The sequence below is a fragment of the Halolamina salina genome (assembly GCF_054653455.1).
Window position 1 is genome coordinate 970,780 of sequence record NZ_BAAIGE010000002.1, and the last position, 54,002, is coordinate 1,024,781.

The 54,002-nt window shown below is 69.4% G+C and carries 58 protein-coding genes (2 of these 58 only partly in view); 33 read left to right on the plus strand and 25 right to left on the minus strand.

What is annotated here, in order from left to right:
• The 3 genes in view from nosD to ACYQZ5_RS05600 are tightly spaced (each overlapping or abutting the next) and all read left to right on the plus strand, a layout consistent with a single transcriptional unit that may run on beyond the window.
• Window positions 1–376: the final stretch of a nitrous oxide reductase family maturation protein NosD gene (nosD, locus tag ACYQZ5_RS05590; RefSeq protein ID WP_459845438.1), read on the plus strand. 1,007 nt of this gene lie to the left of the window's left edge; the window shows 376 of its 1,383 coding nt (coding positions 1,008–1,383); the start codon falls outside the window, past its left edge; the stop codon is at window positions 374–376.
• On the plus strand, window positions 354–1,115 hold the full coding sequence (locus ACYQZ5_RS05595) for an ABC transporter ATP-binding protein (protein WP_459845441.1): 762 nt from the start codon (window positions 354–356) through the stop codon (window positions 1,113–1,115). Before nosD ends, ACYQZ5_RS05595 begins: the two co-directional genes overlap by 23 nt.
• Entirely contained in the window at window positions 1,112–1,984 is an 873-nt protein-coding gene (locus ACYQZ5_RS05600; protein WP_459845443.1) for an ABC transporter permease, read from the plus strand. Before ACYQZ5_RS05595 ends, ACYQZ5_RS05600 begins: the two co-directional genes overlap by 4 nt.
• Window positions 1,985–2,045: 61 nt before the next feature.
• Here the strand turns inward: ACYQZ5_RS05600 and ACYQZ5_RS05605 are convergent, their stop codons facing one another.
• From ACYQZ5_RS05605 to ACYQZ5_RS05615, 3 genes are all read right to left on the minus strand, one after another.
• Window positions 2,046–2,828: a hypothetical protein gene (locus ACYQZ5_RS05605; protein WP_379731257.1), complete on the minus strand. Its 783-nt coding sequence runs from the start codon at window positions 2,826–2,828 to the stop codon at window positions 2,046–2,048.
• A 104-nt stretch (window positions 2,829–2,932) separates the two neighbouring features.
• Window positions 2,933–3,784 carry an SDR family oxidoreductase gene (locus tag ACYQZ5_RS05610; protein WP_379731256.1) on the minus strand — a complete coding sequence of 284 codons (852 nt, stop codon included), beginning with the start codon at window positions 3,782–3,784 and terminating at the stop codon, window positions 2,933–2,935.
• A 176-nt stretch (window positions 3,785–3,960) separates the two neighbouring features.
• A complete protein-coding gene (locus tag ACYQZ5_RS05615; RefSeq protein ID WP_379731255.1) occupies window positions 3,961–4,704 on the minus strand; it encodes an Lrp/AsnC family transcriptional regulator in 744 nt (247 codons plus the stop codon).
• Between the two features lie 256 nt (window positions 4,705–4,960).
• On the opposite strand from ACYQZ5_RS05615, the gene ACYQZ5_RS05620 reads away from it, so the two are divergent.
• From ACYQZ5_RS05620 to ACYQZ5_RS05635, 4 genes are all read left to right on the plus strand, one after another.
• Window positions 4,961–5,311: a hypothetical protein gene (locus ACYQZ5_RS05620; RefSeq protein WP_379731254.1), complete on the plus strand. Its 351-nt coding sequence runs from the start codon at window positions 4,961–4,963 to the stop codon at window positions 5,309–5,311.
• Window positions 5,312–5,431: 120 nt separating this feature from the next.
• On the plus strand, window positions 5,432–6,118 hold the full coding sequence (locus tag ACYQZ5_RS05625; protein WP_379731253.1) for a potassium channel family protein: 687 nt from the start codon (window positions 5,432–5,434) through the stop codon (window positions 6,116–6,118).
• 24 nt (window positions 6,119–6,142) lie between these two features.
• Window positions 6,143–6,502 (plus strand): hypothetical protein, encoded by a 360-nt coding sequence (locus ACYQZ5_RS05630; protein WP_379731252.1) that lies wholly within the window; start codon window positions 6,143–6,145, stop codon window positions 6,500–6,502.
• Window positions 6,499–8,049: a TrkH family potassium uptake protein gene (locus tag ACYQZ5_RS05635; protein WP_379731251.1), complete on the plus strand. Its 1,551-nt coding sequence runs from the start codon at window positions 6,499–6,501 to the stop codon at window positions 8,047–8,049. The genes ACYQZ5_RS05630 and ACYQZ5_RS05635 overlap by 4 nt, the downstream gene beginning before the upstream one ends.
• Window positions 8,050–8,185: 136 nt before the next feature.
• Here ACYQZ5_RS05635 and ACYQZ5_RS05640 read toward each other — a convergent pair whose 3' ends face one another.
• Complete coding sequence (locus tag ACYQZ5_RS05640; protein ID WP_379731250.1) at window positions 8,186–8,452, minus strand: DUF7521 family protein; 267 nt, start codon at window positions 8,450–8,452, stop codon at window positions 8,186–8,188.
• Window positions 8,449–8,823, minus strand: a complete 375-nt coding sequence (locus ACYQZ5_RS05645) for a helix-turn-helix domain-containing protein (protein ID WP_379731249.1) — start codon at window positions 8,821–8,823, stop codon at window positions 8,449–8,451. Before ACYQZ5_RS05645 ends, ACYQZ5_RS05640 begins: the two co-directional genes overlap by 4 nt.
• A gap of 329 nt (window positions 8,824–9,152) precedes the next feature.
• Between ACYQZ5_RS05645 and ACYQZ5_RS05650 the strand changes: the two genes are divergently transcribed.
• From ACYQZ5_RS05650 to ACYQZ5_RS05660, 3 genes are read left to right on the plus strand one after another with little or no spacing between them, the layout of a single operon-like run.
• A complete protein-coding gene (locus tag ACYQZ5_RS05650; protein ID WP_379731248.1) occupies window positions 9,153–9,386 on the plus strand; it encodes a DUF2249 domain-containing protein in 234 nt (77 codons plus the stop codon).
• Window positions 9,387–9,443: 57 nt separating this feature from the next.
• Window positions 9,444–10,799 (plus strand): hypothetical protein, encoded by a 1,356-nt coding sequence (locus ACYQZ5_RS05655; protein ID WP_379818191.1) that lies wholly within the window; start codon window positions 9,444–9,446, stop codon window positions 10,797–10,799.
• A 60-nt stretch (window positions 10,800–10,859) separates the two neighbouring features.
• Entirely contained in the window at window positions 10,860–11,168 is a 309-nt protein-coding gene (locus ACYQZ5_RS05660; RefSeq protein ID WP_379732425.1) for a cupin domain-containing protein, read from the plus strand.
• A gap of 45 nt (window positions 11,169–11,213) precedes the next feature.
• Here the strand turns inward: ACYQZ5_RS05660 and ACYQZ5_RS05665 are convergent, their stop codons facing one another.
• Window positions 11,214–11,762 carry a DUF7998 family protein gene (locus tag ACYQZ5_RS05665; protein ID WP_379732424.1) on the minus strand — a complete coding sequence of 183 codons (549 nt, stop codon included), beginning with the start codon at window positions 11,760–11,762 and terminating at the stop codon, window positions 11,214–11,216.
• A gap of 121 nt (window positions 11,763–11,883) precedes the next feature.
• On the opposite strand from ACYQZ5_RS05665, the gene ACYQZ5_RS05670 reads away from it, so the two are divergent.
• Together ACYQZ5_RS05670 and ACYQZ5_RS05675 are read left to right on the plus strand one after the other, a co-directional pair.
• A complete protein-coding gene (locus ACYQZ5_RS05670) occupies window positions 11,884–13,323 on the plus strand; it encodes an LVIVD repeat-containing protein (RefSeq protein ID WP_459845449.1) in 1,440 nt (479 codons plus the stop codon).
• A 191-nt stretch (window positions 13,324–13,514) separates the two neighbouring features.
• On the plus strand, window positions 13,515–13,760 hold the full coding sequence (locus ACYQZ5_RS05675) for a MarR family transcriptional regulator (protein WP_379733200.1): 246 nt from the start codon (window positions 13,515–13,517) through the stop codon (window positions 13,758–13,760).
• Between the two features lie 567 nt (window positions 13,761–14,327).
• On the opposite strand, the gene ACYQZ5_RS05680 is transcribed toward ACYQZ5_RS05675, so the two are convergent.
• Together ACYQZ5_RS05680 and ACYQZ5_RS05685 are read right to left on the minus strand one after the other, a co-directional pair.
• Window positions 14,328–15,842 (minus strand): MATE family efflux transporter, encoded by a 1,515-nt coding sequence (locus ACYQZ5_RS05680; protein WP_379731900.1) that lies wholly within the window; start codon window positions 15,840–15,842, stop codon window positions 14,328–14,330.
• Window positions 15,839–16,435, minus strand: coding sequence for a TetR/AcrR family transcriptional regulator (locus ACYQZ5_RS05685; RefSeq protein WP_379731901.1), 597 nt, complete (start codon window positions 16,433–16,435; stop codon window positions 15,839–15,841). The genes ACYQZ5_RS05680 and ACYQZ5_RS05685 overlap by 4 nt, the downstream gene beginning before the upstream one ends.
• Before the next feature lie 278 nt (window positions 16,436–16,713).
• Here ACYQZ5_RS05685 and arcD point away from each other — a divergent pair, with 278 nt between their 5' ends.
• On the plus strand, window positions 16,714–18,186 hold the full coding sequence (gene arcD, locus ACYQZ5_RS05690) for an arginine/ornithine antiporter ArcD (RefSeq protein WP_379731902.1): 1,473 nt from the start codon (window positions 16,714–16,716) through the stop codon (window positions 18,184–18,186).
• 178 nt (window positions 18,187–18,364) lie between these two features.
• Here the strand turns inward: arcD and ACYQZ5_RS05695 are convergent, their stop codons facing one another.
• Window positions 18,365–19,426, minus strand: a complete 1,062-nt coding sequence (locus tag ACYQZ5_RS05695) for a mandelate racemase/muconate lactonizing enzyme family protein (RefSeq protein WP_459845454.1) — start codon at window positions 19,424–19,426, stop codon at window positions 18,365–18,367.
• Window positions 19,423–20,358: a 1,4-dihydroxy-2-naphthoate polyprenyltransferase gene (locus ACYQZ5_RS05700; RefSeq protein WP_379731557.1), complete on the minus strand. Its 936-nt coding sequence runs from the start codon at window positions 20,356–20,358 to the stop codon at window positions 19,423–19,425. Before ACYQZ5_RS05700 ends, ACYQZ5_RS05695 begins: the two co-directional genes overlap by 4 nt.
• An 85-nt stretch (window positions 20,359–20,443) precedes the next feature.
• Between ACYQZ5_RS05700 and ACYQZ5_RS05705 the strand changes: the two genes are divergently transcribed.
• Genes ACYQZ5_RS05705 through ACYQZ5_RS05725 form a run of 5 tightly spaced genes read left to right on the plus strand, consistent with a single transcriptional unit; the run spans window position 20,444 to window position 23,572 of the window.
• Window positions 20,444–20,776: a hypothetical protein gene (locus tag ACYQZ5_RS05705; RefSeq protein WP_379731556.1), complete on the plus strand. Its 333-nt coding sequence runs from the start codon at window positions 20,444–20,446 to the stop codon at window positions 20,774–20,776.
• A gap of 52 nt (window positions 20,777–20,828) precedes the next feature.
• A complete protein-coding gene (locus tag ACYQZ5_RS05710) occupies window positions 20,829–21,071 on the plus strand; it encodes a hypothetical protein (protein WP_379731555.1) in 243 nt (80 codons plus the stop codon).
• A gap of 3 nt (window positions 21,072–21,074) precedes the next feature.
• The gene (locus tag ACYQZ5_RS05715; protein WP_379731554.1) at window positions 21,075–21,761 is read left to right on the plus strand and encodes a potassium channel family protein; all 687 of its coding nucleotides are present in this window, start codon (window positions 21,075–21,077) and stop codon (window positions 21,759–21,761) included.
• Window positions 21,762–21,821: 60 nt separating this feature from the next.
• Entirely contained in the window at window positions 21,822–23,372 is a 1,551-nt protein-coding gene (locus ACYQZ5_RS05720) for a TrkH family potassium uptake protein (RefSeq protein WP_379731553.1), read from the plus strand.
• Window positions 23,369–23,572, plus strand: coding sequence for a hypothetical protein (locus ACYQZ5_RS05725; RefSeq protein ID WP_379731552.1), 204 nt, complete (start codon window positions 23,369–23,371; stop codon window positions 23,570–23,572). Before ACYQZ5_RS05720 ends, ACYQZ5_RS05725 begins: the two co-directional genes overlap by 4 nt.
• A 35-nt stretch (window positions 23,573–23,607) precedes the next feature.
• Here ACYQZ5_RS05725 and ACYQZ5_RS05730 read toward each other — a convergent pair whose 3' ends face one another.
• Both ACYQZ5_RS05730 and menD read right to left on the minus strand, forming a co-directional pair.
• Window positions 23,608–24,525, minus strand: coding sequence for a 1,4-dihydroxy-2-naphthoyl-CoA synthase (locus tag ACYQZ5_RS05730; RefSeq protein ID WP_379731551.1), 918 nt, complete (start codon window positions 24,523–24,525; stop codon window positions 23,608–23,610).
• Window positions 24,526–24,584: 59 nt separating this feature from the next.
• Window positions 24,585–26,390, minus strand: a complete 1,806-nt coding sequence (menD, locus tag ACYQZ5_RS05735; RefSeq protein WP_459845458.1) for a 2-succinyl-5-enolpyruvyl-6-hydroxy-3-cyclohexene-1-carboxylic-acid synthase — start codon at window positions 26,388–26,390, stop codon at window positions 24,585–24,587.
• A gap of 172 nt (window positions 26,391–26,562) precedes the next feature.
• On the opposite strand from menD, the gene ACYQZ5_RS05740 reads away from it, so the two are divergent.
• The 3 genes from ACYQZ5_RS05740 to surE all read left to right on the plus strand — a co-directional run bounded on the left by ACYQZ5_RS05740 (window position 26,563) and on the right by surE (window position 29,354).
• The gene (locus ACYQZ5_RS05740) at window positions 26,563–27,756 is read left to right on the plus strand and encodes an NAD(P)/FAD-dependent oxidoreductase (RefSeq protein ID WP_379730589.1); all 1,194 of its coding nucleotides are present in this window, start codon (window positions 26,563–26,565) and stop codon (window positions 27,754–27,756) included.
• A 569-nt stretch (window positions 27,757–28,325) separates the two neighbouring features.
• Window positions 28,326–28,451, plus strand: coding sequence for a hypothetical protein (locus ACYQZ5_RS05745; protein ID WP_379730588.1), 126 nt, complete (start codon window positions 28,326–28,328; stop codon window positions 28,449–28,451).
• A 66-nt stretch (window positions 28,452–28,517) separates the two neighbouring features.
• The gene (surE, locus tag ACYQZ5_RS05750; protein WP_379730586.1) at window positions 28,518–29,354 is read left to right on the plus strand and encodes a 5'/3'-nucleotidase SurE; all 837 of its coding nucleotides are present in this window, start codon (window positions 28,518–28,520) and stop codon (window positions 29,352–29,354) included.
• Window positions 29,355–29,465: 111 nt separating this feature from the next.
• On the opposite strand, the gene ACYQZ5_RS05755 is transcribed toward surE, so the two are convergent.
• Window positions 29,466–30,332 carry a phosphatase PAP2 family protein gene (locus tag ACYQZ5_RS05755; protein ID WP_459845462.1) on the minus strand — a complete coding sequence of 289 codons (867 nt, stop codon included), beginning with the start codon at window positions 30,330–30,332 and terminating at the stop codon, window positions 29,466–29,468.
• Complete coding sequence (locus ACYQZ5_RS05760) at window positions 30,329–32,095, minus strand: ABC transporter substrate-binding protein (protein WP_459845464.1); 1,767 nt, start codon at window positions 32,093–32,095, stop codon at window positions 30,329–30,331. Before ACYQZ5_RS05760 ends, ACYQZ5_RS05755 begins: the two co-directional genes overlap by 4 nt.
• Before the next feature lie 118 nt (window positions 32,096–32,213).
• Here ACYQZ5_RS05760 and ACYQZ5_RS05765 point away from each other — a divergent pair, with 118 nt between their 5' ends.
• Genes ACYQZ5_RS05765 through ACYQZ5_RS05775 form a run of 3 tightly spaced genes read left to right on the plus strand, consistent with a single transcriptional unit; the run spans window position 32,214 to window position 37,385 of the window.
• Window positions 32,214–33,602, plus strand: coding sequence for an arylsulfotransferase family protein (locus tag ACYQZ5_RS05765; protein ID WP_379732614.1), 1,389 nt, complete (start codon window positions 32,214–32,216; stop codon window positions 33,600–33,602).
• Window positions 33,599–35,140 (plus strand): glycosyltransferase family 39 protein, encoded by a 1,542-nt coding sequence (locus tag ACYQZ5_RS05770; protein WP_459845466.1) that lies wholly within the window; start codon window positions 33,599–33,601, stop codon window positions 35,138–35,140. The genes ACYQZ5_RS05765 and ACYQZ5_RS05770 overlap by 4 nt, the downstream gene beginning before the upstream one ends.
• Window positions 35,141–35,186: 46 nt before the next feature.
• A complete protein-coding gene (locus ACYQZ5_RS05775; protein ID WP_459845468.1) occupies window positions 35,187–37,385 on the plus strand; it encodes a thioredoxin domain-containing protein in 2,199 nt (732 codons plus the stop codon).
• 337 nt (window positions 37,386–37,722) lie between these two features.
• Here ACYQZ5_RS05775 and ACYQZ5_RS05780 read toward each other — a convergent pair whose 3' ends face one another.
• The 4 genes from ACYQZ5_RS05780 to ACYQZ5_RS05795 form a co-directional block, all read right to left on the minus strand.
• Window positions 37,723–37,857, minus strand: a complete 135-nt coding sequence (locus ACYQZ5_RS05780) for a hypothetical protein (RefSeq protein ID WP_379731866.1) — start codon at window positions 37,855–37,857, stop codon at window positions 37,723–37,725.
• Between the two features lie 195 nt (window positions 37,858–38,052).
• The gene (locus tag ACYQZ5_RS05785) at window positions 38,053–38,556 is read right to left on the minus strand and encodes a universal stress protein (RefSeq protein WP_379731868.1); all 504 of its coding nucleotides are present in this window, start codon (window positions 38,554–38,556) and stop codon (window positions 38,053–38,055) included.
• A gap of 251 nt (window positions 38,557–38,807) precedes the next feature.
• A complete protein-coding gene (locus tag ACYQZ5_RS05790) occupies window positions 38,808–39,203 on the minus strand; it encodes a thioredoxin family protein (RefSeq protein ID WP_379731869.1) in 396 nt (131 codons plus the stop codon).
• A 68-nt stretch (window positions 39,204–39,271) separates the two neighbouring features.
• The gene (locus tag ACYQZ5_RS05795; RefSeq protein WP_379731871.1) at window positions 39,272–39,835 is read right to left on the minus strand and encodes a DUF7978 family protein; all 564 of its coding nucleotides are present in this window, start codon (window positions 39,833–39,835) and stop codon (window positions 39,272–39,274) included.
• Window positions 39,836–39,937: 102 nt separating this feature from the next.
• Here ACYQZ5_RS05795 and ACYQZ5_RS05800 point away from each other — a divergent pair, with 102 nt between their 5' ends.
• Window positions 39,938–40,879: a PLP-dependent cysteine synthase family protein gene (locus ACYQZ5_RS05800; RefSeq protein WP_379731872.1), complete on the plus strand. Its 942-nt coding sequence runs from the start codon at window positions 39,938–39,940 to the stop codon at window positions 40,877–40,879.
• Here ACYQZ5_RS05800 and ACYQZ5_RS05805 read toward each other — a convergent pair.
• Window positions 40,876–41,322: a DUF5804 family protein gene (locus tag ACYQZ5_RS05805; protein WP_379731873.1), complete on the minus strand. Its 447-nt coding sequence runs from the start codon at window positions 41,320–41,322 to the stop codon at window positions 40,876–40,878. The genes ACYQZ5_RS05800 and ACYQZ5_RS05805 overlap by 4 nt on opposite strands.
• Window positions 41,323–41,373: 51 nt before the next feature.
• Window positions 41,374–42,558 carry a tRNA sulfurtransferase gene (locus tag ACYQZ5_RS05810; protein ID WP_459845471.1) on the minus strand — a complete coding sequence of 395 codons (1,185 nt, stop codon included), beginning with the start codon at window positions 42,556–42,558 and terminating at the stop codon, window positions 41,374–41,376.
• An 87-nt stretch (window positions 42,559–42,645) separates the two neighbouring features.
• On the opposite strand from ACYQZ5_RS05810, the gene ACYQZ5_RS05815 reads away from it, so the two are divergent.
• A complete protein-coding gene (locus ACYQZ5_RS05815) occupies window positions 42,646–42,804 on the plus strand; it encodes a hypothetical protein (protein ID WP_379732694.1) in 159 nt (52 codons plus the stop codon).
• 10 nt (window positions 42,805–42,814) lie between these two features.
• On the opposite strand, the gene ACYQZ5_RS05820 is transcribed toward ACYQZ5_RS05815, so the two are convergent.
• From ACYQZ5_RS05820 to cyaB, 4 genes are all read right to left on the minus strand, one after another.
• Window positions 42,815–43,876 (minus strand): CNNM domain-containing protein, encoded by a 1,062-nt coding sequence (locus ACYQZ5_RS05820; protein WP_379732693.1) that lies wholly within the window; start codon window positions 43,874–43,876, stop codon window positions 42,815–42,817.
• Between the two features lie 48 nt (window positions 43,877–43,924).
• Window positions 43,925–44,395, minus strand: a complete 471-nt coding sequence (locus ACYQZ5_RS05825) for a phosphatase (protein WP_379817976.1) — start codon at window positions 44,393–44,395, stop codon at window positions 43,925–43,927.
• A 28-nt stretch (window positions 44,396–44,423) separates the two neighbouring features.
• The gene (locus ACYQZ5_RS05830; RefSeq protein ID WP_379732102.1) at window positions 44,424–45,638 is read right to left on the minus strand and encodes a methionine adenosyltransferase; all 1,215 of its coding nucleotides are present in this window, start codon (window positions 45,636–45,638) and stop codon (window positions 44,424–44,426) included.
• Between the two features lie 65 nt (window positions 45,639–45,703).
• Window positions 45,704–46,252 (minus strand): class IV adenylate cyclase, encoded by a 549-nt coding sequence (gene cyaB / locus ACYQZ5_RS05835; RefSeq protein ID WP_379732103.1) that lies wholly within the window; start codon window positions 46,250–46,252, stop codon window positions 45,704–45,706.
• Between the two features lie 133 nt (window positions 46,253–46,385).
• Between cyaB and ACYQZ5_RS05840 the strand changes: the two genes are divergently transcribed.
• The 7 genes from ACYQZ5_RS05840 (at window position 46,386) to ACYQZ5_RS05870 (ending at window position 53,477) form a co-directional block, all read left to right on the plus strand.
• The gene (locus ACYQZ5_RS05840; RefSeq protein ID WP_379732104.1) at window positions 46,386–47,327 is read left to right on the plus strand and encodes an FKBP-type peptidyl-prolyl cis-trans isomerase; all 942 of its coding nucleotides are present in this window, start codon (window positions 46,386–46,388) and stop codon (window positions 47,325–47,327) included.
• Between the two features lie 281 nt (window positions 47,328–47,608).
• The gene (gene hflX / locus ACYQZ5_RS05845) at window positions 47,609–48,949 is read left to right on the plus strand and encodes a GTPase HflX (RefSeq protein WP_459845475.1); all 1,341 of its coding nucleotides are present in this window, start codon (window positions 47,609–47,611) and stop codon (window positions 48,947–48,949) included.
• Between the two features lie 119 nt (window positions 48,950–49,068).
• The gene (locus ACYQZ5_RS05850; RefSeq protein ID WP_459845477.1) at window positions 49,069–49,803 is read left to right on the plus strand and encodes a hypothetical protein; all 735 of its coding nucleotides are present in this window, start codon (window positions 49,069–49,071) and stop codon (window positions 49,801–49,803) included.
• Window positions 49,804–50,407: 604 nt separating this feature from the next.
• Window positions 50,408–51,496, plus strand: coding sequence for a histidinol-phosphate transaminase (gene hisC, locus ACYQZ5_RS05855; RefSeq protein ID WP_379732592.1), 1,089 nt, complete (start codon window positions 50,408–50,410; stop codon window positions 51,494–51,496).
• Complete coding sequence (locus tag ACYQZ5_RS05860) at window positions 51,493–52,029, plus strand: adenylate kinase family protein (protein ID WP_379732591.1); 537 nt, start codon at window positions 51,493–51,495, stop codon at window positions 52,027–52,029. Before hisC ends, ACYQZ5_RS05860 begins: the two co-directional genes overlap by 4 nt.
• Window positions 52,026–52,643 (plus strand): CDP-alcohol phosphatidyltransferase family protein, encoded by a 618-nt coding sequence (locus tag ACYQZ5_RS05865; protein WP_379817978.1) that lies wholly within the window; start codon window positions 52,026–52,028, stop codon window positions 52,641–52,643. Before ACYQZ5_RS05860 ends, ACYQZ5_RS05865 begins: the two co-directional genes overlap by 4 nt.
• Window positions 52,644–52,706: 63 nt before the next feature.
• The gene (locus tag ACYQZ5_RS05870; RefSeq protein ID WP_379730772.1) at window positions 52,707–53,477 is read left to right on the plus strand and encodes a class I SAM-dependent methyltransferase; all 771 of its coding nucleotides are present in this window, start codon (window positions 52,707–52,709) and stop codon (window positions 53,475–53,477) included.
• Here ACYQZ5_RS05870 and ACYQZ5_RS05875 read toward each other — a convergent pair whose 3' ends face one another.
• Window positions 53,478–54,002: the 3' portion of a nucleoside phosphorylase gene (locus tag ACYQZ5_RS05875; RefSeq protein ID WP_379730773.1), read on the minus strand. Its footprint extends 285 nt past the window's final position; the window shows 525 of its 810 coding nt (coding positions 286–810); the start codon falls outside the window, past its right edge; its stop codon occupies window positions 53,478–53,480.

The following is a 54,002-nucleotide window of genomic DNA, read 5'->3' on the forward strand; positions in this document are numbered from 1 at the left end:
GACCGCCGGCACCAGCGGCGAGCGCGTCGTCGGCAACAGCTTCGTCGGCAACCGCCGACACGTTCAAGCGGTCACGAGCGACACGCACGTCTGGAACGGCTCCGAGCGCGGCAACTACTGGAGCGACGCCGGCGCCGCGGATCTCGACGACGACGGCGTGAGCGAACTCCGCTACCGCCCCGCCGGACTCGTCGAGAAGCTGGTCCGGGAGAACCCTGCCGCCGCGGTGTTCACCAACAGCCCGGCGTTCGAGGCGATCCGCCGGGCCGAGCGCACGCTCCCGATCGTCGACGCGCCGGGCGTCGTCGACTACCACCCGCTCGAACGCTCGCCACACGACTGGAGGGATCACTATGCACGCGATAGAGACGACTGATCTGAGGAAACGCTACGGCGACGTGGTCGCGCTCGACGGCGTGAGCCTGTCGATCGAGGCGGGCACGACGTTCGGCCTGCTGGGCACTAACGGTGCCGGCAAGTCGACGCTGTTCAAGCTGCTGGTCGGCCACCTCACCCCCGACTCGGGGACGGTCAGCGTCGGCGGGGAGGACGTGACCGACGCCGGCCACCGGCTCCGCGAGGTGGTGGGGTACGTCCCCGAGCACGCGGGGTTCCCGGACGCGCTCACGGGCCGGGAGGTGCTCGGCTACCACGCCCGCCTCCGCGGCGTGCCCGCGGCCGAACGCGCCGATCGGGTCGCCGCCGCGCTCGGCACCGTCGGCCTCGACGACGCCGCGGACCGCCGGGTCGGCGGCTACTCCAACGGGATGAACCGCCGGCTCGCGCTCGCATCGGCGCTGCTCGACCGCCCCCGGCTGCTGCTGCTCGACGAGCCGACCGCGGGCCTCGACCCGCTGGGCGTCGCGGAGTTCCACCGCATCCTCGACCGCCTGCGCGAGGAGTCCGATCTGACCGTCGTCATCACGAGCCACGTGCTCTCGGAGATCGAGGCGCTGTGTGACGACGCCGCGGTGCTCCACGACGGCGACCTGCTGTTCGACGGCCCCGTCGACGAGCTGCGGGAGCTGGGCGGCGACGACATCGAAGCCGGCTTCGGCGCCCTGATCGCGGAGGCGGGTGGCAGTCGAGGAGAGACTCTGGAGGTGGAACGATGACGGACGTGAGCGCCGAGGAGGACGGCGTCACCGAGGAGCCGGCGTTCGCCCTGCCGACGGGGGTGAGCGAGGGGTCGGCGCTCGATCAGGTCGCCACCGTCGCGCGCCTGGAGTTCACCCTCGCGGTCCGGAACCGCTGGGCGTTCGCGCTGGCGGCGCTGTTCGCCTCGCTGTCGCTGCTCGTCATCGCCCTCGGCGGGCAGGGCGGGGTGGTCCGCGCCGACGCGGTCGTCGTCAGCCTCGTCGAGCTCTCGGCGCTGCTGCTTCCGCTGGTCGCGCTGCTGTTCGGCTACGACGCCGTCGTCGGCAGCGACGAGTCCGGCTGGCTCGGCGTGCTGTTCGCGCTGCCGGTGCCGCGGGGCCGCATCGTCGTCGGGACGTACCTCGGTCGGCTGGCGGTGTTTACGGGCGCGGTCGTCGCCGGCTTCGGCGTCGGCGGGCTCTGGCTCGCGGCCCAGGGGCGGTTCACCGCCGCGTACCTCGGACTCGTCGGCGCGGCGGTGCTCGGCGGCGCGGCGTTCCTCGCGCTGTCGGTGCTGCTGTCGACGCTCGCCGCGGAGAAGACCCACGCCCTCGGCGGCGCGCTGCTGCTGTGGGTGTGGGTCGCGCTGGTCCACGACCTCGTCTCCGTCGGGCTGATCGCCGCCGACCTCGTGGGGCCGGACTGGCTGGCCGCCTTCGTGCTCGCGAACCCCGCCACCGCGTTCCGCGTGCTCGCGCTCCAGTCGGTGCCGACGGTGACCGGCGGGATGGCCGACGTGCTGGTCGGCTCCGGCGTGACGCCGCCGGTGCTCGTGGCGGCGCTGGTCGCGTGGAGCCTCGCGGGCACGTGGCTGGCAAGTCGGCTGGTCCGCCGCCGGAGCGTCTGAGGAACGACTCGCCCCGCCCGATCGCCGCCTTCTCCTCGGATTCGTCCAGCGATCCTCCGGATCAGTCGTCCGATTCCGGCGCCCACTCGGGCCGGGTGACGTTCGTCGGTCCGGGATCGACGGCGACGTCGATGGACGTGGTCGCTGATTCCCCGCGGAGGTGCTTGTTGAGGAGGTACTCCCCCACGGTCTCCGCGCGGACGAACCGGAACGTGACGTTCGCGTAGAGGAGTTGGTCGGTCTCCGCGTCGACGTAGAGGACGCCCGACGCCAACTCGACGTTGTACGCCGTCCGGCCCGACTCGAAGTTGGCGGTGTTGTACCACCCGCTCTGTGCGGCGTAGACGGCGACTTTCCGTCCCTCGTACGTCGTCGTCCCCGTTCGCTCGTACTCCGGGTACTCGAGGACGGTCAGCAGGAGGCTGCGCCCACCGCCCGGGGACTCCTCGTCCGTGTCGACCACGACGGCGGTCATCGTCTCGTTGTTCTGTCTGACCAGCCGTTCGTCCGCGCTGAGTTCGAGCAGTTGCTCGTACTGCGTTGCGGTCGACGCCACCGACCGCGTCACGGAGCGGTTCTCGTGCCAGTACGTCGTGTACGTCACGTCCTCGAACTCGGCGGTGAGGAGCATCTCCCCGTCGGGCTCGTCGTTGCTGATGTCGTAGGCGACGAACTGGTTTCCGTTCGTGGAGAGCGACATGTTGGAGCTGTACGACCCGTCGGGCTCGGCGTCGTCGAACGGGGCGTCGGTGCCCGCGGCCGCCGGGTGGTAGCCGAACAGGCCGTAGAGGAGGGCAACGGCGATCGCGAGGACGACGACGGCGACCGTTCGTCTCCGATTCATGCCGGGCGTTTGGAGTCCAGCCGTGATAGAACTGGTTCCGGTCGCTGAACGCCTACTTAGGTCGATTCAGGAGGCTGTGAGGCCCGCTTCGAGCGGCGGACCGATCACGCCTCGCGTTGGAACTCAGGATCGAACATCCGTGCCGACATCGGCGCCGGGTCGCCGTCGGTGACGTTGTACTCGGAGAAGTCGGTCACGCCCGCCTCCCGGAGCAGCGCCTCGTCGTAGAAGCTGTTGCCCGTACACTCGGACGGATCGCGCGCGAGGATCTCGAGGACCGCGTCCGAGACGACCTCCGGAGTGCGCCAGTCGTCCTCGGTTCCGAGCTCGAAGTAGCGACTCGCGCGGGTGTCGATCGTGGTCACCGGCCAGAACGTGTTACAGCCCACACCGTCGCTCGCCAGCTCTTCGGCGAGCGAGAGCGTGATGAACGACATCCCGAGCTTCGACCACGCGTACGGCGCCTTCCCGGGGGAGCGGTCGGTCACGATCGGCGGCGAGTTCGACAGCAGCCACGCCCCTTCCTGTCCCGCGAGGTGGTCGGCGAACGAGTGCGCGACGAGGTGGCTCCCGCGGACGTTCACGTCGGTCAGCAGGTCGAACCGGTCGGCCGGCAGGTCGGCGATATTCGCCAGTTGGATCGCGCTGGCGTTGTTGATCACGATGTCCACCTCGCCGAAGTGGTCGATCGCCTCGTCGACGACGGTCTCCACGCGGTCCTCGTCGCGGAGGTCGAGTTCGAGCGCGAGCGACTCCGGCCCGCGCTCGCGCACCTCGCGGGCCGTCTGCTCGATCGAGCCAGCGAGCTCGGTCTCGTCGCCGTCGGTCGTCTTCCCCGTCGAGACGACGTTGCAGCCGTGATCGGCGAGCGCGAGCGCGAGCTGTTTACCGATCCCGCGGGTCGTGCCGGTGATGAACGCCGTCGATTCGGAGAGGTCCGGGTTCGCGAGTGCCATGGCCCCGAGTCGGCCGACGGGAGTATAATTCCCGGTGACCGGGCCGCGGGCTCGGCGTGAATAAACCGTGTGTCCCGCGCGTTCCGTACTGTTCGACAGTCACGATCCTGTCGCGTTGCCCACAGTCAGCCGGTCCACGAATGCGCCTCGCACCGGGCGTGCGTAGTCGGGCCGCGTTATTGAGTTCCGAACACTTCGAGCGCTCCTTTCTCCAGCCCGGACTTCGAGAACAGCGAGATGACGTCGCCGGTCTGCATGACGGTCTCACCTTTCGGCGTCAGTACGTCGCCGTCCCGTTCGATCCCGACCACCAGCATTTCGTCGGCCAGTAGCCCTTCCTCGACTGCCTCCTCGATGGTGAGCCCCGCGACCTTGGCGCCTTCCGAGACGGTGAACTCGACGACTTCTGCGCCGCCGGCGAGGCTCATGAAGTCAGTCAACGACGGCCCGACGGGGGCGTCTTCCGGCCCGAACGGGTTGTACGGCTGGTGGTACTCCCCCTCGATGACGCTCTCGTCCTCGATCTCCAAGCCGATGTCGGACAGTTCACCCGCGATACGGCTGATGTCTTCGGTGTTCGATCCGACCGCAGTCACCGCGATGTTCGTCTTCCCGGTCATCAACTCTCGGACGGCCACCACGCCGGAAACATCCAGCGCAGACTGGGCGAGCCGGTCACGCTCCGGGATCGGGGCCGTACAGCTGAACTGGTAGGTGACGTGTCCTTCGATGGATTTGTAGTTGATGTCGGCGAGATACCCGCGCAGTATCCCCTCCGCCTCGAGTTGGTGGATCCGGTTCCGGATCGTTGCCGCGGTCACCTCCATCTCCTCGGCGATCTCCGACGCCGTCGTGTTCCGGGCGTCACGCGCCAGATAGTAGAGGATCCGCTTGTCGATCTCGTCGACGCGGTATTCCATACTCGGGGTAGGGTCAGTACGCATAATTAATCCCCGATACGAGCATGGTCAGTTCGTTGTCGTGACCGCGCATGGCTCTCACACGACCACCGAGATTCTGCAAGTTGAAAAATATGGGTCGTATATTTTCGTAGCAAAAATTGAATGCCAACACTTATTCTGCATCGGTGATCTACCATGGAGTAGCCAGCACGGGGACCACCAGGGTCCCGTTCGACGGCCGACCAGCGGTGTACGACCGAACTGGCCAACACCCATGACACGATCCGAGATCGATACCCCGGACGGTATCCCGAAGGACGTCGCCGCGACTCTCGAGGGGTGTAGCGACGCGGAACTCCGAGAGATCGTTCACTACGCCCAACAGCTTCTCGACGCGCATCCGCCGCTCACCGACGCCATCGAGTCACGGCCCGGCGAGGACCTCCTTCGCGTGGAGGACCACGGCACGTACACGATTGCGGTCGTAGAACGCCCCGACGAGAGGGGGGACGCCCGTGGCCCGTTCGCCTACCGCGTCACCTGGGAGCCGGAGGGCGACGACGGGGCGGGCCAGTATCGGTGGCACTATCTCGGCAAGGTCTACGGCAAATCGGAGGAGGGCTGAGATGTCGGTCTCCGTCTTCCAGTGTGTCGTCGTGCCAGTTGCCAGCTGCGAGGTCTACGAAGCATGAACGAACTGAAACGCGGGATGGACTCGCGGACGATCATCCGATAACTCACATCTATGTACATCATCATCGTCGGAGCGGGTGACATCGGTTCTCCGCTCATCGACATCGCTACTCGTTCCGGAAACGAGGTCGTCGTCGTCGAGCGGGACGCACGGAAAGCCGACGCGATCGCAGAACAGTACGACTGCTTGGTTCTGAACGCGGACGCGACGACGATGGAGACGCTTGAGGACGCCGGCGCCGGGCGGGCCGACGCGATCATTTCGACGACCGATCAGGACGCGACCAACGTTATGGTGTGTCTGCTCGCGAAGGAACTGGACGTTCCGGCCATCACGTCGGTCGTACACGATGCGGAGCACATGAACCTCTTCCGGCAGATCGGCGTGAACACGATCGAGAACCCACAGCAGCTCATCGCCGGATATCTCTATCGGGCGGTCGCGAGACCGGCGATCGTCGACTACATGCGGATCGGTGAGCGGGCGGAGGTGTTCGAGATCACCGTTACGGAGGACGCGCCGATCGCCGGGAAAACGCTCACTGAAGCGGGTGAGGGCGGCCTTCTGGGGGACGACGCTCTGATCGTCGCTATCGAGCGTGAGGGCGAAGACCGGCCGCTGACCCCCCGAGGGAACACCCGGATCGAGGCGAACGATCTGTTGACCGTCTACTCGGCCACCGGGGCCGACCCCGAACTGACGGACGTCTTCGGACACTACGAAGACCGGGAAGCGTAACTAACGAACAGTCTCCTCGCCATCATGTCCAACTCATCCGTCGGCCGACTCGACGTCGCGACCGCTCCGAAGACCGCCCTCGGAGACGTCGGTGCCCTCCACATCCGCATCGGGGAGCTGATGCTGGTGCCGCTGCTGGTCGCTTCGCTCTACCGGGAGTGGTACAGCACGCTGGCGTTTCTCGCCGCTGCGGGCGTCACTGCGCTTGCCGGCGGAGCGACGTACAAGCTCGCGGACGCTCCGGAGCCGAAACGCTACCACGCGATGATCGTCGCCGCGCTCGGCTGGCTCGTGACGGCGGCGTTCGGCGCGATACCGTTCGTCGTCGCGGCGTCCGAAACTGATGGCCGCTACCTCGGAACGCTACCCGATCAGTCACGATGAGAGTGGACACGAAGACGGTCGGACGCGACGTCGGTCGAATCGTACAGGCTGTCTCGCTGATGATGGTCGCCTCCATCGTCGTGGCAGCCGTCAACCGAGAGTTCTTCGCGATCCCCGCCTTTCTGGTCTCCGCCGCCGTTACGGCCGGGATCGGCACCGCACTCGCCCGCCGGTATCGGGACGCAGCGCCGCCGGAGAAACGCGACGCGATGGTGACCGCCGCGACCGCGTGGGCGCTGGTCGGCGTCCTCGGGGGGCTGCCGTTCGTGCTCATCGCGTGGACGATTCAGCTCGACCCGTTCCCCGTTTGGGCGAACACGCCACCGATGGACTCGACGACGGCGGTGTTCCGACACCCGCTCGATGCGGTGTTCGAGAGCATGAGCGGCTTCACCGGTACCGGTCTCACGATGGCCGCCGTCGAGGAGAAGCTCCCGCGGTCGCTGCACTGGTGGCGGTCGCTCATCGAGTGGGTCGGGGGCGTCGGCGTCATCGTGCTGACCGTCGCGATCCTCCGCCGCAGTGGCGGGGGCGGGTCGTACACGCTATACGAGAGCGAGGCGCGTTCGGAGAAGATCCACCCGAGTATCGTCACCACGGTTCAGGAGATTTGGAAAATCTTCGTCGGTCTCACTGTCGGTTCCATCGTGCTGTTCCTGCTGGCCGGGATGCCGTTGTGGGACGCCATCAACCACGGAATGACGGGAATCGCGACGGGCGGGTTCTCGGTCCACGCGGAGTCGATCGGGCACTACGACAGCGCGATCATCGAGTACGCGACGGTCCCGATCATGATCGCCGGCAGCATCGCGTTCCCGATCCACTATCTGCTGTTCAAGGGCGAACTCCGGAACTTCTACTCGGACCTCCAGACGCGGTGGGTGTTGATCTGGTTCGTCGGCGGATCGCTCGCGCTGACGGCGATACTCTACGTGAACGGGGAGTACGCCACGCTGGAAGAGACGTTCCGGGTGAGCCTGTTCCAGTTCGTCTCGGCCGCGTCGAACACCGGGTTCGGGAGCGCGACGATCGGCGGCGGAACCGAGCAGGTCTGGAGCGCCGGAGCGACGCTGCTGACGTGTCTGGGGATGCTCACGGGCGGGGCCGCCGGGTCGACGACCAGCGGGCTCAAACTGATCCGGGTCGCCACCCTCGTCAAGGGGACCGTCTGGCAGATTCAAGAGGTGTTCCGTCCCGACAGTGCGATCCGATACCTCCGAATCGGCGAGCGAAAGCTCGACGAGAAACAGCTCCAAGGCGAGTACACGGAGGCGACGGTCGTGTTCGTCCTCTGGATCACCTTCCTCGCGGTCGGTGTCGCCGTCCTCCTGCGTGTTCTGGCACCGGCCTACCCGTTGGAGTACGTGGTGTTCGACGTGATGAGCGCCCAGAGCAACGTCGGACTGGACTCCGGGATCACTGGCCCCGGCATGCCCGACACCGCCAAGGCGATGTTGATCGTCAACATGTGGGTCGGGCGCTTGGAGATTATCCCGGTCGCAGTGCTCTTGGGGACGATTTTCCGACGGTTCGACCTGTATCGATAGTGGAAGAGTGCGTAGAGTGCGGTTCCCGGCCCGTTCGATCCGCTCCGGGTCGGCTGTCTGTCGAGGCCGCCGAGAGGACGTGGACCTCCCGACGCCCGCTTGACGGCGAGCGGTGTGGGACGTTCCCTCCCGAACTCTACTCCACGTGCAGCGAGTAGAGGATCACGCCGAACCCCAGCGTCGTGAACGCGCTCTCGACGACGAGCGCGAACTCGTTGTTCACCGGCAGGAGTTGGTCGACGATCCCCGCCAGCAGCGCGCCGACGGTGATCGCACCGAACCCGATCGCGAGCGCCCGTAGCGCCGCCGATCCGTTACGCCGGTAGGCCCGGACCGCGTACAGCGTGATCGAGCCGCCGAGGACGAGCGTGAGCGTCTTGAGTACGACGACGGCGACGTTCATGTTTCGGTGCGCACCTCCGACCAGAGCGCCGAGAGCCGTTCCTCGGGCGTCGACTCCGTGCGGCCGATCGAGAGTTCGAGCGAGCCGTCCTCGTCGAGCGAGACTTGGATCTCCTCGAAGTCCGCGACGTACCGGGTCGTGTGGCGGCCGTCGTCCCGGATCTCCGTCCGCTCGTCGACCAGCGAGGCGTCGCTGAGCAGGTCCAGCTTGCGGTAGGTCGTCGACTGCGGGATGTCACACGCCTCGGAGAGCTCCTTGGCGGCCATCGGGCTGTCGAGCTGTTCGATGATCGCTCGGCAGTCCGGATCGTCCAGCGCGTCGAGCACGTCCTGTAGCTGCGGCGCCTCGACCGCGATCGGGTCACGTTCCATCGTTCTCCGTTCTGCGAGCTTGCTCGCTCCGTACAGCTGTCCGGTCATCGCTCGGTAGTCGTGACGCGTTCATCGTCGGCTACCCTGCGCTCGTCGGCGTCGCTCGCGGCCCGGCCGATCGAGGCGCGGTCGGCGGGCAGCGAGCGTCCACGACTGGTCCCGAATCGTTCGCGGTGAGGGTGTCGCTGCGACATGGCATCGATAGCTGATCGTACAGCCCTGCCGCACCAATCGGTGCTGCCGAACACGTTCGGGACGCTTCCCCGGCCGGTCCGAGCCGAACACCTTCGGAAGAACCCTCTGGGGGAGCCGCCCGCTACCTCGAACAGATGTCCGAGACCACACTCGACGTTCGTGAGATCCCGCCGTCGAACCGCCACCCGAAGATCCACGACGCCTTCGACTCGCTGGACAGCGGCGACGAACTGGTGATCGTGAACGACCACGAGCCCAAACCCCTGTTCTACGAGATGCAGGCCGAGGTCGAGTCGTTCGACGCCGACGGCTACAGCGTCGAACAGCGCGACGACGACGAGTACGTGGCGCGGTTCCCCAAGCAGTAACCCCGACCCGAACGTGTTCGCAGCCATCGGGAGGCCGCTGGGACCCGTTGCTCCGGTATGAGCGCGATCCCCGGCGACGTCGACGCCGACCGCCAGCCGCCGATGACCGTCCCGCTGCGACACTTCCTCGTCGCGAGCGCGTTCCTCCCGCTCGGTGCGGTCGCCGGCCTCGCCGCCGTCGCCGATTTCCGACTGGGACTGCTGTCGCTCGCCCATGCCCACCTGCTGCTCGTGGGCTGGGTCTGTCTCACGATCGCCGGCGCGATGACGCAGTTCGTGCCGGTCTGGTCGGGCGTCGACCTCCACTCGAACCGGCTCGCCGCCCTCCAGCTCCCGCTGATCGCGGGCGGGCTGGTGGGGTTCGCCGCCGGCCTGCTCGCCGGGCGGCTCGCGCTCCTGCCAGCCTTCGGCGCGGCGATGCTGCTGGGGTTCTGGGTGTTCGTCTACAACATCGGCCGGACGCTGGCCCGGGCGCGGCCGTTCGATACGACCGAGCGCCACTTCGCGCTCGCGCTCGGCTTCTTCCTCCTCGCGACGCTGCTGGGGCTGCTGCTGGCGGTCGGCTTCGCTCGACCGTCGATGCTCCCCGCCCCCCGGCCGGCGGTCGTCGGCGCCCACGCGACGCTCGCGGTGTTCGGCGCCGTGCTCACGACGGTACTGGGCGCGCTCTACCAGCTTGGGACGATGTTCACCCAGACCGAACTCCACGGGATCGACGTCCCTCTCGGTCGGTTCGAGGAGTTCGGCTACCCGGCGGGCGTGCTCCTGCTCGCGGGCGGCCGACTCGCGGAATCGGCGACCGTCGCGCGTGCCGGCGGCGTCCTCGTCGCGCTCGCGCTCGTCGCGTTCGCGGTCGTGCTCGCCCGCCGGCTCTGGGAGACGCAGGTCGAGCGGACGCCGATGCTCTCGCGGTACGCCGTCGTCGCGGTCACGACGGCGCTGTGGGCCGCGCTCGCGCTGCCCGCGTGGCTCGCCGACCCGCTCACCCGACCCGCGCTGCTGGGCCGGCCGGGCGTGAGCCACCTGCTCCTGCTCGGCGTCGTCGGCTTCGTCGTCCTCGGCACGGTCTACCACGTCGTCCCGTTCGTCGTCTGGGTCCACCGCTACAGCGACCGACTGGGGTACGAGCCGGTGCCGATGGTCGACGACCTGTACAACGACCGGCTCGCCGCCACCGACTTCTGGTGTTTCCTCGCCGGAACCGCGCTGCTCGTCGCCGACGGCCTGCTCGGCCTCCCGTGGCTCGTCCCGGCGGTCGGCGGCGTCGCGGTCCTCGCCGGGACGCTGCTGTTCGTCGTGAACGTCGCCGGCGTCGTCCGGGAGCACGCCCCCCAGTCGCTACTCGCGGTGTTGCTCGGCACGTGGGCGGCGGTCGAGTCCGACGGCGCGTCGGCGTCACCCGATCGAGACTGAGCCGCCGGCACGAACGTCTTCGGCCGAACGCTCAGGCCCGACCCGGACGGAATCCCGTCGATGCCCGAGATCACCGCGATCGACGACCTGACCGACGCGCCCCACGCGGAAGTGTTCGAGCAGCGCGACCCCCGGACGGTCCGGCTCGAACTCGACGCCGGCGAGGAGGTCCCCGAACACACCCACCCCGGGACGAGCGTCGTTCTGCATCTCCTCGACGGCCGGCTGGAGGTCTCGCTCGACGACGAGACGTACGAACTGGAGTCGGGCGAACTCGCCCGGTTCAGCGGCGACCGCGCGGTCTCTCCCCACGCGGTCGAGCCGAGCACGGCGATAATCGTCCTCGCTCCGGCGGCCGAGGAGTCGTAGTCCGGAAGCGGGGAGGTAGCGGCAGGGAGAACGTCGACGGCGGGGTCAGAACTGCACGTCCGGCGAGTCCGTCGCCGGCGCATCGTCGTCGTCTTCCTCCGGAACGGTCCCCGTTTCCCGGTACTCTTCCTCCAGCGATCGCAACTGTTCGTTGACCGCGTCGCTCTCCTGATGCATCGGCGCCGCGCGGATCCGGACGATCTCGTAGTCGTGACGGTCGTCGACCCCGTTCCAGGCCCGGAACGCGCCGACAGTGAGCGTGTGGGTCTGCGGGCAGAACGCCGTCGTCGGCGTGAACTCGGCCCGCAGCACCGCCGGGTCGTCCGCCTCCTCGGCGTACCGGAAGCCAGCCTCCGGGTGGCGCGTGTCGAAGTTCAGCCGCGCGAGGTTGTAGCCGAACGTCATGTCGTACACGCCGCGCTCCTCGAACAGCTCGTGTGCGATCTCGTGGACGGCGACGTGGTCGTCGCCGACGAGCACGTTGTGGCCGTCGAGGAACCCCCCGGGTTCGGGGAGATGTTCGGGGACGAACTCCCCCTCCTCGTCGAACGTGGCGTCGTCGTTCCCGCCGCCGAACGGTGAGAGTCCGGACATGGTCGACGCTACGCGCTCTCGGCCCCTACCCGTGGTTCCGAACAAGTTCGGGGCGGGGAAACGACAGTTCCCGTTTCAGCCTCCAGCACGCTTTTGCTCCGCTGCGCCCACCGTCGGGGCGATGCACCGGCGTCAGTTCCTCCGGGCCGCCGGCTGTGCGATCCCCGCCGTCGGCGCCCTCCCTGCCACCGTATCGGCCGCACAATCACCGTTCGAACCGCTCGGCTCCGTCTCGATCACCGGCGCGACGGAAGCGGTCGTCGGTCCCAAGAACGAGACGGCGTACGTCGCGACCCAGGACGGGTTCGCGGTCGTCGACATCTCGACGCCGAGCGAGCCTGCCGTCCTCCAGCGCCGGACGGGGCTGCTGGCGGAGCGAGAGGGCGGGCCGATGCAGGAGATTCTCGACGTGAAGGTCGCCGGCGATCGGCTGCTCGTGGCCGGCCCCGCGAACGGGCACGAGGAGCCGGTGGTCGAGGGATTCCTGCTGTACGACGTCACGGACCCGAAAGATCCGGAACGGGTCGCGTTCCACGAGACCGAGTTCCCCATCCACAACGCCGCCCTGACCGAGGAGCGCGCGTACCTGGTCAACGGGAGCGAGGTCGTGATCGTCGGCGTCGCCGACGAGCCGACGGAACTCGGCCGCTGGGCGCCGCGGGACGCCGACCCGGCGTGGGCGGAGGTGGACGGCCTGCTGCGGTTCGCCCACGACGTGTACGCGCAGGGCGACCGGGCGTACGTCGTCGAGTGGGACGCCGGGACGTTCATCCTCGACGTGAGCGATCCGGCAGCGCCGACGGCCGTGACCCGGATCGGCGGTCGGTCGCCGGAAACGCTCGCGGAGATCCCGGGGGAGGACGCCGTCGTTCACTCGCTAAGCATGCCGGGGAACCACCACACGGCGGCCGTGAACGACGACGCCTCGCTGCTCGTCCTCAACAAGGAGGCGTGGCCGACCGAACTCACGGAGGGGACGGATATCCAACCCCTCGGCGAGGTCGAACTCTGGGACGTACGCGAGGAGACCGAGCCGGAGCGCCTCGCGACCATTGAGGCGCCCGACTCCCGCAACCCCGAGAAGGGGGAGATCAACACCACGCCGCACAACTTCGAGATCAGGGGCGATCGCCTCTACAGTTCGTGGTACGACGGCGGCGTCAAGATTCACGACGTGAGCGATCCGCGGAACCCGGCGCTGCTGGCGTGGTGGCGCGACCCCCACGAGTGGACGTTCTGGACCGCCCAGTACGCCACCGAGGAGTTCTTCGTCGCCAGCAGCCACTCGCGGGGGCGGTACAACGCCGGCAAGGGCGCGCTGGTGACGTTCCCGAACCGTGCTGGCGAGCAGGCGTCGCCGCCGGCGCTGACCGACACGGAGACGCCCACGCCGACCGCTGAGCCGACCCCGTCGTCGACCCCAGACAGCCCGACGTCGTCCTCAATTCCGCCCACGTCGACGCCGGCGGCCGACAGCGAGAGCGTGAGCGCCCCCGGGTTCGGCCTGCTCGGGGCCGCGGGGGCGATCTCGCTGGCGACGTGGCGACGCCTGCGGGACTGAACGCTCGACGGTTCAGCCGGCACGGACCGACGACGCTTCGAGAGCGATGGAGGCTGCCGGAGCTAGCGTTAGCTCCCTCCCTCCCCAACTGTGCAGTCCGGCACTGAGTCCCAGAATACACTGACGGGACCCGCGTGTTCGACGATCGTTGTAACCAACATTTACGGATGTCGAACTCGTCGGCGTACTCAATGACGCAGACCCAGCCCAATCGGGCGGACGCGACGACGGAACTCAGCACCGAACCGCCGGCGGACGTGGACTCGACCGCCGGGAAGCTCGTCTACGTCTACCTCTCGTCGGTCGTGGAAGCGACCGTCGACGGCATCGCCGAGGCGCTCGACCTGAAGCTGATCGAACTGCTCCCGACGCTGCGGTCGCTGCAGTCGGCCGGCTACGTCGAGCGTGCCGGCGAGAGCTGTCGGATCGTTCGGTAGAGCGTTTACTTCTGTGGTGGCTCTCCGGCGACCGGGAGCCGCGGGTATTCGAAGGTCTGGTGAGACTCTCTCGGTGGGTTCGGTGATAGCGTCGGTATCTCGCTTGTCGTTGATACCGACAGCAACCGCGACAGCATCTCGATGCTTGACCACTTGCGACCGCAGGGTACCGGACACGAGGTCCGTCATCAGAAATCGAAGATTTCTGATTGGCAGACGAGAGCGTCGCTCTCGTCGACGGCACGGCGCCGAGTCCTCACCCCTCCCCCGCGGGCCGGCGACCGCTGCCGGCCCGCGGCGTCCACCGCCACCGCACCGCTGTGGCGGTCGGCGCGAAACGTGAGCGCCTCCGTGCGCGAACCGAGCGCGAGGGACGACCGAGTGAACGGAGTGAACGAGGGAGTCGGCTGGGGAGGCCCGAGGGCTGTGCGGGGCGGTGCGGTCGCAAGTGGTCAACGATCAAGCTGCTGTCGCGGTTGCAGTCACGAACGCCACAGATACCAAATAATCGCGGTTACAGCCACGAACGGAAGGAAATAGCGCTGTTACTCCTGTTTCCGTTCCCAATCAGTCGTCACTGGGCGCCGGTCCCGGTGTTCGATCCAACTCAACGCTCCGCCACGTCCCGCGCTGGTACCAGAGGTACGCCAGCGTCGCGCCGAACACGTTCGAGAGCGCGAAGGAGAGCCAGAGCCCGTCCGGGCCGAGGTTGAACGTCTGGGAGCCCAGCCAGGCGATCGGCAGCCGGAACACCATCAGCGTCCCGACGGAGATAACCGCGGCGACGGTCGTCTTCCCCGCCCCGCGGAAGCTGCCGTTGTAGGCGCGCATGATCCCCATGAAGCCGAACGTCGGCGCGACGAACCGCATGAACTGCGCGCCGACCTCGATCACCCGACCCGCGTCGGGCTGGTCGGCGCCGACGAAGATCGAGACGATCGGCTCGGCCCAGACGAACGCGACCACGCCTACCGCCGAGAGGATCAGGAAGGAGGCTTTCGACGCGAACGCGGCGGTCGCCGCGGCCCGATCGGGCTTGCCTGCGCCGATGTTCTGCCCGCTCATCGTCTCCACCCCGCGGGCCATCGCGATCGCGGGCATGAACACGACCGAGAGCACGCGCGTGCCGATCCCGTACGCCGACACGACCGGCGTCGCGAACAGGCCGACGACGATCAGCAGGAGGTTCACCGAGAGCGCCCGGCCCACGCCCTCGACGGAGGCGGGCACGCCGATCTGGAGGATGCGCCGCGCGAAGTCGAGGTCGGGCGCCATATCCCCGAGCCGGATCTGGACGCCCTGATTCCCGCGGAACATGATCCCCAACCCGATCACGAACGCCAGCGCCCGCGACAAGATCGTCGCGATGGCGGCGCCCTTGAGGCCGTCGCCCGTGTAGCCCGTCATCGCGAACAGCTGCTCCTGCAGCCCGGGCATCCCGATCATCGCGAACAGGGGGTTCTCCTGGAACCCGAAGATGAAGAAGGGATCCAGGAAGATGTTGACGATCACCGAGAGCGCCATCACCAGCATCGGCGTCACCGTGTCGCCGGCCCCGCGCATCAGGGAGATGAACATGATGAAGCCGAACATGAACACCAGCCCCAGCGAGATCACCTCCATGTAGTTGACCGCCAGCGGCTTCACGCTGTCCGAGGCGCCGTATATCTCGACGAGCGTGTCGACGACGAAGTAGCCGATCACGCCCAGCACGATCGAGGTGACGACCGCGAACGACACCGTCTGGGAGGCGGCGTAGTCGGCCTCCCGTTCGTCGCCGGCACCGATGTTCTGGGCGATCATCACGCTGCCGGCGACGGACAGCCCCATCCCCATCGAGATCAGCAGGAACACCATCGGGAACGCGAAGCTGATCGCCGCCAGCGCGTCGGTGCTGTAGCGGCCGACCCAGAACGTGTCCGCGAGGTTGTAGGCGGTCTGGAACAGGTTCGTGATGACGATCGGGATCGCGAGGATGAACAGCGGCTTGGCGATGCCGCCCTCCGTCAGGTCCAGCTCCTCCTGATTGAACGCCCGCTCGAACAGCCGTCGAGCGCCCGCGAGCCGGTCGCGGAGGCTCACCGGCCACCCCCGTCGGCGACGATCATCGAGTCGATGTGGGCCCGCAGCGTCTCGCGGGTCTCCTCGATCGGGCGCCCGACGGCGACACAGCGGGTCTGGGCGCCGTTGAACACGGTCACGAGGAAGTCCGCCGACGCCTCCACGTCGAGGTCCGACCGGAACTCGCCGTTCTCGACGCCCGCGGCGAGGTGCTCCTCGACGTGGTCACGTAGCGTCCGGTCGTGGGCCTGCAGGTGTTGGCGAAACGCCTCGTCGTAGGGACCTTGTGCCTTCATCTCCAGTATCGCCGTCTGGAACCCCCGATCCGGGGAGTCGTCGTCCGGCGGGAGCAGGACCGTGTCGATCAGGTCCAGCAGCCGGTCGTAGGCGGTCTCCCCCTCGACGGCGTCGAGTCGCTCGGTGAAGCTCTCCAGCAGATCGTCGAAAAACGTGACCAGCAGGTCGTGCTTGCTGTCGTAGTGGTAGTGGAGGGCTGACTTGCTCTTGTCCGTCTCGGCGGCGATGTCTTCCATGGTCACGTCCGCGTACCCGTGCTTGCAGAGCGCGCGGTACGTTCCCTCGGTGATATCGCTCGTCGACTCTCCCGTACTCATACTGACTGACTGGTTAGTCAGACTGTTCAGTTAGTCAAAAACCCTCCGATCGGGGAAACCAGCGTGAGGTAGTCACGTGGGAATTTTTCCCACGAACCCGAAGCAGGGCGTTCCGGGCGTCGGCGGGCGAGGCCTCGCTGTGTCGGCGTCGCAGTCGCCGTCGTCCCGCCGTTGCCCGGTCGCGATCTCGAACAGGCAGTGACGGGTGCCACCAATCACCAAATTCCGCCCGTCCCGTCAGGCATTTATTTCCAAAGGTAATCGTATCGACTACGAAAATGAGTTCTGCGAATGGTTCGACGACGGACAGCTCGCTCGACGTGTCGCCGACGCTGGAACAGGCGCTCGTGCCGACGCTGGGGGTCGTCGTCTTCCTCGGTGTCGGCTCCGGGCTGCTGGGGATGGCGCCCCACGCGCCGCTGCTCTGGAGCGTCGTGTTCGCGGCGCTGGTCGGTCGGTACTGGATCGGCGTGGGGTACGCCGACCTCGCCGACGGGGTCGAACACGGCCTGCGGATGGGACTGCAGGCGATCCTGATCCTCTTCACAATCTACGCGCTGATCGCGACGTGGATCTCCGCCGGGACGATCCCGGGGCTGATGCACTACGGGCTGGGGATCCTCACGCCCAAGACGTTCCTGCCCGCGACGGCGATACTGGCGGCCATCGTCGCGTTCTCGATTGGCTCCTCGTGGACCACCGCGGGGACGCTGGGCGTCGCCTTCGCCGGGATCGGCTCGGGGCTCGGGATCCCCGTCCCGATGACTGCGGGGGCGGTGCTGTCCGGCGCCTACGCCGGCGACAAGCAGTCGCCGCTGTCGGACACGACCAACCTCGCGGCGGCGGTGACCGACACCGAACTCTACGACCACATCCTCTCGATGCGGCTGGGGACCGCCATCGCGTTCGGGCTCTCGGTCCTGCTCTACGGCGCGCTGGGACTCCGCGCCGGCGGCGCCATCCCGGTGGGGCGGGTCACGGAGATCCGCGGCGCGCTCGTGGGCACGTACGAACTCGGCCCGCTGGTGTTCGTCCCGCTGCTCGTCACGTTCGCGCTGGCGATCCGCGGCATCCCCGCGCTCGCGTCGCTCGTTGCGGGCGTGTTCGCGGGCGTCGGAACCACGGTGCTGGTACAGGGCCGGCCGTTCACGGACGCGTGGGCGGTGTTCCTCAACGGTACCGCGCCGGAGACCGGCGTCACGCTGGTCAACGACCTGCTCGCAAGCGGCGGGCTGTCCGGGTCGGCGTGGACGATTTCGGTCGTCGTGCTCGCGCTCTCGCTGGGCGGGCTGCTCGACCGGCTCGGCGTGCTCTCGAGGCTCGCCTCCGGCCTCACCGGCGCCATCACGGGCCAGCGCAGCCTCGTGATCGGCACCGGTATCTCGGCGTTCTTCGTCAACGCGTTCTCCGCCCAGCAGTACATGAGCATCGTCGTCCCCGGGATGACGCTGCGTGAACTGTTCGAGGAGCACGACCTCGACAGCTCCGTGCTCTCGCGAGCCATCGAGTCGGTCGGGACGCCGACGGGTGCGCTGCTGCCGTGGCACGCCGGCGGCGTGTTCATGTCCGGCGTGTTCGGCCTGCAGAACCAGACGTTCTTCATCTTCACCGAGTACGCGCCGTACTACTTCTTCGCGTTCTTCTCGCCGGCCGTGCTGGTGGTGCTGACGCTCGCGGGCGTCGGCCTGAACTCGGAGCCGCCCCGTGGCGGCGCCGACGCCGGCGGCGAACCGACCGTCGCGGACGACTGATCCGCTGACACGCTGTCAGTCGAACGGGACGACTGACCACCCGTCCCGATACTTATCCCCGAGAGGGCGACCACCCCTTGCGTGCGCTGAGAACGGCGCAGGGCGAACGAGGCGGGAGTGCGACACACCGCCCTGCGAGCGATCGTGTCGCCTGTTCGCTACTTCGGGAAGCGGCTGCTCAGTCCCAGACGAGGTCGTCGAACGCCGTTCCGACGTTCCCCGGCCCGTCGGGGACGGCGATCCGCCCGCCGACGACCGGAACCGGATCCCGCCCCAGATCCGACGCGAGCATCTCGCCGGTCGCGAGCCCGCACGCACGGTCGCCCGGCACCGCGGCGGCGACGTGGACCGCCCCTGCGCGAGCGACGGCGCCGTCGATGGTGGTGGTCACGACCGGATCGACGCCGGCCGTCGACAGCCGCCGAGCCGCGGCGACCGCGGCGTCCGGCCCGCCGAGCGCCATCGGCTTCAGCACCGCCACGTCGGCCGCGCCGGCGTCGAGTACCGCCTCGATCCCGGCTGCCCGGATCGACTCGTCGACCGCGATCCCGACACCGCGGCCGCGGAGCGCCGCCAGTCCCGAGAGCTCCGTCGCGGGCAGGGGCTGCTCGACGTACTCGACGCCCATCGCGGCGAACGCGTCGACGGCTTCCGTGGCGCTCTCCCGCTCCCACGCGCCGTTCGCGTCGACTCGGACCGTCGCGTCGACGGCCTCACGGACCGCCGCCACGCGATCGACGTCGTCGTCGACCGACCGAGCGCCGACTTTGAGCTTGAGACAGTCGAACCCGGCGTCGGCGGCCGCCCGAGCCGCGGCGACGGTCTCCTCGATGGTCCCATCACCGACGGTCGCGTTGACCGGCACCGACTCGCTCGGTGCAGGACCCCCACCACGCTCGGCGAGCAGCGCCGCGAGCGGCGTTCCGTTCGATCGCGCTTCCGCGTCCAGCACGGCGAGCCGATAGCCGTGGCGGGCGGCCGGCGTCGGCGGCTGACCGCCGTCGAAGTCCACGCCCTCCCGCTGCCACGACTCGGGCAGATCACGGAGCGCGGACTCACAGTCCTCGTACCCCTCGGTCCATCCCGGGAGGGGTGTCGCCTCGCCGACGCCGCGAACGGTCCCCGTGTCGGTCGACCGTTCCACGCCGACGAGGAACCCACGACGCTCCTTGATCGTCCCGTCGGCGGTCGATAACGGACGAGCGAGATCGAGCGTGAACGGACGGAGAGTCGGACTCATCCGAGGATCAGTCCGGCGGTGAACAGCGCGGCGTAGAGCGCGAGCAGCTGTCCGGTTCGCTCCAGCGCGGGGTTGAGCGCCTCGCCGTCGGTCCGCGTCAGGACGGTCCGTCCCACGACCGCCGCCAATGGGATCGACAGGAGGGGCAGCAGGATCGCCGGACCGAACCCCTCGACGAACAGGAACACCGGGACCGCGTACGCGAGCGCGAGCATCGCGACGTACTCGGCTCGACAGACACCGTAGCCGAAGCGGACGGCGAGCGTTCGCTTCCCGGTCCTGCTGTCCTCCTCCTTGTCCCGGACGTTGTTCACCACGAGGACGTTCGTCGTGAGCCCCGCCATCGGGAGACTGGCCAGTAGCGCGAGCGCCGGAACGGTTCCCTCCGGCACACCCATCGGGACGCCACCGACCGCCGCGGCGGCCTGCACGTAGACGGTGCCGGTGACGGCGACGAGGCCGAAGAAGACGAACACGAACAGGTCGCCGAGCCCGTGGTAGCCCAGCGGGTACGGCCCGCCGGTGTAGGCGATCCCGGAAGCGACCGAAAGCAGGCCGATCACGAGGATCGGGACGCCGCCGACCCAGACGAGGTACGTTCCGACCAGAATCGCGGCGGCGAAGGTGAGCCACATCGCCCGCTTGACGGCGGCGGGTTCGATCAATCCGCCCGCGGTCACGCGGGTGAACCCCTCGCGCTCCTCGGTGTCGGCACCGTGGATCGCGTCGTAGTAGTCGTTCGCGAAGTTGGTGCCGATCTGGATCAGGATCGCGCCCAAAAGCGCCGCGGCGGCCGGGGCCGGGGCGAACAGCCCCTCGTGGACGGCGACGCCGACGCCGACGAGCACCGGCGAGATCGCCGCCGGCATCGTCTGGGGGCGGGCGGCCATCACCCACGCTTTCGCCCGCGTCGGCTCCGCGTTCGAACTCATTGCTGGTGGTTCGGGCGGGCGGCCCAAAGCGACTGCGGTTGCGGGAAGCCGGAACTGTTTCCGGTGCGGGGCCGAAGCCCGAACCGTGGATCGAACGGACCCGCGAGCGACCTACGACGACCCCTCCGAGGCGGAGCGGGTCACCGAGGTCGAGTCCGAGCAGTTCGAGGTGGAGCGGGTCGAACGGCGGCAGGAGCTACTGGAGGCCCCCGGATATCGCCGCCGACCTCGACGTTGGATTCCGGATGCGGGCGATAGCGGCAGGGAAGAAATTATGGTCCTCGCCGGGGACGACTCACACGCACTGATCGCGGCACGCCGGGCGGCCGAACTCGCCTCCGCAGCCGACGACGCGTCGCTGACGCTGTTCGACGTCCAACCCCCGGCGGCCGACACCGAGGCGGATCGCTCCCACTGAAGGTGGCGAAGCAGTCATCGAGGCGGTCGCGGAACGCGCTGACATCCAATCTATGTCGTACGACACCGAGATCAGAGTCGCTGAGGACACCGAACGGACGATCACCGACGCCGCGGAGGGACACGACACGGCCTGTGTCGGGGCGACCCGATCCGGGGCGGTCTCACAGGCCGTGTTCGGCTCGCTCCCCGAGACGGGTGGACGGGAGGCCGACCAAACTGTCGTGATGGCGCGTGCCCCGGCGGAGTCGCCGGTGTCGGGCCGTGAAGCGCTCCTGCGGCGACGGGGGGTGTGACTCGTGTACATAATCATCATCGGCGCCGGCGACATCGGCACGCCGCTCATCGACATCGCGACGGAGTCCGGGAACGAAGTCGTCGTCATCGAGCGCGACGAGGCCCGGGCGAACCGCGCCGCCGACGAGTTCGACTGTCTGGTCCTGCACGACGACGCGACGACGAAGGACACGCTCGAGGACGCGGGCGCCGCGCAGGCCGACGCGCTCATCTCGACGACCGATCAGGACGCGACCAACGTGATGACCTGCCTCCTCGCGAAGGAGTTCGAGGTGCCCGCGATCCTCTCGGTCGTCCACAACCCCGAACACATGGGGCTGTTCGAGCAGATCGGCGTGAACACGATGCAGAACCCCCAACAGCTCATCGCCGAGTACCTCTACCGGGCGGTCGCGCGGCCGGCGATCGTCGACTACATGCGCGTCGGCGAGAACGCCGAGGTGTTCGAGATCACGGTCACCGACGAGGCGCCGATCGCGGGGAAGACGCTCCGGGAGGCCGCCCAGTCGGGGCTTCTCACCGACGAGATGCTGGTCGTGGCGATCGAACGCGAGGGGAACGACCATCCGATCACCCCTCGCGGCGAGACGACGATCCAAGGGGGCGACCTGTTGACCGTCTACTCCGGCGTCGGCGCCGACCCGGAGATCACCGACATCTTCGGCCACTATGAAGACCGCGAGGAGTGAGCCGGCCGTGAGCAGCGCCGGAGGCCGAACGGCCCGACTCCCCGCGGCCACAGGGGACGTATGAACGGGGCTGTCGCGACGGTCGGCCGGGACCTCGGCCGCATCCTCGAGGCGCTGGGCGGGCTGTTGCTCGTCTCCCTCGTCGTCCCGATCGTCTGGGGGGAGTACTTCGCGATCCCGGCGCTGCTGGCCTCGGCGCTCGTCCCGTTGGGGATCGGTCGACTGCTCTACCGGCGGTACCGGGGGGCGGAGTCCCCGGGTCGGTTCCACGGGATGATCGTCGCGGCCTCGGGCTGGTTCTGCGTCGGCGTCTTCGGCGCGCTGCCGTTCCTCCTGATCGCGTGGAGCGTCCGGCTCGGGGTGCCGGGTGTCCAGATGCCCGCCGGGACGTCGACGCTCGCGGCGTTCACCGACCCGCTCAACGCCATCTTCGAGAGTATGAGCGGCTTCACCGGCACCGGGCTGACGATGACTGACAACGAGGAGGTGCTGCCGCGGACGCTCCAGTGGTGGCGGACGTTCAGCGAGTGGGTCGGCGGGGTGGGCGTGATCGTGCTGACGACGGCGATCCTCTCACGCCCCGGTAGCGGCTCGCTGACGCTGTACGAGAGCGAGGCGCGCTCGAAGAAGATCCACCCGAGCATCGTCTCGACGGTCCGGACGATCTGGTGGATCTTCACGCTGTTCACGTTCGGCTCGATCCTCGCGCTCTGGCTGGCGGGGATGCCGATCTGGGGGGCGATCAACCACGCCATGACCGGGCTCGCGACCGGCGGGTTCTCGGTCACGGACAACTCGATCGCGACGTACGACAGCGTCGCGATCGACTTCACGTTGCTCCCGATCATGCTGCTGGGCAGCATCGCCTTCCCGGTCCACTACCTCATCCTGCAGGGTGACCTGCGGAACTTCTACACCGACCTCCAGACGCGGTGGGTGTTCGGCTACATGGGGCTGGGGTCGGCGCTGCTGTGGGCGTTCCTCTACTTCGCCGGCCCGTACGCGACGCCGTTTGCCGCCCTGCGCTACGGGCTGTTCCAGTTCGTCTCGGCCGCCACCTGTACGGGGTTCCAGACGGCCGTCGACGCGACGAACGTCGCGCTCGGCCGGTGGCCCTCGTACGCCCAGTTGACGGTCGTGTTCGCGATGTTCGTCGGCGGGGCGGCCGGGTCGACGGCCGGCGGGATCAAACTCATCCGCGGGCTGACGCTCGTGAAGGGGATCCGCCACCAGATCGCCGACGTGTTCTACCCCGAGAGCGCGGTCCGGCGGCTGGAGATCAACGGCCGCCGACTGAACGAGGACGAGGCGAGCCGCGAGTTCATGGAGGCGGCGATCATCGTCGTCCTCTGGATCTCGTTCCTCGTCGTCGGCACGTTCCTCCTGCTGCTCACGCTCCCGGCCGGGGAGTACTCGCTCGCGAACGTCCTGTTCGAAGTCGCGAGCGCGCAGGGGAACGTCGGGCTCTCCGCGGGGATCACCGGTCCCGAGTCGCTGCCGACGATCGGGAAGGTCGCGTTCCTCTTCCACATGTGGATCGGCCGGCTGGAGATCATCCCGGTGCTGGTGATGCTCCGCACCGTGTTCAAGCGAGGGGGGCTCTACCAATGAGGCTGGACGACATCCCGCTCGTCTTCGACGTGTTCGACGCCGGCCCGGACGACCGGGTGTTCGACTCGCTGCTGCTGATCGGCCCCCCCGTCGTCGCCCTGATCGTCGTGCTGGGCCGGTCGCTGCTCACCGAGGGCCTCGCGGTGGCGTACATCGCGGTGTTCGTGGCGTACGTGCTGTATCAAGCGGTTCGGAAGTAGCGTCCGGGTGTCTCACGCCGATTCCGGCGACAGCCTCAGTAGTGCCAGGGGTACTCCGAGAAGTCGGGCTGCCTGCCTTCGAGGAACGCGTCCCGGCCCTCCTTGGCCTCGTCGGTCATGTACCCCAGCCGCGTCGCCTCGCCGGCGAACACCTGCTGGCCCACCATCCCGTCGTCGGCCATGTTGAACGCGTACTTCAGCATCCGCATCGCCGTCGGGCTCTTGCTCGTCATCGTCTCCGCCCACTCGATCACCGTCTCCTCCAAATCTTCGTGTGGGACCGCCTCGTTGGCCATCCCCATCTCGACCGCCTCGTCGGCGGAGTAGGTCTTCCCGAGGAAGAACACCTCGCGGGCTTTCTTCTGCCCGATCTGGCGGGCGAGGTACGCCGAGCCGAAACCGCCGTCGAAGGAGGCCACGTCGGGGTCGGTCTGGAGGAACTTCGCGTGCTCCTCGCTCGCGAGCGTGAGGTCACAGACGACGTGCAGCGAGTGGCCGCCGCCGACGGCCCAGCCCGGGACGACGGCGACGACGGGCTTGGGCATGAACCGAATCAGCCGCTGCACTTCGAGGATGTGGAGCCGGCCCGCCTTGGCCGTCTTGACCGCCTCGGACTCGTCCTCGGCAGCCTCGTCGTCGCCGCGGTACTCGTAGCCCGAGCCGCCGCGGACCGACTGGTCGCCGCCCGAACAGAACGCCCAGCCGCCGTCCTTCTCGGAGGGACCGTTACCGGTCAGGAGGACGGCGCCGATATCGGCCTGCTTGCGCGCGTGGTCGAGCGCGGCGTGGAGCTCGTCGACGGTACCGGGTCGGAACGCGTTCCGCACCTCGGGGCGGTCGAACGCGATCCGCACCGCCGGGAAATCGACGCCGCGGTGGTAGGTGATGTCGTCGAACTCGCCGGCGCCGTCGACCTGCTCCCAGCGGTCGGGGTCGAACAGCTCTGAGACCATACCGGAACCGCGACGCCGGCCAGCAAAAAGTCCGCGGTCGGCGCGGCCGTGGGGCGCTCTCAGTCCGCCGATCCGTCGGCGAGCGCCTCGATCACCTGCTCCCGCAGACGGTCGCGGACCGCGTGAGAGTCCGCGGCGTCGGTGACGACCTCGACGACGGTGCTCCCCTCGCTCGCGACCGCCTCACTGTAGGCGTCGACGAACCCCTCGCGGGAGTCCACGCGCTCGTAGTCGAGCCCGTACAGGTCGCCGGTCGGCTCGAAGTCGATCCCATGTGGCGTTTTGAACTGGTCGGTGAAGGGCGGCTCGAACGACTCGATCGGGAGCATGTGGAAGATCCCGCCGCCGTCGTTGTTGAGCAGGACGATCGTCGCGTCCACGTCACACCGCGCGACGGCGAGCAGCCCGTTCATGTCGTGGTAGTACGCGAGGTCGCCGATCACGAGTGTCAGGTGGTCCGTCGTCGCCGAGCCCGCACCGAGCGCGGTCGAGGTGATCCCGTCGATCCCCGAGACGCCGCGGTTGCCCAGCGCCGTCACCGCGTCCGCGCTCGGCCGCGCGAAGCGATCGAGGTCCCGGACGGGCATCGAGTTCGAGACGAACAGCGTGGTGGGTTCGGGGGCCGCGTCGACCGCGTCGGCGACGATCCCGCCCTCGAACAGCCCCTCGTGGGCGTCGACCGTCTCCCAGTGGGTCCGCTCGGCCGCGGCCCACCGTTCCCGCCAGTCCGCGGAGTCCGGGCCGGAAACGACCCGAGCCAGCGCCTCGGCAAGTCGCGAGGGGTCCGCCACGACGAGGTCGCTCGCGGTGAACTCCGCCTCGCGCCACTTCCCCGCGGGGTCGACGACGAACTGCTCGGCGTCGGTCCGGGCGAGATACTTCCGCAGCGGCTTCGAGGTGGGGGAGGCGCCGATCCGGAACACCGCCTCGGGGTCGGGCCAGTCGGCGGTGACCGACTCGTCGAGGTAGGCGTCGTAGCCGCCGAGCACGGGCGCGACGCGGGTGTGGCCCCCGAAGCGCAGGCCGGAGAGCGGGTCGGCGAGGATCGGGAACCCCGTCGCGTGGGCGAGCGCGACGATCGCTTCGGGGTCGACCTCTGTGGGGTCGGCAGGCCCGGCGACGATCAGGCCGCGCTCGACGCCCAACTCCTCGGCCAGCGAGCGGATCTCGGTATCGGGGAGTTCGGGCGCCCCCTGCGCGCGCTCGACGAACGCCGGGGACGACGATCCGGCACCGACACCTGCGGGGGCGGCGCTACCCTCCCGCTCCCGCCCCTCGGCGGCCAGCGCCTCGAGGTCCTCCGGCACGTCGCCGGGCACCTCGGTCGGTTCGAGCGGCTTGCGGAACGGGCAGTTGAGGTGGACCGGCCCGGCGTCGGTCCCCTCGGCCTCGGCCAGCGCGCGGGCGACGGTGGTTCGCAGCGAGCGGAGTTTTCGAGGTTCGGCCTCCGGTTCGGGCAGATCCTTGTACCACCGGACGGCGTCGCCGTACAGCTTCTCCTGATCGGCGGTCTGGTTCGCGCCGGAGTCCCGCAGTTCCGGCGGGCGATCGGCCGTGAGCGCGAGCAGCGGGACGCGGGACTGGTCGGCCTCCAGCACGGCGGGGTGGTAGTTCGCGGCGGCGGTGCCGGAGGTGCAGACCAGCGGCGTCACCTCGCCGGTGCGGCGGGCGCGGCCGAGCGCGAAGTACGCCGCGGACCGCTCGTCGAGGTGGGAGAACGTCCGGATCGCCTCGTGTTCGTCGAACGCGACCGTCAGCGGCGTCGACCGCGACCCCGGCGAGATGCAGGCCGCGGTGACGCCGCTCCGGGCGAGCTCGTCGACGATCGCCCGGGCCCAGAGCGTGTTGCGGTTCGGCGCAGTCATTGTCGAACCCTCGCGGCCGGGGCTGTTGGTTCCTGCGTTCCCGGGTCGACGGTGGAGACGGCTGTCGTGGCATCCATGCGGCCACTCGCCCGGCGTCACGCGGCGGGAGCGCCCGTTCGCTCCCCGGGGCGGTTCCGTAGCGACTTTACCGCAGCCCGTGTCACCTCCGCCCATGACCGACCGCATCGTCGTCGTCGGGGCCGGCTACGCGGGTGCCGGAACCATCGACTCGCTCAAGGACGAAGTGCCCGACGCCGGGCTGAAAGACGACGTCGAGCTCGTCTGGATCAACGAACACGACTACCACCTCGTGCTGCACGAGGCCCACCGCGTGATCCGGAACCCGGACGTGGCCTCGAAGATCACGATCCCCTGCGAGTCGATCCTGCCCGACTGGGGGGAGTTCGTGCAGGACCGCGTCGTCGGCCTCGACACCGACGACCGAACGATCGAACTCGAGGACGGCGAGCCGGTCGACTACGACTACCTCCTGCTCGGGGTCGGCAGCGCCACCGCCTTCTTCGGCATCGACGGCCTACGGGAGCACGCGCTCACGCTCAAGAGCCTCGCGGACGCCCGCGAGATCCACGAGGACGTGAAGGCGGCCGCCGCGGACGCCTCCGTCGCCGACCCCGCACAGGTGATCGTCGGCGGCGCCGGCCTCTCCGGGATTCAGACGGCCGGCGAGATCGCCGAGTACCGCGACGAACACGACGCCCCGATCGACGTCCACCTCGTCGAGGGGCTGGAGGAGGTGTTCCCCAACAACCCCGACGACGTCCAGCAGGCGATCCGGAGCCGGCTGGAGGCCGCCGACGTGAACATCGAGTGCGGCGAGTTCATCTCGGAGGTCGACGACGACACGGTGTACGTCGGCGGCGGCGAGGACGAGGCGCCCGACGAGATGCCGTACGACGTGCTCGTCTGGACGGGCGGCATCACCGGGCGGGAGGAACTGGAGAACACCGACCTCGAGAAGGACGAGCGCTCCCGGCGCGTGTTCGCCGATCGGGATTTCCAGACCAGCGACGACCGCGTGTTCGCGATCGGTGACACGGCGCTGATCGATCAGGGCGAGGACGACGTCGCGCCGCCGACGGCGGTCGCAGCGTGGACCGCCGCCGAAGTCGCGGGCGAGAACCTCGTCAACGCCGTGCAGGGCCGGCCCCTCTCGACGTGGACGTTCGAGGACAAGGGGACGCTGATCTCCGTCGGCGACGAGGCCGTCGCCCACGACATCGACGCGCTCCCGTTCGAGACGTTCGGCGGGATCGGCGCGAAGTTCCTGAAGAAGGCGGCCGCGACCCGGTGGATCGCGTCGATCACCTCGGTGAGCCGAGGGATGGGCGCTTGGAGCGACATGTGAACTGAGTCGGGCAGTCGGGTTTCTTTTGGTTGTTTTCGAGGTCGTGCGTTCTTTCGCAATCTGGGGCGGCGACAGTAGTTCGGTTATTGGCCGCTGGGACAGCAACTGCAAGTATCTCGACTGTTGGCAACTGGAACAGCAACAGCGACAGCACCTCGATGCTTGACCACTTGCGACCGCAGTGTGCCGGGCACGAGGCCCGGCACAGCCCCGAGTCCCCACCCCTCCCCCCGCGGCGGCCGACCGTTGGCCGTCACCAGAAATCGGAGATTTCTGGTTGGCAGACGAGAGCTTCGCTCTCGTCGACGGCCGCGAGGCGTCCACCGCCACCGCAGCCGGTGGTGGCGCGCGACGTGAGCGCCTCCGTGCGCGAACGAGCGCGCGAGGGACGAGGGAGCGACTGAAAGGAGCGACCGAGCCGGCTGGGGAGGTCTGTGGGCTGTGCGGGGCGGTGCGGTCACAAGAGGCCATGCTCGCTCGCGGTCGTGTTCGCGGTCGATCCGACCGACTCTCACCCGATCCGAATGCCGCCACAACCCGTATCCGGGTGGCTTCCCACCTTCGACCGTATGCGAGCCTCGACACTCGTCCTCGCGTTCGGCGCGATCCTGTTCGCGTTCCCGGTTCCCGGAACTTTCATCGCCGGCGCACTCGTGCTGGTCGCGGGCGGGACTGCCCGGTGGTACGGGGCGTAAGGTCCCGCACCGACACCGCCGTCGACGGATCGAAACCGTTTCTCCCCGCGGTCCTCCACTCCCCGCATGAGCAGCCCCGATATCCTCCTCACGAACGACGACGGGATCGACGCCCCCGGCCTCGCCTCCCTCCGCGAGGAGCTCACCGCCGTGGGCGACGTGACCGTCGTCGCGCCCCACGAGAACCAGAGCGGCGTCGGCCGCACGCGTTCGAGCAGCGCCGTCCGCCACGATCACCCGTGGGGGTACTCCCTTGAAGGCACCCCGGCGGACTGCGTCGCCTACGCGCTCAACGGCCTCGACACCGAGTTCGACGCGGTCGTCTCCGGCGTCAACGACGGCCCGAACGCGGGCAACTACGTCGTCGGGCGCTCGGGAACCGTCGGCGCGGGCATCGAGGCGGCGTTCCTCGGCGTTCCGGCGCTCGCGGTGTCGGCGTACCACGCGGTCGACTTCTTCCCCCACCCGCCGGAGGAGTACGACTTCGCCCGGCCCGCGCGGGTGGCCGCGGACCTGCTCGACCGCGCGCTCGCGACCGACACGTACGACGACGTGGACCTGTTGAACGTCAACGCGCCCGTCGACGCCCCGGAGCCGGACGCCCGGATCACCCGGCCCACACACGACTACGACCTCGACGTGGCCCACGACGGGGATGCCGTCGACCGCGACCTCGGCGACGGCGAGACCGCGGTCCGGCTCTCGGACTCGGTCTGGCCCGACACCGAGGGGTTCGAGAACCCGTTCCCGCTCGCGGATCGCCACGAGGAGCGCTACCCTCACGGCAGCGACCGCCGCGCGATGGTCGAGGGGGAGGTGTCGGTGTCGCCGCTGTCGGTCGACCACGGCCACGCCGAGAGCGACTCGTTGGTGGGTGTAGTCGAGAGTCTGGAAGCGGAGTAACCGATTACGGCGCGCGACCGGCCGGGGCCTCGTGTCTCGGCCACGGAGGGCCACGCCGTAATCGTGTGTCACCTATTGCTCGCGACCGGCCGGGACCAAAGTGCCGCCGAACTACCGGCGGAACTGCTCGACGACCCCGCCCGCGGTGCCGTGTAACGGTTCGGGCGACTCCGTCTCCTGCTCGCCGTGTCGGCGCTCCGCGAACCGCGCGCCGACGCCGACGCTGACCGCCGCGAGCAGGAAGCCGGCGAGCACGTCGGTCAGCCAGTGGATCCCCAGATACATCGTCGCGACCGCGACCGAGGCGGCACCGACCGCCGCGATCGGGAGCCACCCCGGCGCGGTCGAGCGGTAGCGCGCGGCCAGCAGCGCCACCGTCGCCGACAGCGAGGTGTGCAGCGACGGGAACACGTTGGTGTTCTCGTTGACCTGACTCGTGAGCGCCTGGACCTCCGGCCAGTTCGCGAACAGCAGCGACTCCACCGCGCCGGGCATGAAGTTCCGCGGGCCGTAGGCGACGAACAGCACGTAGCAGACGAGGCCGATGCCGTAGTTCAGCGCGTAGGCCACCAGCGTCGCCGACAGCGGGCGCGTGTCGTCGTGGAGCGCGTAGAGCACGAGCGGGAACGTCAGGAGGAACACGTAGCCGAACACGTAGACGAAGCTGAAGTACGCCGTCAGCGGCGGCGACGCGAACGACTGGAGGTCGGCGACGAACCCGCCCTCGATCGCGTGGATCGCGCCGGTGACGTTGATCCCGATCAGCCACGAGAGGTGGACCCCCACGTCCCGGACGGTGCCGTTGGCAAGCAGCAGCGCGCCGAGGACGGCCGCCGTCGGCCCGACCGCGCGGGCGTTCTCCCGGAGCGAGCCGCGACGGACGCCGAGGCCGGAGAGCCGGCGGAGCGCGCCGAGGCTCACCAGATGCAGCAGGAGGACGACGCCGACGACGCGGGAGAGGACGGTGAATAGGCTCACGCCGACCCCCCGACGAGCGTGTCGTCGTCGTACTGGTAGCCCGCCTCGCGGAACGATTCGCGGGCCGTCTCGACGTTCAGTTCGCCGTCCTGTCCGAAAAACGGGACCACGGGGTTCCCGTCGTCCCACGCGAGATCGTCGGGGTACCACTCCGTCCCCTGGAGCGGGCCGACGGCGGGCCGGGCGTAGCCGTCGAGCACCTCCTCGCCGAGGAACGCCTCGTCGATCAGCCGCGCGAGCGTGTGCCGGACGCGGGGGTTCGAGAGGTGGGCGCGGCGGGTGTTGTAGCCGAGCACGTACGGCCGGTCCGACCGGCGCACGAGCAGTTCGGTCCCCTCGGCGCGGCCGATCCGCGGCACCGTCGACGCGCCGACGGCGGTGCCGGTCACGTCGGCGTCCCCGTCGGCCACCGCTTCGACGGCCGCCACGTCCGAGCCGACGACCCGGACCGACAGCGCGTCGAGGGCGGGGTCGGCGATCCAGTCGGGGAGTTCGGTCCCCTCCCGCGTCGAGAAGTGGTCGTCGACGCGTTCGAGCAGCAGGCGCTCCCGGGGGGTGTTCCGGACGAACTCGAAGGGACCGCTCCCGACCGGCGGGATGTTGTTCGTCACCAGCGCGTCCGTCACCGTCCCGACCGGGATGCCGCCGATCGCGGCCGGCTCGGTCCGGTCGCGCCAGACGTGTTCGGGGAGTATCGGCACCGTCAGCGCCCGCCGGGCCACGCCGTCGTCGGCGTCGCCGAACGACATCGCGATCCGCCGGTCGTCGACGACCGACACGTCGTCGACCAGCGTACGCCGACCGCGGAACTCCGGGGAGGGGACCGCCGCCGACTCGTCGTCGCCCAGCGTCGTGTCCGCGAGCAGGTCGTAGGTGAACGCCACGTCCTCGGCGGTCAGCGACTCCCCGTCGTGCCAGCGGACGTCCTCCCTGAGCGTGACCTGTGCGGTCGGTCCCCCGTCGGTCGTGAACTCGACGGAGGACGCGAGCCACGGCGTGTACTCGCCGTCGACGGGGCGTGCGAGCGGGTCGTACAGCAGTCCGGTCAACACGCCGCTGCGCCGGAACTCGACGGAGAGGGGGTTCAGGTTGGTGGTCGATCGCCGGTCGGTGCCGACGACGCGGAGCCGGCCGTCGCTGCGGCCCAGTCGCAGGTGGTCCAGCGGATCGGTCAGGTCGGCCGCTCGCCAGTCGGTGTCGCCGTCGGTCCGTGCCGCCCGAACGTCGTCGGGCACCGTCAGCAGCGTGAACGGCTGTGACCGGGCGATCCGCCGCTGGAGGCTGGCCAGCGCCTCCCGGCGCTGCTCGCCGTCGGTCCGGCGCTGGCGCTCGATCGCGGCGTCGGCGTCGAGGTCGGTGTAGCTGAACGGGTTCTGCCACCCCGGCGCGTCGGCGAACCGGGAGTGCAGCAGGGTGGTGAGCGCGTCGGGGTCGCGGAACGTCTCGGGCAGCCGCATCACGAACAGGTCGAACTCCGTCCGGAGCAGACACTGCCGCATCAGCTCCTGCTCGGCCACCGGGAGCACGTCGACACCGATTCCCGCCTCGCGGAACCACGCGGCGATCTGTCGAGCCAGCCCGAGGGCGTAGGGGTCGGCGTCGGCCGGCAGCGTCTTGATCTGCAGTTCGACGGGCTGTGCGGACCGCCAGCCGGTGAGGTTCCGCGCCCGGCGGAGACAGCCACTGCCGAGGGCGGCGGCGCCGCTGCCCAGCGCCGCGAGGACCGAGCGCCGCCCCGTCGGCAGGCGTGGCTGATCCCTCATCTTCCTTCAGGTGTGCGATGAACGGATATATGGATTGTGCTACTCGCCCCGAGACTGCGGCCGCCGCCGCCGGCGGTTTCAGACAGACTTTACCGCCCGCCCCGACTCCCTCCCCGCGATGGCGTTCCCCAAGCGGACCGCTCGCCTCCTGCTCGCTGCGCTGGTCGTCGTCTCGGCGGCGACGGTCGTCGCCGGCTACGTCGAGAGCGAACGCACGAACGACCGCGTGACCGGCGACCCCGCCGTCGAGCAGGCGTTCCGGTCCGGGAGCGACGAGGCCGTCGTCGGGGAGCGAAACGACATCACCGTCGTCGCGACGGACTCCAACGCGTTCGTCAGCGACGAGAGCGACGCGCCGCGGGCACAGGCGGAACTCGCGGCCTTTGCCCCCGACGGGAGCGTCTACTACTACCAGAACGACCACACGCGCTACTGGGACGTGGACCCCGTCGAGGGCACCAGCCACACCGTCGAGTTCGTCTACGCCGACCACCTCGACGCCGACGAGTGTGACGGCTCGGTCTGTACCCGGAACGGGATCGAGCGCGTCAACCTCACCACGGGCGAGCGGACCGACGTGTTCAGCCGGGTCACGGCCGGCAAGCACTCCACGCGCTGGCACGACGCTGACCGTATCGACGAGGATCGGCTGCTCGTCGCCGACATCGCCGAGGACCGCGCGTTCATCGTCAACACGACGACGGGGCTGATCGAGTGGTCGTGGGCGGCACAGGCCGACTACCCAGTGTCGAGCGGCGGCCCGTTCCCGGAGGACTGGACCCACATCAACGACGTGGAGCACGTCGAGATCGACGGGCAGGAAGCGGTGATGGTCAGCCTCCGGAACCAGGATCAGGTTGCGTTCGTCGGGATGGACGGCGAACTGCTGGAGAACTGGACGCTCGGCTCCGACGGCGACCACGCGACGCTGTACGAGCAGCACAACCCCGACTTCATCCCCGCGGAGCGGGGCGGCCCGGCGCTGCTCGTCGGCGACTCAGAGAACGGCCGGATCGTCGAGTACCAGCGCGAGGACGGCGAGTGGGTCGAGTCGTGGACGTGGGCCGACCAACGGATGCAGTGGCCCCGCGACGCCGACCGCCTCCCGAACGGCCACACGCTGATCACCGACTCCAACGGCGACCGCGTGGTCGAGGTCGACCGCGAGGGCGAGATCGTCTGGTCGGCTGACGTGGGGTTCCCCTACGAGTCCGAGCGGCTCGGCACCGGCGACGAGAGCGCGGGCGGGGAGAGTGCGGCGTCGCTGGGACTCGAGAGCCACCAGCCCGCCCCGGCGAACGCGTCGCTGCTCGATCGCGTCCAGAACGCGCTGCCGCCGGCGATCGGGAACGCGATCTCCTACGCCTTCCCGCGCTGGGTCGGCCTGCTGGAGGGGAGCGCGGTGGTCGTCCTGCTCGGGAGCCTGCTGCGCTGGGCGACGCTGGAGTACCGCTGGCGCGACCATACGGTGGCGTTCCGCTCGCCGATCGAGATCCGCCGGAAATGATCCGACTGAGCGACCGATCCCCGATCACGCGCGAGGACGCCCCGTGGCTCGGCGCTGCCCTCGCGGCGGGGCTGCTCGCGGTCGTCGTCTACCTCGCGACCAACCCCTACCCCGCCTACGGCGCCGGGCTCTACCTCCGGATCGCCGACGCGATCGCCGCCAACGGCTACGCGCCGCCGGCCCGGATCGCGGGGTACACCGCCGAGGGTGTCCCCTTCGCCTACCCGCCGCTGCAGTTCTACGTCCTCGCGGTGCTGCTGGATCTCGGCGCCGATCCGGTCGCGCTGGCGCGCGTGCTCCCCTCGGTGGGCGTGCTGGCCGCGCTCGTCCCCGTCTATCTGCTCGCGCGGGACTACGCGGGCTCGCGACCCGCGGGCGCGCTCGCTGGCGTCGCCGTCGCGCTCAACCCCCAACTGCTCCAGTGGCACGTCTCCGCGGGCGGCGTGGTGCGGGCATTCGCATTTTGCTACGCGCTGACCGCGATCTACGCCGGCTACCGGGCGCTCGATCACGACTCGCGGCGGGCGGTCGCCGCCGGCGCGCTGGCGTTCGGCGCGACGGTGCTCACCCACCCGACCTACTCGCTGTTCGTCGTCGTCACCTCCGTCCTCCTGTGGGGCGTCCGCCACCGTTCAGTCGATGGGTTCGCCCGGAGCGCGGCGGTCGGCGTCGGCGGCGCCGTCGTCGCCGCGCCGTGGCTCCTGTGGGTGACGAACACCCACGGAATCACCGTCATCACGGGCGCCGCAGGCACCCACGGCGGCGTCGGCGGCGGGGCGGCGACGCTGCTCGCAGCGCTGAGTTCGTTCACCGCGCTGCCGCTGCTCGGCGCCGCGTACCTGCTGTACGCCCGCCGGGAGTGGTTCCTCGCGGCGTGGACCCTCGTCGCGGAGCTACTGTTCGCCCAGCCGCGGTTCGTCTTCGCCGTCGGGAGCGTCGTCGCGGCCGTCGCGGCCGTCGACGTGGCCCGGCGGGTCCCCGCACTGGACGGTCGCGTCTCGCTGCCCGGAACGGGCGCAGTCGACCGGCGCGAGGCCGCCGCGGCGGCGTGTCTCCTCCTCGCGAGCGTCGCGGGCGGGACGTATCTCGCTCACGAGATGACGCTCGCGAGCGACCCATCCACCCCCGAGTTCCTCGACGACGAGGACGTGGCGGCGATGGAGTGGGCCGAGCGCGAGACGGCGCCGGACGCGACGTTCGTCGTGCTCGGCGACGCCGCGGAGTGGTTCCCCGCATTGGCCGACCGGACGATACTCGTCGGTCCGTGGGGCGTAGAGTGGCGCGGGCCGGACGCGTACACTGCGCAGTTGGAGTCGTTCGAGGCGATCTCGCGGTGTGATTCGGCGGCCTGCGTCGAGGCCGAACTGGCGGCCGCCGGCGTCGACCCCGAGTACGTCTACCTCCCGAAGGGCGCCTACACGGTTCGGGGCCACCCGGAGGTGACGTTCGGCACGCTCGACCGTTCCTTTGCGGCGTCGCCGGACTGGGAGCGCGCCTACGAGAACGACGGCGTGGTCGTCTACCGCGCGGCCGGGTAGCGCCGCGACCACCGGCTACTTCCCCCTCCGTGCGCTCTCTCCGACGATGACCGACTCGCCCAGCGGCGACGCGCGGAACCGACTCGCCGGGGCGGCCAGCCCCTACCTGCAGCAGCACGCCGACAACCCCGTGAACTGGCAGCCGTGGGACGACGACGCGCTCGCGGAAGCCCGCGAGCGCGACGTGCCGATCTTCCTCTCGGTCGGCTACTCGGCCTGCCACTGGTGTCACGTCATGGCCGAGGAGTCCTTCGAGGACCCCGCAGTCGCCGAGATCCTGAACGAGAACTTCGTCCCGATCAAAGTCGACCGCGAGGAGCGCCCCGACCTCGACCGCGTCTACCAGACGGTCTGTCAGCTCGTGACCGGCGGCGGCGGGTGGCCGCTGTCGGCGTTTCTGACGCCGGAGGGGAAGCCGTTCTACGTCGGGACGTACTTCCCGCCCGAGCCGCAGCCCCAGCGGAACGTCCCCGGCTTCGAGCAGCTCTGCCAGCAGATCGCCGACTCGTGGAACGATCCCGAACAGCGCGAGGAGATGGAAAACCGCGCCGAGCAGTGGACTTCGGCCGCGCGGGACCGTATGGCGCCCGCAGAGTCCCCGGAGGGTGACACCGGACCCCCGAGCAGCGAGATCCTTGACGACGCCGCGGCGGCGGCGATCCGCGGCGCTGACCGCCAGCACGGCGGGTTCGGGCAGGGGAGCCCGAAGTTCCCCCAGCCCGGGCGAGTCGAACTCCTGCTCCGCGTCGCGTCGCTGTCGGGCGACGCCGAGCCGCTGACGGTCGCCGAGAACGCGCTGGGGGCGATGGGCAGCGGCGGGCTGTACGACCACCTCGGCGGCGGGTTCCACCGCTACTGCGTCGACGAGGACTGGACCGTCCCGCACTTCGAGAAGATGGCGTACGACAACGCCACGATCCCGGCGGCGTTCCTCGCGGGCTACCGCGCGACGGGACGGGAGCGATACGCCGAGATCGTCCGGGAGACGCTCGACTTTACCGAACGGGAGCTCTCCCACCCCGAGGGCGGCTTCTTCAGCACGCTCGACGCACGGAGCGAGACGCCCGACTCCCGGCTCGAGGAGGGCGAGGAGCCTGAACGCGAGGAGGGGGCGTTCTACGTCTGGACGCCCGAAGAGGTCCGCGAGCACGTCGACGAGCCGGCGGCGACGCTGTTCTGTCGGCGCTACGGCGTCGTCTCCGGCGGCAACTTCGAGGGGGGTACGAGCGTCCTGAACGAGACGGTGCCCGTCGAGGAGCTGGTCGGCGCCGAGATCGAGGTCGCGGGCGAGACGGTCGAGGCACCCGACGATGAGGACGAGATCCGCGACCTGCTCGAGGGCGCCCGCGAGACGCTCTTTGCGGCCCGCGAGGGGCGCCCGCGCCCGCTCCGCGACGAGAAGGTGCTGGCGGGCTGGAACGGCCTGCTGATCGGGACGTTCGCCCGTTCGGGGTTCGTGCTGGGCGACGATGCTCGGATCGAGCGTGCGGAGTCGGCGCTGGCGTTCGTCCGTGACCAACTCTGGGATGCCGATTCCGGCCGGCTCGCCCGGCGGTTCAAGGACGGGCAGGTGGGGATCGACGCCGCCCTCGAGGACTACGCGTTCCTCGGGCGCGGCGCGTTCGAGCTGTACCAAGCGACCGGCGACGTGGAACCGCTCGCGTTCGCGCTCGATCTCGCCGGCGTCGTCGCCGACTCGTTCTACGATCCCGAGGACGGGACGCTCTACCTTTCCCCGAACGACGGGGAGGAGCTGGTCGCGCGGCCGCAGGAGTTGACCGACCAGTCGACGCCCTCCAGCGTCGGCGCCGCGGTCGCGCTGCTGCTCGATCTGGACCACTTCACCAGCGATGATCTCGGCGAAGTGGCCCGGGAGACGCTCGCGACCCACCGTGGCCGGATCGAGGCCAGCCCCGTCGAGCACGCCACGCTCGCGATGGCGGCCGACGCGGCCGAGCGCGGCTCGCTCGAACTCACCGTCGCCGCCGACGAACTGCCCGAAGCGTGGCGCGAGACGCTCGCCGATCGCCACCTTCCGGGTGCCGTCGTCGCCCGACGGCCGCCAACGGAGGCGGGGCTTCAGGCGTGGCTCGACGAACTCGGGCTCGACGAGGCGCCGCCGATCTGGGCCGGCCGGGAGGCCCGCGACGGCGAGCCGACGGTGTACGCGTGTCGCTCGCGCACCTGCTCGCCGCCGGAGACGGATCTCTCGGTGGCGCTGGATTGGGTCGAAGAAAACCTGTAGAACGATCCGCGTGACCCTCTCGAGTCACTGACTCCCGCGAGGGGAGCGAGCTATCGCTGCAGGGTCGCCCCCGCGACGGCGCCGACGAGCAGGCCGACGGTGGCCGCGGGGAACGCCGCCGCGAACACCATCGCCGGCGGCAGGGTGGCGAGCAGCAGCATCGTTCCGAAGGTGGGTGGGTGGCGATACGCCGGATGCGTGTTCCGTGGTGTGTACATCGTCTGTGGAGGGGTGTGCGTCAGCGGGGCGATACGGGCCACGTCGCCGTACCCGGTGGTCGAGCGTCAGCGCCCGAACGGGCCGGGATCGGGACGGGGTCGTCGGGGGGCGGCCTGCGTCAGATCGCCCACCCGACGACGGCGGCGACGACGCGCGCGAACCGGGCACGGAACCCCTCGTCCACGACCGAACGGCGGTCGCGTGACTGGGTCCCCTGCCCGGGGAGAAGCACGCTCAGTGAGTCGAGTAGCACGTCGTCGTCACCTCGATTACTGGTCGTACAGCCGACAGTAAAAAGCTGAGTAGGGTGTGGTAACACACACCGTATCCGGGCTGTACCCTCCGGATCGAGCGAGTACGCCGAGACGCGTTTCACGATCCGACTCGGAGTGAAACGGGGTCGGTGGGGCGTCTGCAGCGACGGGGACGGAAGGCCCCTTCGGGGGAGTCATCGGTAGAAGTCCGACTTCCGCTGTCGATGCTCTCGGACGTCTCTGAGTGCGTCGACCTTAGGTTGGGTCCGGTTCCGGATGATCACCACGTCGTACGTTTCCTCCGCCGCGACGGCCGCCCCCACGCTACTGATCCCGGATACGATATCCCCGGCGTTCTCGCTGCCGATGAACACCATCGAGGCGTCCTCCTCGTTCGCCATCTTCCGGAGGTGTTTCGAGATGGTTCCGGCGGAGGCGTACCGCCCCACGGTTTCGTGCCGGAAGTTCGCCACCGGAACGAGTTCTGTCACCCGTTCGTGCAGGGCTGTGACGACTGACTCCACGTCGAACGGCTCGTCCGCGTCGATCCAGCCGTGTTCTCTCGCGTACTCCGTGTCCCCTTTCGGGATCACTGTCACGGCGACCACCCGTTCGTCCATGACACCGCTGAATTCGCTGGCACGAACGAGGGCCGTTTCCGCGAGCTCCGACCCGTCGAAGGGAACGACAAACGCCATGTATCAGCCTAAACACGTCGCCGACAAGTACCCTCCCGTAATTCCCGAATGGTGGAACCCATGGCTCCTGAAGGCGGTTCCCCGTCGGGCATGTCCACCGGATCGACTGCCGGCACGGTACCGACGGCGTCGTGCCGAGCCTCTCCGGCCTGCGAAAAAGTTCTGCTCTCCGCGGGAAGATCGGTTCGTTCTCCGTGCTCAGCGGATACGCGCGGACCACGGCGGGCCGGGAGCCTCAGAGACCCCCGAACTCACTCGGAGAGTGCGTCGGCGAGGTAGACCGCGATCGGTCGGTCCTCGCTCTCGACGAACCGGGCGATCTCTTCCCCGTCGCGTTCGACGATCACGGTCGGGATGAGTTCGATCCCGTACTCCTCGATGCCCTCGCCGACTTTCTCGCCGTCCACGCGTTCAACCGCGTGGGCGTGGATCCGCTCGTTGGGCACGCCCGCGGCCTCCAGTGCGGCCGCGAACGCTGGTAGCTGCTGGCGGCAGTCGCCACACCAGTCGCCGCCCCAGATGCGGAACGTGAGGCCGTCGGCGGCGAGGGCGTCGACCGTCTCCTCGTGGGCTTCGGCGCTCCACGTCGGGTCCGGCTGGAGCGTCGAGAGCGTCGATTCGGGTGCGTCAGTCTCTGCGTTAGCCATACACGAAGATGGGTCCGGGCGAGGATAAGTCATACGTCAGTGGCCGTTCATCGCCGCCGAACTGCCGATCAGTCGCCGAACGCGCTCCCGAGCACGCCGCCGACGGCGCCGAACAGGAGGGGGTAGACCAGCCCGGCGAGCAGCACTGCCGTGATCAGATCCGGCGCGGCCGACCCCTGGTAGGAGAACAGGAACCGACCGATGAGGGCCAGCGGGAAGTAGCCGACCGCGACCGCGGCGCCGGCGATCGCGCCGTCGCCCGGTTCGTCCGCGTCGGCCAGTCGCGCGGTCAGCAGTCCCGCCGCGAGCAGCAGGACGATCGGGACCGCGTACAGCAGCGTGATCGCACCGCCGTCGCTGCCGGCGATGAAGTTCTGTGACTGCGTACCGCCGAACCCGTCGATCCGGGTGGCGACGAAGTGGGCGTTGTAGAACAGCCAGCCGATCCCCTGCCAGACGGCGATCGGCTCGCCGCCGAACAGTTCGGCGATGAAGTTGTACGCCGACAGCCGCTCCTCGATGGAGCCGCTCTGCCAGACGTAGGTGAGCAGGTAGCCGAGCAGGTACGCGCCGATGCCGGCAGCAGCGCCGGCGCCGACCGGCAGTTTATCGATCGCGCTGTCGGTGCTCATGGTTGAACGCTTCTCTTGCGGGTAAAAATCTCTGACGGCTGGCGGCGGCCCGGAAACCGGTGTCGCTACCCCTTTACTCCTGACCCGGGTACGTCGGGGTAGATGGACGCGAACGTGATCGACGCCATCGGGTCGCCGTTGGTCGAGGTGGCGTCACCGATCGGCACCGTCGCCGCCAAGTTGGAGTCGAAGAACCCCGGCGGCTCCGCGAAGGATCGCCCGGCGCTGTACATGATCCGGGCCGCCGAGGAGGCCGGCGAACTCGGCGAGGGCGACGCGATCGTCGAGCCCACGAGTGGGAACACCGGCATCGGGCTTTCGCTGATCGGCGCGGTGAAGGGGTACGACGTGCGGATCGTCATCCCCGGGTCGAAATCCCCCGAACGGCGGCGGATCATGCGCGCCTACGGCGCCGACATCGAGGTGGTCGACGGCGACATCAGCGACGCCCGCGACCGCGCCGACGAACTCGAAGCGACCGGCGACTACGTGCAGGTCCGGCAGTTCGAGAACGCCGCCAACCCCCGGGCACACTACGAGACGACCGGCCCGGAGATTCTCGACCAGGTCGACGACCGCGAGGTCGACGCGTTCGTCGCCGGCGTCGGTACCGGCGGCACGCTGACGGGGACGAGCCGCCGGCTCTTGGAGGAGTTCCCCGAGATGGAAGTCGTCGCGGTCGAGCCCGCCGAGAACGCCGTGCTCTCGACGGGTGAGTCCGGCCACGACGACTATCAGGGGATGGGACCGGGGTTCGTCGCGCCGAACCTCGACGTGGAGCTGATCGACGCCGTCGAGGCAGTCGACCTGCCGACCGCAGAGCGGGAGTGTCGCTGTCTGGCCCGCGAGGAGGGGATCCTGGTGGGCCAATCAAGCGGCGCCGCCAACGTCGCCGCCCGCCGGACCGCCCAGCGCCTCGCCGACGAGGGCGTCGACGACCCGCTGGTGGTGACGGTGTTCCCCGACAGCGGCGAGCGCTACATGTCCACCGGGCTGTTCGAGGCCGAGGAGGCAGAGGACTGCCAGTGGCAGTCTGACGGCTAACCGTCGAACTCCGACTCGGTCACGCGAACCACCAACACTTCGTCGTACCCCTCGCGTTCGGGGGTCCAGTCGCCCTCCCGCTCGACGAAGACGGGATTCTCCGGCCGACCGTCCTCGACGCCGTACACCTGGAGGAGTTCGCCCGTCTCCGCGGGGTCGACCTCGCCGTCCCGGATCGCCGTCGCCAGTTCGCGGGAGAGCCACTCCGTCTCCGACACCGAGTCCGACTGCACCAGCGCCGCCCGGACGAACCGGACGAGATACCAGTTCAGATCGTTCAACAGCGAGACCGCGGCGCCGATCGAGACGGTGTCGAGCGCGAGGCTGTTCGCGTAGGGCTCCCACAGCTCGTACGTCGAGAGCGCCTCCCGGGCGGTCTCCCGGGAGAGCAGTTCGTACCGGAGGTCGCTCTCGGGCTCGCCCAACAGACAGACCTGCGCCATCGTCGGGGGGTCGCCGGGGCGGAAGAAGTGGGTTGCGGTCCGGCGCTGTCCTCAGTCGTCGGAGACCACGGAGCGCTCGTCGGCCAGCGCTTCCGCGCGGTCGAGCAGGTCGTCTGGCTCGGCAGCCTCGACTGCGGCGAGCGTCGCGTTGGTCTCCGGATAGTCGGGGGCGACGCGCTCACAGCCGACGTTCACGGTCGCGTCGACGAACGTGCCGATCTCGCGGGCCTGCTCGACGATCTCGGGCTTGTCCCGCGTGAGCAGCGGGCGGTGGACCGGCAGGCTCGCGGCGGCGTCGGTGACGCGGACGTTCGGGCCGGTCTGGGAGGACTTCTGGCCGATCGACTCCCCCGTCGCGATCGAGTGGGCACCGATATCCTCGGCGACGGCCTCCGCGACTCGGAGCATCGCGCGCCGCAGCGAGAGCATCCGCGTCGGTCCCGTCTCGGCGGCCAGATCGTCGACGAGGTCGCCCGCGGGCACGACGCGCAGTCGGGTGTCGACGTGCGGCGCCGAGCGCGCGACCGTCCGGGCGGTCTCGGTCGCGCGGGCGAGGTGGTCCGGGCCGCCGTAGTCGCCGAGATCGAGGTAGACGGGGACGACCTCCAGCCCGCGTTTGAACAGCTCCCACGCCGCGACGGGGGAGTCCAGCCCGCCCGAGAACAGTGCGACCGTCTTCCCCTGCGTCCCGACGGGAAGCCCGCCCGGCCCGTCGTACTCGACGGCGGAGACGAACGCCTCGTCCTCGCGAACGTCGAGGCGGTACGTCCGGTCGGGGTCGTCGAGGTCGACGTCGGCGCCGGTCGCGTTTCCGATCGCGGCGCCGACCTCCGACGCGACCTCCTGACTCGTGAACGGGTGAGCGTCGGCCGTCCCGGCGCGGTTCGCCCGGACGGCGAACGTCGCGCCCTCCGGGTGGTCGTCGGCCAGCGCGACCGCCGCCTCGGCCAGCGCGTCGATCTCGGGAGCGGTCGAGATCGCGGGCCGCGTCGACACGACGCCGAAGGTGTCGGCGGCCGCGCGGGCGGCCTCGTCGGCGACGAATCCGTCGTCCCCATCGGCTGCCCGGATCAGGAGCCGCGACCACGTGCGCTCGACCTCCCCGGGGATGCCGCGGTCGTCGAGGACCGCCCGCACGTTGTCGGCGAGGCGGTCGAGCATCTGCCCGCGGACCTTGTCGCTCTTGATCCCCACCTCCCCGTAGCGGACGACGGCGAGCTCCGGTGACTGCTGCACGGGCGGGGTAGCGGGCGGGCGCGCATGGGTGTTTCCTTCCCCGGTCGCGAGCGGAACCCTTACTGCCGCGTCGACGGACTCCCGGCCATGGCCCTCTCGACGGACACGATCCTCGTCGGTATCGCGTTGCTGGTGTACGACGCCGGTTTCAACAGGTGGGCGACGGCGTTCACCGCCGCCGGCTTCGCGCTCGTCGCGCTCGGCTACGCCGGCTCACTCTACCGGCGCGCCAGCGGTGACGACTGACCGAGCCCGGTCAGACGTCGTCGAGCGGGTCCTCGATCTGCCCGGTGATCGACTCGAGCAGGTCGGTCACCGTCACCATCCCGACGACCTCGCCGTCCTCGAGCACGAGCGCGAGCTCCTGACTCTCGACCTGGAACTGGTCGATCGCGTTGCTGACGCTGGTGTCGTGGGACATAGTCATCGGCGGCGCCGAGAGGTTGGTGAAGTCCACGTCGCCCTCCGCGACGCTGTCGCGGTAGCGCGCGAGCATCGGGAAGTAGACGATCCCGCGGAAGTCGTTCAGGTCCTCGCCGATCAGGGGGTAGCGCGTGTGCGGGTGCTCCTCCATCCGGCGGAAGTTCTCCTCGGCGTCGACCTCGGTGGAGAGCGCGACGATCGCCTCGTCCTCGACCATCACCTCGCTCACCGGGCGGTCGCCGATCTGGAGCGCGTTCATGATCTCCTCGCGGCGCTCCGCGGAGACGTCGCCCTTCGTGAGCACCGATCCCAGCCGGTTCCGCAGGTCGGCGCGGGACTCGATTGCGTCCTCTTCTGCCTCCAGCCACGCGCCGGTCATCTCGACGCCGAACAGGCCGAGCGTGGCTTTCGCGACCCAGTCGCCCAGCTTGATGATCGGCAGGATCGCCCGGTTACACCAGTACAGCGGCGTCGCGCCGTATCGACAGACCAGCCGGGAGCGCTCGACGCCGAGATAGGTGGGCGTCTGCTCGCCGTGGGTCAGGTGGACGAGGTTGATGATCAGGAACGCGATGAACGCGCCCGCGCCGACGCCGGCCAGCGCGCTCCCTTGGAAGATCGGCTCGAAGATGGCCGCAAGCGCGGGCTCGGCCACGATCCCGACCGCGATGCTGGAGGCGGTGATCCCGACCTGACAGGTGGTGAGGTAGAGTTCGAGGTCGTGGGTCATCTCCCACGCCCGCTCCAGACCTTTACTCCCCCCGTCGCCGAGGAACTCCTCCTTGGAGAACTGTCTGGCGCGAGTGAGGCCGAACTCGATCGCGACGAAGAAGCCGTTCGCGAGGATCAGCCCCACTCCCGCGAGCAGTCTGGCGGTCAGTTCGAGCGTCTGCATGGGCGGCTCTCTCGACCGCCCCCGGTAAATGCGCGGCGGCCCCGGGAGCTACCCCCTCGCGGCGAGGTAGACGACCCCCAGCTTGACCAGCGCCGGGTGTGGCACCGCCTCCGGGCGCGCCGCCTCGACGACCGCGAGCCCGTCCCGGAACGACGCGCCGCGCTCGGCGGCGACGGCGGTCGCCAACACTGCGGCGCTCCGACTCACCCCCGCCTTGCAGTTGACGAGCACGTCGCCCGTCCGCGAGAGCCGTCTCACGGCGTCGACGGCGGCCGCGAACGCAGTCCAGTCGTTCCCCTCGCCGTCGGTCAGCGGGTGGTGGTGGGTGGTCAGGGGATACGCGTCGGTCGAGACGGAAACGACGGCGTCGAAACGACGGTCGTGGCGGTCGGGGTCGGCGGCGTGGCGGTTGCCGAGGTGGAGGCCACGCTCGTTCAGCGGTGTGAGAACTGGCTCGTCGTCGACGGAGCCGATCGGTCGGAGGAGCTGGCAGTCGGGATCGGTCGAGCGGTCACTCATCGCCCCGGCGGCGTCGGGGGGAGCGCGCTCAGAACGTCGAGATGTCGCCCTCGATCGCCTCGCGGGTGATCTCGGTGACGTTCGCGAGGTTCTCGTCGACGATCTCGCTCACCTCGTCCTCGATGTCGGCCACGTCGACGCCGTCGGCGGTGACGACCTGCGCGTCGGCGACGTGGGGCTGGTCGATCGGTCGGCCGATCTGGGAGAGCAGGCGCAGTTGGAGGTCGCGGATCCCGTCGACCTCCGCGACCACGTCCTCGGCAGTCACCGTCGAGAGGAGGTTGTAGATTTTCCCGATGTGGTTGACGGGGTTCTTGCCCGAGGTGGCCTCCATGCTCATCGGTCGGTTCGGCGTGATGAGGCCGTTGGCGCGGTTCCCGCGGCCGACGGAGCCGTCGTCGCCCTGCTCGGCGGAGGTGCCGGTGACGGTGAGGTACACCGAGCCGGCGTCGTAGTCGTCGGCGGTGTTGACCTCGACGCTGACCTCGCGGTCGGTGTGCTCACGGGCGACGCTCTCGGCGTACGCCTGCACCTCCTTCACCGCGGCCTTGTACGCCTCGAGGCTCTCGATGTACTTGTCGACCATCGCGACGGCGACGGTCACGTCGATCGAGTCGCCCTCGCGTTTGCCCATCACCTTCACGTCCGGGCCGACCTCGGGGTTCTCGGCGGCGTACTCGCCGTTGATGCCGCGCTCGATCTCGTGGACGATGGTCTCCGTCTCGGTCAGGGGGGCGTGGCCGACGCCGTAGGAGGTGTCGTTGGCCATCGGCACCTGGACCTCCTCCTCGCCGAACACGTCCTGTAGGTCGCCGCTGCCCTCGCCGAGCTGGATGTCGACGACCACGTCGGTCCCGTACTCCAGTTCGGGGATCTGCTCCTGGAGGTACTCACGGGCGGCCGCCAGCGCCGTCGAGTCGACGGGCAGCTCGATCGTCTCGCCGTCGCGCTCGTAGCTCTTGGTCGCGCGGCCGACGATCAGGATGTAGATCGGCTCAATCACCTCGCCGCCGCCGTAGGCCGGCGCCGCACGCCCCGCGGCGAGCTGAGTCTCGTCGGTGTTGTAGTGGAGCACCTTCCCGACGCGATCGAGGTAGAGCTGTGAGAGCGCCCGGGAGACGCTCTCGGCGATGCCGTCGCAGATAGAGTCGGGGTGCCCGATCCCCTTTCGCTCGACGATCTCGACCTGCTGGTCCTCGACCGCCCGCCGGTCGAGTTCGGAAACCTGAACGTTCCGCGTCATTGCTCCCTCTTCCGCGGCGCGGGGTCTATAACCTTCGGAAACGATCCGGGGAACGGAAATTACTGTTAAGCATCGGCGTCGAGTAGCAGGCCGAGGTAGGACGTACGGATCTGGTCGTCGGGGTCGAGACCGAGCGCGCGGAGTCGCTCCTGTGCCTGCTCTCGCACCGCCTCGATCTCGGATTCCGGCGCCTCGCGTTCGATCTCGACGAACGAGCCGAGTCCGTCGACCGCGTCGAGGGTGACGGTGTAGCCGTCGAGATCGAACCGTTCGCGCTCCTTCTCGACGGTCGCGGCCGGCTCGAACCCCAGCCCGTCGAGGATCCCCGCGGCGGCGTCGCCGTCGGTGACGGCGGTCTCGTGTTCCTCGCGGGTCTTCGACTCGGCCTCGACGAGCGGTCCCTTGTAGGTCAGCTTCGTCGTCGTCTCGCCGGCGTCGAGGTCGGTCTCCTCCCGCAGCCGGAGCGCCTCGTCGGTCTCCGCGAACTCGCGGTGGGGAGCGTCGTAGTACGTGTCGACCTGTCGGACGTGATCGACGGGCTCGGCGCCGGCGTCGGAAAGCGCCGAGCGGACGGGATCGTGGTCGGCCGCGACTTTGAGTTCGACCTCGTACATGGCTGCGGAGAGAGCGGCGGCGACGAAAAGCGTGGCCTCTCGGCCGCGACGGTCCGATCCCGCGGCCGGCGGCGTCGGGGGCGTCCAGCCCCGAAACGTTGTCCTTAAGAGTGGAACACGTGACCGTAGACGTATGAGCGAAAACGAGGCCGACGCCGAGAGCGAGGCCGAGGCAGCCGAGACCGAGTCGGGAATCCAGGAGGGCGACTTCGTCCGCATCGACTACAACGTCCGCACCGTCAGCGACGACCGCGTCGTCGACACGACCCGGAAGGAGGTCGCCGAGGAGGCCGGCATCGACGACGACGAGTACGACTTCTCGCCGCGCATCATCGTCGTGGGCGAGGGCCACGTGTTCCCCGGCGTCGACGACGCGCTGCTCGGCGGCGAGGTCGGCGACGAGGGCACCGTCGAGATCGACGCCGAGGACGGCTTCGGCGAGTACGACGAGGAGCAGGTCCGCACCGTCAGCGCCAACAAGCTCGACGAGGAGAACCGTCGCCCCGGCGCACAGGTCCAGATCGACGGCGAGCAGGGCTACGTCGAGCGAGTGATCGGCGGCCGCGCACGCGTCGACTTCAACCACCCGCTTGCGGGCGAGGATCTCGAGTACGAGTACGAGATCGTCGACGTCGTCGAGGACGACGAGGAGAAGGCCGCCGGCCTGCTGGGGATGTACCTCCAGATGGAGCCGGACCTGCGTATCGAGACCGAGACGGTCGAGGAGGAGGTCACCACCGAGGACGAGGACGGCGAGGAGACCACCGAGACCGAGGAGGTCGAGCAGCGCACCCTCTACATCGAGGCGACCCAGCAGATGCAGATGAACCAGCAGTGGATGTTCCAGAAGAGTCAGGTCGCACAGGACCTGATGGACCGTCTCGACCTCGACCGCGTGGTCGTCGAGGAGGTCTTCGACGGCACCGGCGGCGGCATGATGGGCGGCATGGGCGGTATGATGGGCGGTATGGGCGGCGCCGAGCAGCTCGAAGAGGAGCTCGAGGACATCGAGGGCGACCTCGAGGACGCCGACGTCGACGCCGAGGAGATCGTCGACGAGCTCGAAGACGAGTAACGCCGTAGTCGGCACGCGACGCCGTCACACACCGACCGAACCTTTTTGCGGAATCCAACGCCAGTAGCGCGTAGCCGATGAAGCTCGACTTCTCCTGAGCCCGCGCGGCTCACGTGACGGCAGCGAGGCGACAGCCTCGGCATCCGTGGTTCCGCGACCACGCTGTGAGCGGCGGGAGACCACCTGTGGCACCGTTCCCCGACAGCCTCGGGTCTCCCGCCGGCCGCGGGTCGTTCCCGCCGTCGTCGCCCGTCAGCGGTGGGGACCCACCCCCACCAACGTTGCAAGACTCACCACCAGCCGAGACGGACGAACAGCGAGCGAACGCCAGTGACGCCGACGGCGACCCCGACCGCACTGCCGTCGTTGTCGCCCGCGACGCCGACCAGCAGCCCGACACGACCGAGATCGAGCGCCTCGCCGCCACGGCCGGCTACGAGGTCGTCGACGCGCTCACCCAGCGCCGCGAGGAGGACGGCCAGTACAACCTCGGCCGCGGGAAGGCCGAGGCGCTCGCCCGTCGCGTGGTCGAGACCGGCGCCGACGCGGTCGTGTTCGACGGCGAACTCAGCCCCGGCCAGTACAGTTCCCTGACTGCACTCCTGCCCGACGGAACGGTCGTCGTCGACCGGCACCGGCTCGTGCTCGGGATCTTCGAGTCCGGCGCCGGCGACGAGGCCGCCCGCCTGCAGGTCGAACTCGCGAGGCTGCGGTACGAGCTCCCCCGGATCAGGGAGACCGAGGAGCGAACCCACATGCAGCGCGCCGCCGAGACCGGCTCCCGCGTGGTCGACACCGAGCGGCGGATTCGGACCGTCGAGAACAAGCTCGACGAACTGGCCGATCGCGCCGGCGAGCGCCGGGCAGAGCGCCGGGAACAGGGGTTCGACCTCGTCGCGGTCGCGGGCTACACCAACGCGGGGAAGTCGACGCTGCTGCACCGACTGGCGGACGATCTCTCGATCGAGGGGATATCCCCCGAACACGACGATCTCGACGGCGAAGCTGCGGTCGAGGATCGCCTGTTCGAGACGCTCGACACCACCACCCGGCGGGCGACGATCGGCGGCCGACGGGTGCTGCTGACGGACACCGTCGGGCTGGTCGACGGGATTCCGCACGACCTCGTGGCGTCGTTCAGCGCGACGCTCGATGCGGTCGCCGACAGCGACGCCGCGCTGCTGATCGCCGACGCGAGCGACTCGCTCTCGGCGATGCGCGAGAAGCTCCGGGTGTCGCTCGGGGAACTCGACGACCCGCGCGGCGAGCTCCTGATCGTGCTCAACAAGGTCGACCTCCTCGACGATGCGGCAGTCGAGCGGCGCCGGAGGGCGGCCGAGTCGGTGGCCGGCGATCGGGCCACCGCAGTGCTCGCGGTCAGCGCGACCGAGGGAACTGGGATCGACCGCCTGCGCGAGACCGTGGCCGGGACGCTGCCGACCGAGGAGGTCCGGTTCGACCTCCCCAACACGGGAGAGACGCAGTCGTTCCTCGCGTGGGCGCACGAACACGGGCGCGCCGACGCCGAGTACGAGGGCGACCGCGTCCGCGTTCGGTTCGCCGGCCGGCCGGCGGTCGTCGACCGGGCGCGTTCGCGGGCCGCGTCGATCCGGGCGGACTGACCTCCCGTCACTCTCCGCTGACTTTTTCTCACTCTGCCCCGAGGGGCCTGTGTGTGCAGCACACGGCCGTGGGTGCGGTCAGAGCGGCGCCCGCCGGCCACGCACGCGGTGCTTCAACCATGACTGACAACGGCGGCAACGACCGACGACGGGACATCGAGGGGCGAATCAACACGCTCGGCACGGGCAACAACGTGGGCGGCCGGCGGAGCCACGGCGCCGACGCCACCGAGGGCGAGGACGCCGACTCGGAGGCGGGCGTGACGCCGGAAGCCGACGCCCGCGGCGGCGACGAGGAGACCGACCGCGACACCGGCGTGACGCCGGAAGCCGACGATCACGGCAGCGAGGACGCTCCCGAGCGCGAGACGGAGGTGACCCCGGAGGCGAGCACCGACGACTACGAGAGCGAGGAAGAGGACCGCTCGTCGCTCGATATCGAGATCGATCGGTTCGTGCGTGCCTTCGCCACACGGCGGGCCGAGTCGCTCGACGAGACGCTCGACGAGTACGTCGTCGGCTCCGTGAAGGGGTATCTCGCGGGCCTGCTCGGCGGCGACGTGGAGTCGCCGGGCACGCTGAAGCGCCGGGTCGAGGTCGAGGCCGACGACGTGTTCGGCGGCCTGCTCGACGCCGTCGGCGAGGAGGAGCAGGACCGCGGTGACGTGGTCGTCGAGGCGGTCGCCGAGGCGTACGACGTGCCCGAGGACGACGAGCTGACCGTCGCCGGCCTACGCGACCACGAGGCGATGCTGAACGGCGTGGTCGCGAACAGTTCGAACAGCCTCGGCGACGTGTCAGAGGTCGTGCAGGCGGCCGTCGAGACGCGGCTGATCGAGGAGGACGCTGAGTAGCAGCGGTAGCTGGTAGATTTTCAGTTCCGTGGTGAGCGCCGTCGCTCGTGGTGACGTAGTCAGTTCGTTCTTCGACCGCGAACACGATTCTTTGACAGCGAACACGACCGCGGAGTGAGCATGGCCACTTGTGACCGCAGTGTGCCGGGCATGAAGCCCGGCGCAGCGCCGAGTCCCCACCCCTCCCCCGCGGGCCGGCGACCGTTGCCGGCCCGCGGCGTCCACCGCCACCGCAGCCGGCGGTGGCGCGCGACGTGAGCAGGGCGAGACCGAAGGTCTCGCTGGCCGTGCGGGCGACGCGTGGGTCGCCCGCACGACCTCTCCGTGCGCGAACGAGCGCGCGAGGGACGACCGATCGAGCGAAGCGAGAGAGGGAGTCGGCTGGGGAGGTGTGTGGCTGTGCGGGGCGGTGCGGTCACAAGATGCCAACGATCGAGATGCTGTTGCCGTCGCAGTACCCGTGTCGAGAGATACTGTTACCGTCCCAGTACCCGTCGTAGAGAGGCACTGTTACCCCACAGCGAAGCCACCTTCCCCAAAGAACGAAAGCACGACCTCGTTCGAGGGCGGGAGCCTTATCCCCCACCACCGAGAACGTCGCGATATGCAACCACGCGACCTCTCCGCCCACGTCGAGTACGTCCCCGGACGGGGGGTCGAGGAGGTCGCCCGCGACCTCGGCCTCGATCCCGACGAGCTCGTGAAGCTCTCCTCGAACGAGAACCCACACGGCGCCAGCCCCGCGGCCGTCGACGCCGTACGGGACGCTGCCGACGAGATATCCGTCTACCCCAAGGCGGCCCACACCGACCTCACGGCCGACCTCGCCGAGAAGTGGGACCTCGACACCGAGCAGGTCTGGGTCAGCCCCGGCGCCGACGGCGCGATCGACTACCTCTCCCGGGCGATGCTCGACCCCGCGGACCCGGTGCTCGTCCCCGATCCCGGCTTCTCCTACTACGGGATGAGCGCGCGCTACCACCACGGCGACGTTCGTACCTACGAGCTCTCGAAGGCCGACGAGTTCGAGATGACCGCTGACACCGTGCTCGACGACTACGACGGCGAGCGCATGGTGTTCGTCACGTCGCCGCACAACCCCACGGGAGCGACGATGGCCCGCGAGGAGATCGAGGCGCTGCTTTCCGGCGTCGAGGACGACTCGCTGGTCGTGATCGACGAGGCCTACGGCGAGTTCGCCGAGGAGCCATCCGCCGCCGACCTCCTCGACGACTACGAGAACCTCGCGATCCTGCGGACGTTCTCGAAGGCGTACGGGCTCGCCGGCCTGCGGATCGGCTACGCGCTCGTCCCCGCCGCGTGGGGCGACGCCTACGCGAAGGTCTCGACCCCCTTCGCCGCCAGCGAGATGGCGCTGCGAGCCGCGATAGCCGCACTCGACGACGGCGCACACGTCGAGAAGTCCGTCGAGAGCGCCGAGCGGGCGCGGGAGCACATCCACGACCACCTCGACGCGCCGACGTTCGACAGCGAGGCCAACTTCGTACTCTGTGAGGTGGGCGACGGGAGCGCCGTCGCCGAGGCCGCCCAGCGGGAGGGCGTGATCGTCCGGGACTGCAGTTCCTTCGGCCTGCCGGGCTGTATCCGGATCTCCTGTGGGACCGAAGCCGAGACCCGGCGGGCGGTCGAGACGCTAAACGACGTGCTCGCCGAGTTGGAGGCGACGGCATGAGCGACACCGACGACCTCGCGTTCGACCGCGTCGCGCTCACAGGAACGCCCGGGACGGGGAAGACCACCGTCGCCGAGGCGGTCGGCGAACGCCTCGACATCCCCGTCCATCACCTCAACGACCTGATCCGCGAGGAGGGGCTTCACGAGGGTGAGGACGAGCAGCGCGGCTCGCTCGTCGCCGACCTCGACGCGATCCGGGAGTACCTCGGCGACTGGTCCGGGCTACTGGACTCCCACCTCGCACACCACTTCGACGCCGATGCTGCGATCGTGCTGCGCTGTCACCCCGACGAACTTGAGGAGCGCCTCGCCGAGCGTGACGAACCCGACGCGAAGATCGCCGAGAACGCCGAGAGCGAGGCGCTGGACATCGTGCTCAGCGAAGCGGTGCGGGCGTACGGGGAGGAGAACGTCTACGAGATCGACACCACCGACCGGCCGGTCGAGGCCGTCGTCGACGACGCCATCGCCGTCCTGCGCGGCAAGCGCGAGCCGTCGGCCGGCACGGTCGACTTCACGGGGGCGCTGTGACGCTCGATCAGTACCGCGATATCGCGGACCGGCTGCTCGTCCCGTTCGTCGACGCCGCGGAGGCGCTGGGCCTGACGCCCGACGGCGTGAGCGTGATCGCGTTCGTCTTCGCCGGTGCCGCCGGCGGCGCGTTCGCGCTCGCGGGCGGCCAGGGGCCGCTGTGGCTCTACCTCGCGGCCAGCTTCTTCGTGTTCGCGAACGGCTGGCTCGACCTCGTCGACGGCGCGCTCGCCCGGAGCCTCGGCACCGACTCCGAGGGCGGCGACCTGCTCGATCACGTGCTCGATCGCTACGCGGACGTGCTCATCATCGCCGGGCTCGCGGCGGGCGCTGACGCCTACGCGCTCGGCCTGCTCGCGGTGACGGGCGTGCTGCTCACCTCCTACCTTGGCACGCAGATCCAGGCGGTCGGGCTCGGCCGGGAGTACGGCGGCCTGCTCGGCCGCGCCGACCGGCTGGCGCTCGTGGGGATCGTCGGCGTGGTCGCGTTCGTGCTGCCCGGCGAGATCGTCGCCGGCTTCGGCGCGGTCGAACTGCTGCTCGTGCTGTTCGCGGTCGTCGGCCACCTCACCGCGCTCCAGCGGTTCTGGGGTGCGTGGTCGGACCTCCGCTGACGCCGTGGGCCGCCGTCTCGAAGGGACGGAAAACTGATACCCCGCCCGCCCACAGCGGGCGCCATGAGCGACCTCCATCAGTCGAACCGACGGCTCTGGGACGAGTGGAGCGACGACTTCCAGGCGATCTGGCGCTCGGACACCGACGAGGGCGAACTCCCGCCGGCGCCCTCGCCGTTCGCCGCGGACGCCCCCGGCGGCCCCCAGCCGGGGATTCTGGAGAGCGTCGAGGGGAAGGCGTACGTCGAACTCGGCTGTGGCGGCGGACAGGGCAGCGTCGGCACTGCGGAACTCGGCGCGGATCCCGTCGTCGGGGTGGACTTCTCGGGCGAGCAGCTCCGGTACGCGCGGCAGCTCCGCGACGAGTACGGCGTCGATGCCCAGTTCGTACAGGGCGACGTGACCGACCTCCCGCTCCCGGACGATCGCTTCGACGTCGCCTCCTCGGAGGCGGCGTTCCAGATGGTCGAGGACGTCGATCGCGCGTTCGCGGAGGCCCACCGCGTCCTCCGAGACGGCGGCGTGTTCGTGTTCAGCGTCCTGCACCCGCTGCACGAGGCGTTGGACGAGGAGTCCGGGACGCTCGAACACAGCTACGTCGACGAGGGGCCGCGGGAGATCGAGATCGACGAGGCGTTCGAGGAGACGCTGATGGTGTTCGACCGCACGGTCGCGGACCTCCACAACGGCCTCGTCGACGCCGGCTTCGAGGTCCGGCGACTGCTCGAACACCACAACCACGAAGTCGAGCACAACGAGCCAGCGGAGAGCGATCTGCCCGACGTGCTCTGGAAAGTGCCCCAGAGCGTGCGGTTCTGGGCGGTCGCGCAGTAATCAGTCCAGACTCAGGCCGGCGTGCCAGCGGTCCGCGCCGGCCTCTTCCTTCACTTCGTCCATCTTCGCGAGCAGCTTCACCGCGAGGCTCGCCGTCTCGGCGGCGACGGACTCCCCCTCCGTCATGAACTCGCCCGTGGTGCGGTTCGCGAACACCGAGCAGACCGCGCCCGCCCGCAGGCCGTAGACGTTCGCGAGCGTGCAGATGGCGGCCGTCTCCATCTCGATGTTCAGCACGTTCGCCTCCTTCAGGTCCTCGACGAGCGTCTCGCTGCCGGCGGCTTCGAACCCCTCGAACCCCTCCCGACCCTGCCCGGCGTAGAAGGAGTCGGCGGACATCGTGAGGCCGACGTGGTAGTCGTGGCCCAGTCGCTCGGCGGCGGCGATCAGCGCGGAGACGACCTCCTCGTCGGCGACCGCGGGGTAGTCCTCCCGGACGTACTCCTTGCTGGTGCCCTCCTGCCGGACGGCGCCGCGGGTGATCACCAGATCGCCAACGTCCATCTCGGGCTGGATCGCGCCACA

Excerpts from the sequence above, each read along its gene's own strand:
- ACYQZ5_RS05595 (WP_459845441.1), top strand. The coding sequence starts at position 354 with ATGCACGCGATAGAGACGACTGATCTGAGGAAACGCTACGGCGACGTG.
- ACYQZ5_RS05760 (WP_459845464.1), bottom strand. The coding sequence starts at position 32,095 with ATGAGGGATCAGCCACGCCTGCCGACGGGGCGGCGCTCGGTCCTCGCG.
- ACYQZ5_RS05730 (WP_379731551.1), bottom strand. The coding sequence starts at position 24,525 with ATGGTCTCAGAGCTGTTCGACCCCGACCGCTGGGAGCAGGTCGACGGC.
- ACYQZ5_RS05830 (WP_379732102.1), bottom strand. The coding sequence starts at position 45,638 with ATGACGCGGAACGTTCAGGTTTCCGAACTCGACCGGCGGGCGGTCGAG.
- ACYQZ5_RS05615 (WP_379731255.1), bottom strand. The coding sequence starts at position 4,704 with ATGGAATACCGCGTCGACGAGATCGACAAGCGGATCCTCTACTATCTG.
- ACYQZ5_RS05610 (WP_379731256.1), bottom strand. The coding sequence starts at position 3,784 with ATGGCACTCGCGAACCCGGACCTCTCCGAATCGACGGCGTTCATCACC.
- cyaB (WP_379732103.1), bottom strand. The coding sequence starts at position 46,252 with ATGTACGAGGTCGAACTCAAAGTCGCGGCCGACCACGATCCCGTCCGC.
- ACYQZ5_RS05620 (WP_379731254.1), top strand. The coding sequence starts at position 4,961 with ATGACACGATCCGAGATCGATACCCCGGACGGTATCCCGAAGGACGTC.
- ACYQZ5_RS05745 (WP_379730588.1), top strand. The coding sequence starts at position 28,326 with ATGCGAGCCTCGACACTCGTCCTCGCGTTCGGCGCGATCCTGTTCGCG.
- ACYQZ5_RS05860 (WP_379732591.1), top strand. The coding sequence starts at position 51,493 with ATGAGCGACACCGACGACCTCGCGTTCGACCGCGTCGCGCTCACAGGA.
- ACYQZ5_RS05660 (WP_379732425.1), top strand. The coding sequence starts at position 10,860 with ATGCCCGAGATCACCGCGATCGACGACCTGACCGACGCGCCCCACGCG.
- ACYQZ5_RS05870 (WP_379730772.1), top strand. The coding sequence starts at position 52,707 with ATGAGCGACCTCCATCAGTCGAACCGACGGCTCTGGGACGAGTGGAGC.
- ACYQZ5_RS05785 (WP_379731868.1), bottom strand. The coding sequence starts at position 38,556 with ATGGCGTTTGTCGTTCCCTTCGACGGGTCGGAGCTCGCGGAAACGGCC.
- menD (WP_459845458.1), bottom strand. The coding sequence starts at position 26,390 with ATGACTGCGCCGAACCGCAACACGCTCTGGGCCCGGGCGATCGTCGAC.
- ACYQZ5_RS05700 (WP_379731557.1), bottom strand. The coding sequence starts at position 20,358 with ATGAGTTCGAACGCGGAGCCGACGCGGGCGAAAGCGTGGGTGATGGCC.
- ACYQZ5_RS05640 (WP_379731250.1), bottom strand. The coding sequence starts at position 8,452 with ATGAACGTCGCCGTCGTCGTACTCAAGACGCTCACGCTCGTCCTCGGC.
- ACYQZ5_RS05820 (WP_379732693.1), bottom strand. The coding sequence starts at position 43,876 with ATGCAGACGCTCGAACTGACCGCCAGACTGCTCGCGGGAGTGGGGCTG.
- ACYQZ5_RS05815 (WP_379732694.1), top strand. The coding sequence starts at position 42,646 with ATGGCCCTCTCGACGGACACGATCCTCGTCGGTATCGCGTTGCTGGTG.
- ACYQZ5_RS05650 (WP_379731248.1), top strand. The coding sequence starts at position 9,153 with ATGTCCGAGACCACACTCGACGTTCGTGAGATCCCGCCGTCGAACCGC.
- ACYQZ5_RS05770 (WP_459845466.1), top strand. The coding sequence starts at position 33,599 with ATGATCCGACTGAGCGACCGATCCCCGATCACGCGCGAGGACGCCCCG.
- ACYQZ5_RS05805 (WP_379731873.1), bottom strand. The coding sequence starts at position 41,322 with ATGGCGCAGGTCTGTCTGTTGGGCGAGCCCGAGAGCGACCTCCGGTAC.
- ACYQZ5_RS05765 (WP_379732614.1), top strand. The coding sequence starts at position 32,214 with ATGGCGTTCCCCAAGCGGACCGCTCGCCTCCTGCTCGCTGCGCTGGTC.
- ACYQZ5_RS05840 (WP_379732104.1), top strand. The coding sequence starts at position 46,386 with ATGAGCGAAAACGAGGCCGACGCCGAGAGCGAGGCCGAGGCAGCCGAG.
- ACYQZ5_RS05775 (WP_459845468.1), top strand. The coding sequence starts at position 35,187 with ATGACCGACTCGCCCAGCGGCGACGCGCGGAACCGACTCGCCGGGGCG.
- ACYQZ5_RS05625 (WP_379731253.1), top strand. The coding sequence starts at position 5,432 with ATGTACATCATCATCGTCGGAGCGGGTGACATCGGTTCTCCGCTCATC.
- surE (WP_379730586.1), top strand. The coding sequence starts at position 28,518 with ATGAGCAGCCCCGATATCCTCCTCACGAACGACGACGGGATCGACGCC.
- ACYQZ5_RS05685 (WP_379731901.1), bottom strand. The coding sequence starts at position 16,435 with ATGAGTACGGGAGAGTCGACGAGCGATATCACCGAGGGAACGTACCGC.
- ACYQZ5_RS05675 (WP_379733200.1), top strand. The coding sequence starts at position 13,515 with ATGACGCAGACCCAGCCCAATCGGGCGGACGCGACGACGGAACTCAGC.
- ACYQZ5_RS05630 (WP_379731252.1), top strand. The coding sequence starts at position 6,143 with ATGTCCAACTCATCCGTCGGCCGACTCGACGTCGCGACCGCTCCGAAG.
- ACYQZ5_RS05720 (WP_379731553.1), top strand. The coding sequence starts at position 21,822 with ATGAACGGGGCTGTCGCGACGGTCGGCCGGGACCTCGGCCGCATCCTC.
- ACYQZ5_RS05825 (WP_379817976.1), bottom strand. The coding sequence starts at position 44,395 with ATGAGTGACCGCTCGACCGATCCCGACTGCCAGCTCCTCCGACCGATC.
- ACYQZ5_RS05725 (WP_379731552.1), top strand. The coding sequence starts at position 23,369 with ATGAGGCTGGACGACATCCCGCTCGTCTTCGACGTGTTCGACGCCGGC.
- ACYQZ5_RS05795 (WP_379731871.1), bottom strand. The coding sequence starts at position 39,835 with ATGAGCACCGACAGCGCGATCGATAAACTGCCGGTCGGCGCCGGCGCT.
- ACYQZ5_RS05605 (WP_379731257.1), bottom strand. The coding sequence starts at position 2,828 with ATGAATCGGAGACGAACGGTCGCCGTCGTCGTCCTCGCGATCGCCGTT.
- ACYQZ5_RS05800 (WP_379731872.1), top strand. The coding sequence starts at position 39,938 with ATGGACGCGAACGTGATCGACGCCATCGGGTCGCCGTTGGTCGAGGTG.
- hisC (WP_379732592.1), top strand. The coding sequence starts at position 50,408 with ATGCAACCACGCGACCTCTCCGCCCACGTCGAGTACGTCCCCGGACGG.
- ACYQZ5_RS05790 (WP_379731869.1), bottom strand. The coding sequence starts at position 39,203 with ATGGCTAACGCAGAGACTGACGCACCCGAATCGACGCTCTCGACGCTC.
- ACYQZ5_RS05695 (WP_459845454.1), bottom strand. The coding sequence starts at position 19,426 with ATGAGTCCGACTCTCCGTCCGTTCACGCTCGATCTCGCTCGTCCGTTA.
- ACYQZ5_RS05740 (WP_379730589.1), top strand. The coding sequence starts at position 26,563 with ATGACCGACCGCATCGTCGTCGTCGGGGCCGGCTACGCGGGTGCCGGA.
- arcD (WP_379731902.1), top strand. The coding sequence starts at position 16,714 with ATGAGTTCTGCGAATGGTTCGACGACGGACAGCTCGCTCGACGTGTCG.
- ACYQZ5_RS05850 (WP_459845477.1), top strand. The coding sequence starts at position 49,069 with ATGACTGACAACGGCGGCAACGACCGACGACGGGACATCGAGGGGCGA.
- ACYQZ5_RS05665 (WP_379732424.1), bottom strand. The coding sequence starts at position 11,762 with ATGTCCGGACTCTCACCGTTCGGCGGCGGGAACGACGACGCCACGTTC.
- ACYQZ5_RS05655 (WP_379818191.1), top strand. The coding sequence starts at position 9,444 with ATGAGCGCGATCCCCGGCGACGTCGACGCCGACCGCCAGCCGCCGATG.
- ACYQZ5_RS05635 (WP_379731251.1), top strand. The coding sequence starts at position 6,499 with ATGAGAGTGGACACGAAGACGGTCGGACGCGACGTCGGTCGAATCGTA.
- ACYQZ5_RS05710 (WP_379731555.1), top strand. The coding sequence starts at position 20,829 with ATGTCGTACGACACCGAGATCAGAGTCGCTGAGGACACCGAACGGACG.
- ACYQZ5_RS05600 (WP_459845443.1), top strand. The coding sequence starts at position 1,112 with ATGACGGACGTGAGCGCCGAGGAGGACGGCGTCACCGAGGAGCCGGCG.
- ACYQZ5_RS05645 (WP_379731249.1), bottom strand. The coding sequence starts at position 8,823 with ATGGAACGTGACCCGATCGCGGTCGAGGCGCCGCAGCTACAGGACGTG.
- ACYQZ5_RS05670 (WP_459845449.1), top strand. The coding sequence starts at position 11,884 with ATGCACCGGCGTCAGTTCCTCCGGGCCGCCGGCTGTGCGATCCCCGCC.